The organism is Synechocystis sp. PCC 6714 (assembly GCF_000478825.2).
In the GTDB taxonomy this organism is placed as follows: Bacteria; Cyanobacteriota; Cyanobacteriia; order Cyanobacteriales; family Microcystaceae; genus Synechocystis.
On the sequence record NZ_CP007542.1, the window covers coordinates 3,166,547 to 3,224,217 of the forward strand.

The window sequence follows — 57,671 nt, forward strand, 5'->3', positions numbered from 1 at the left end:
CTGCTAAGGATTGTTCATGGACATCAAACCCCGCTACCCTTACGGTGCCAGTGGTGGCAGGAATGTAGCCCGCCAGAATACGCATGGTGGTGGTTTTTCCCGCTCCATTGGGGCCCAAAAAACCCAGAATTTCACCCTTTTGCACCGAAAAGTCCACATCCTGGATGGCGGTGGTGGAACCATAAACTTTGCTGAGATGTTCAACCTCAATCATGGCGGAGGAGACCAATAAACAACTTGGGTATATTGTGGCAATGTTTTGCCATCCCTAACCCAGTAACGCTTTAGCCCGATCGCCAAAGGCCTGGGCGGTCAGACCGTTATAGCCCATCAGTTGTCCAGCACTGGCGGTGGTTTCCCCCCGTTTCCAGGCAAATAAATCCCTGGGGCAAGCACTGCGGAGCAGAACCGGTTCCAACATAGCCCCACTGCCGCCGGTCACCCCAATCAACGCATCACCACCAAACATTGCGGCAAATTCTGCATCACTCAAAAAGCCACCGTCCGCTTCGGAACAATCCTGCCATTGCACATCGGTGGGACGATATAGCCGCCGGGGGTTGATCACCGAAATTACTTTGACACCGTAGCCTTCACTTTCCAATTGACTGGCCGCCTCTAATACGGGAATTAAAGTCATATCGCCAATCACAGCAAAAACAATGGTTTTGGATCCGGTACTACTGTGCATTACAATGCCACCCTTTTCTAACCCTTCACGGTTTTGTGCAAATGTGGTGCGGATGGGCAAAGGAGACTTACTGGCGGTGATGGGAATGCCCTTATTGCTAGTGGTCAATGCCCAGTCATAGCAAACCTGAATACCATTAGCGTCACAGGGGAAGAGGGGAAAAATATTGCCATTCCGCATCATGGCGGCAAAATAATTCTCAATTTCTGGCCGTTGGTGGGTCCAACCGTTGCGTCCTTGCTCCAACGCTCCCGCCGTAAACAGGGTAATGGTGGAAGGGGTGGGCCGGCGTAATTCTGCCATGGCTTGGGTCACCGTCTGCCAAATGGGCAAACCGTTAATGGCAAAGGATTCGTAGGAACACCAAAGGGTGCGGCCCCCAAATAGGGCTTGGGCGGCGGCCAGACCGGCGCAGGCATCTTCACTCAGGGGTTCGTAAACTTGGCCGTTAGGTTGTTGAAAATAATCTTCATCCACCGTGGGATGGACAATTTTTAGCCCGACGTTGATGTTATTGATGCCGGAAGCGGCGTTCCCGTCGGCGTTGGTAACCACAAAATTGGTATCTTGCTTACCCACGTGGACCACTAATTCTCCCATAGCAGTGGTGGCTACTTGTTTGTCATCGAGGGAAAATTCCTTCAGGGGCAGAGTGCCTAAATCCGCTAGGGGGAGCACCGATTCCGTCACTACGGTTTCAGCCGCTGGGCCACCATGGGAACGCTCAAAATTAGTCCTTACCAATTGCCAAGCTTCTGGAGATAAAGCCCGTTCCTGTAGAGCAGAAACGATATAGTCCTTGTCTAAACTGTCGCCGGGGTAAAGGTTGTGGGATTTAGCTCCGGATTTGTGGACCCCGGCCCCTTTTAGTTGTTTAACAATTAGGACAGTTAACGTGCCTCCCAAGGCCGCTTTGGCCGCTTTATCGGTGGCTTCTAACACCGCTTGGGTAAAGGCTAGGCGTTGCTTAAAGGAAAATTTGGTGCTGTCAACAAAATCCCCGTCTTGATTGCTGTCGTCAAAATCCTTGGCGTTGATCAGAATGACATTTTTAAAACCGTTACCCTGCCAGTAGTTAACCATGGCTTCATTGCTCTGGGTGGAAACCATGCTGTGGTGCTCTTGGCTAAAACCGTTCCACACCAGAATGGGTAGGAAATTGGTGACCTGGGGATAGGCAGTGTGAAAATGACCAAAACTGCTCATGATGTAGGGTTCCCCCAAACCCCCATCTCCAATAGTGACTGGGAATAATACGCCGGGATGAAGTTTTGCCCCAGCCATGGCGAAATGTTGCCCCTGGCCCAAGGGCCCCGCCGGAGCTAGTAAACCGGGAATTTGTCCTGAGAGGTGACCCAATAGGCCGTGCATTTCCCGGAATCGATCGCCAAGGTCTTGGACATTATTAATCCCCATAGCTTCCAGGGAACGATCCAAAAACATGGTGCTGTAAAAACCGGGGGCATGGTGGCCCACTTCCGTCACTGTATTTTTGTAGCCCAACATAACTAGGGAGGCGATCGCCTCTGCAATACTGGCAAAACCGCCGGGGTGGCCCGATTCCTTACTAGCGGTGGTTTGTAGAGTTAAATATCTGAGGGCATCCGCCGCCAATAATGTTTGATACACCGCCTGGGGATCACTGGCAGAACCGATGGCTTTTTCTCCACTGGCGATCGCCGTTTCCTGGCCGTAACGATCAAAATCCGGCAGGTTTTCACCGAAAAAGCGAATTCCTTGGCAAAAAGCAGGGTGGGCGGCAACGGTCATGGGGAAAGATCCTATTCCAGAGAAGAGTAGCGGTTGGGTCTAATTTTACCCCGTTGGGTAACACCAGATAATCCCCTATTCAACAACTAAAAAGAATTGAGAAAAGACTATGAATGCCCAATCCCAATCCTTGATTTTGAAATTCTGTTTGTAAATCCCCCTCACTGCTTAACTACTGTAATTACTGGGGGAATTAGATTTCAGTGAATTCTACGCTGCCGAAGTTTGCAGACATTTAATAATGGAAGCTTTTTCCAATAATCCCACCACTTCCCCGGAGGGTTGCACCACCAACAATTCCGACAGTTTTTGTTGGTCTAACAACTGGGCCACTTCAAACAAAGATTGGTTAGCGTTAACCGTGACCATTTGTTGGGGATATTGCATCAGGCTCTCCACTGTGACGTGGGGCCAGTCGGAAGTGGGTACATGTTTAATATCTTCCGTAGCTAGTACCCCCAGCAGTTGATTGTCGGCACCGATGATTAAGAAGCGTCGCCAGGGGGTTTTACCAATCACATAATCATTAGCAAATTCTCGAATGTTCAACCCAGCAGGGATGATGGGGCTGTTGGGAATGACCGCATCTTCCGCAGTAAAGGCTTCCATTTGATCTTTGACCTGGGCATTGCGGGCGGAGGAACCAGCATTTTGCAACAGGAACCAACCAATCAAAATGGTCCAGAAGCTACCAATGGGCAGAATATTCAAAATGCCTAAGCTACCAATGGCGATCGCCAACCAACCGAAACCTTGACCGACCCGACTGGCAACGAGAATACCTTTATTTTGATTGCCTGTGATTTGCCAAACGATAGATTTGAGCACATTGCCCCCGTCCAACGGCAAACCGGGAATGAGGTTAAACAATGCTAAGGCAAGGTTAATCATGCCCAACAAGCCAATAATGGCCTGCCCCGGCACCGGCAAGGGAATCTGGGTACCAACTATGGTTAAAGCCAAAAACAAGAGTAAACTCACCGCTGGCCCGGCGATCGCCACCGCAAAAGCTTGCCAGGGGGTATTGGATTCCTTTTCTAAACTGGCTAGACCACCAAAGAGAAAGAGGGTGATGGATTTGACTTCAATGCCCTGGGCGATCGCCACTAAACTATGGCCCAACTCGTGGGCAACAACGGAAGCAAAGAGGAGTAAGGCTGTAATTAACCCTAAAATCCAGGGTGTGCCGCCGGAAAGTTGGGGAAAGCGGGCTAAGTCCTGGCCATAGCTCAGGGTCACCAATCCCAAGATTAAAAACCAGGATGGATTGACGTAAAAAGGAATGCCAAAGAGACTGCCGACGCGGATATTGTTGTTCATAAACTGCCCCCCTACACTGAGGCTTAACATGAATTAATTGTAACGAGATGTTAAGAAAGCACCGATTGGGATAACCGTCGGAGTTAGTTCGGTTAAGCACCGTTTCCCCAATTCACTTTAGGATCAAAGGCAGTCTGGCTCCTTTCTCTGTTAGCTTGCCCATGTTTTCCCCCAGCGTTTACTCAGAAATTATCGCTACTCTTTCCCCCAGTGTAAGGTTAGTGGCGGTGACCAAAACCAAGGCGATCACAGACATCGAAGCGGCCTATGGGGCAGGCATCCGGGATTTTGCCGAAAGTCGTATCCAAGAGGCATTGCCAAAAATTACAGCTCTGACAAACTGCACCGATATTAACTGGCATTTTATTGGCCGTTTACAGAGTAACAAAGCCCGTAAGGTAGCGGAAAATTTTGCCTATATCCATTCCATTGATAATTTAGAGATCGCCGTCAAGTTGGATCGCATAGCTGGGGAGTTGAACAAATTTCCCCAGGGATTATTACAAGTCAAGTTACTGCCCGATGAGAATAAATCCGGCTGGACTAAGGAAGAATTAAAACTTGATTTGCCCCAACTGGAGCTATTACAAAATCTAAAAATTTGTGGCTTAATGACTATTTTGCCCCTCGGTCTTTCCCCTGGCGATCGCCAACAAACTTTCACCGAGTTAAAAAACTTAGCAAAAGAAATTAATCAAACATCAAACCTATCATTAACAGAATTATCCATGGGCATGTCCGGGGATTATCCCCAAGCCGTTGCCGCTGGAGCCACCATGATCCGCCTCGGTACAATTCTCTTTGGCGATCGTTAGAAAATCAATCAGCAGTATGGTGTTTTTATATTCTAAATAAAGTCCTGGGAAGAGTTTTAGACCATTACTTAATCGGCACTAGCCTGGACATTTATTGCAATTTATAAAGCCTCTATCCCATGACGATTTTCCTACGTTACCCTAGGTATCAAGTCGGTCTTTCTACATTGCCAAATTAAACCCATAGGGAATTAAGCCAGTCATGGACGACCAAGCAAAGCAAACTGAAACTACGGCAGACGTTCCCCCGTGCTCAGATAATCCTGTTGCCCCATCCCTCAATCGTCGTTCCGTGATTCAAATTGCCGCCACCGGTATTTTAGGAGTGGGTTTAGCTCGGCCAGCCATCGCCGCAGACACAACGTCAACTTTACCCGCCCAAGGGGTTGTTCTGGAACCGGGATATAGCCCCAATCAACCGATCCACCGCAAAGTCTCCAATATTGATGACTATCTGTTTCGTTTACCCAACGGCGATGTGATTGGGGATTATGTTTTGCTATGTCCCCAAAAAATGGGCGGCGGCACCCATGCTCTGGACTTAAAAACAGGCACAGTGATGGCTTCAATTTGGTACTGGAACTATGGTGATTATTGCCCGATTTCCCACCACATCCAGGCCTTTCCCTCCAGCAATCCCTATGAAGGTTTTGAATTTATCAACAGTTGCCAAGGGGGTAAAGATGCGTTGATTTTTGGCATTCCCACGCCGATGACGGAGCCAGCCGAGGGCTTCAATATGTATAAGGTCAAGTACGACGGCAATATGATGGTGCTGGAGGATAATGTGGCCGCCAGTACAGGCCTGGGCCTGGGAGTCCACACCACTATTAAGCCGGATGATGCCCAATCCTACTGGATTACGGATGGACAAAAAGATATTGCGGCCTGGTTTGATCGGGGGAATTCCCAAGTGAAGGTGGCCCTGAAATATGATTGGGTGCCGAACGTGCCGGAGCTTTCCCAGGCCTGGCGACAAGGGGGAACACTCAAAGTACGACGAATTTATCCCGATGCCAGCACTGGCCTGTTTGATTACCAAGGCACTAAGGGGCTGAAAATCGACTGGGAAATGGTTCCATCCGGTGAGTTACTGGTGGAAGAAGGACAAATCCCAGGCCAAGATGTCTTAGGGCTGTGCGGGGCAGATGGGACAATTTGGCATCCTTCCGGACGCTGGGCCGCCACCTTAATTCGCTTATGCGGGGGCCTGGTGGTGCTGGATGCCGAGAAAAATATGGAACCCGTCACCTTCTGCTCCTTTAATTCCCAAACCCCGGATCATTACCCGGTCACCAAAATCGATAAAGACACCTGGGAAATCAAAATGGAACAAGTGGGGTCTCCAGGCCATGAATCTGGCTTTTCCCCCGATGGCAAGTATTTTTGTTTTATGAACAATGGCCGGGAAAATGCCTTAGGAGTTTTTGACAGTAGCGATCCCGATCCGAAGAAGTGGAAAAAGTTTGCCGAAATCCGGGATCCCCTCTGGTACGGCCGCTATCCCGAACCGTTCCATATGGTGTTTACTCCCGATGCTAAAAAGCTCTATCTGGTGATTCTCTATCCCGCTCCGGCCAAGTCCGGTGTCATGGTCATTGATACGGAAACCTGTAAAATCCGCAAAGAAATTCAAAATATTGCCGCCGATGTGGAAAGTATTACGATTACCCCGGATGGTCGCTACGTAGTCGGGATTACGGGGGGCTTTCAACGCTATCGCAGCATGGTCTATTTCATTGATACCCGCACCGATGAGTTAGTGGGGTTTATGCCCAGCCCTGGTGGTCATCATGATCTCAGCCTGGTGCCCCGTTCTGTGGATGAGTTGCGTTGGTCTCGCTCTTGTATGTTGTAGGCCTCTCACAATTACAGTTATGGTAGCTTCCCTCGGAGACTAATCTGCTTGGAGCCAACAAGGTGACTAAGGTGCTATACATTAGCTGTAAAGTGTAAATAATGATGAAAAATTAAGCCTGATAAATCACATGAGCAATGTAAACATAAAGAGAGCTGTCGAAAATATTAGATCCAGCACCACGGTTTACACTCCGATTGTTGAAGTGATTGTTAATGCAATTCAAGCAATAGAAGAAAAGGGGAACGTTGACGAAGGCATGATAAGAGTTATTTTAAGGCGTTCTCCGCAAATTGAAATTGATGGTTCTTTGTCAAGTATTGAAAGCATTTTTGTAATAGATAATGGCATCGGTTTTACGGATAATAATAGAGAGTCATTCGATACTTTGTATAGTGACTATAAAATCCGACAGGGTGGAAAAGGCTTTGGAAGATTCACTTGCTTAAAGTACTTTCAATATCTGCGTATAGATAGTATTTACAACGATTCAGGTCTATACAAAAGAAGAGTTTTTTCGATGGGAAAAAAGAATGACATTATTATTAATGAAAATGTGAGTGAGTCACATGAGACTGATTCCCGTACTTCAGTACACTTAGAGGAAGTAAAAAGAAATTCTCTTGACAAAAAATCAATGACAATTGCTAGAAGTCTTGTTGAAAAACTTTTACCTTACTTCATAACAAAAGATTATTCTTGTCCTAAAATCATATTGGAAGAAGAAAACGGATCAAGTTCAATTATCCTGAATGACTATATTAATAATGCTTCTGCTGTTATCCAAGAGTTGGAGGTTGATGAAAATAATTTTTCTCTAGGTCAAGGGCAGAATGTTTATGATTTTCAGATTCGTATATTCAAAATTTATTCACCTAGAAATAAGGTTAGTAAAATTAGTCTAGTTGCTGACAAACGAGAAGTTACTGAAACTTCAATTTCTAGCTACATTCCTGAGTTTAGCGATGAATTTTACGATAAAAGAAAAAATGGGACTAATGATCAAGAAAGAAATTATATTATCAAGGCATATGTTTTTAGTAATTATCTTGATAACAATGTTTCACTTGAGCGTGGAGGATTTGAATTTCAGAAAGAAAATGACATACTATATGGGATATCCCAAGTAGATATCGAATCTAATGCTGCTGCGCTAACTAAGAAATCAGTCATTGATGAAATATCAGTAAGACAAGAAAAAAAGAAAGAAAGAATTATTTCTTATGTAGAAGAGGAAGCACCTTGGCATAAAAAGTTAGTGAGTAGTATTGACCTTTCTTCGTTTCCATTTAATCCAAGTAATGAAGAAATTGAAGTGCGACTGCAAAGAGAAAAGTTTCAACGTGAGATTTTAATAAGACATGAAGTAAATTCTTTATTGCAAGAAGAAGATGTCGATAACTTTAAAGAAACTATATCAAAAGTCGTTGAGAAGATATCAGAATCTAGCAAAAACGACCTGATTCACTATATTACTTTTCGACGAAAAGTATTGGATCTCTTTAGGAAAAGTTTGGAAATCAATAATCAAGGAGAGTATTCTTCAGAAGGTGCTCTTCACGATATCATCTTTCCCAAAAAAGAAGATAGTGAGTCTACAGAATATGATGAACATAATCTATGGATTATTGATGAAAGACTAAACTTCTCTAGTTATGTTTCATCTGATTTGCCGTTGAATAGTGGAAAAACTGAGCGCCCTGATTTAATTGCTTACGATAGGCGATTTGCATTTCGAGGAGATAACGAGAGCAGTAATCCCGTAACAGTATTTGAGTTTAAAAAGCCTGACAGAGATGATTTTGTTAATCCATCTTCAAAAGAAGATCCTATTAAGCAGATAGTCCGTTATATTAATAATATACGAGACGGAAAATTTAAAACACCAAAGGGACAGAAAATCAATATCGCTATCAATACACCTTTTTACGGTTATGTAGTGTGTAGTCTCACGCCAAAAGTTGAAAAATGGTTAAAAGATGATCAAGACTTTAAAACCATGCCAGATGGAATGGGTTGGTTTGGGTGGCGTACAAATATAAATCTATATATAGAAGTTATGAGTTGGGAGAAGTTATTAAAGGATGCAAATATGCGTAATAAGGTATTTTTCCATAAACTAGGTATCTGAGCTAAGTAGATAGGTGAAGCAAGTATAACAACCCTGGTGCAGCGGACGGTATCGTAAGAGGATTACTCAGGGCAAAATAATCATTTCTAGTTCTGTGGAAAAAAAATGTTGACTCTTCACAAGTTTATTAATTTGAATTCTGGATGAGGAACTGGCGTGACATGAGTAGAGATTGGATATTTTTGCGATTGGCTGTGCAAAATCTGGGGCGGCGAAAAACTAGAACCCTTTTGTTAATGGGGGCAGTGGCGGTTGCAACGGGTGCTATTTTTGCTATCACAACCCTGTTATGGGGCGTACAAAGCAGTATGACCGTGGGATTTTCCCGCTTGGGTGCAGATTTGCTCGTGGTTCCCGAGGGGACGTTGGTGAATATCACCTCTGCTCTCCTGACTGTTGCACCGAATGATGTGACCCTCGACTCCAGTCTGGCTTCTGAAATTGCAGCGATACCCGGCGTGGAACAGGTAGCCCCTCAATTGATTGTGCGGACCGACCAATCTGGATATCAATGGCCGGGTAACATGAATCATCCAGTGGATTTAATTGCCTTTGACCCAGGACATGACTTTACGGTGCAACCCTGGTTAATGGAACAGTTAGCTCGTCCATTCCAGGCCGGGGATGTGATTGTCGGCGGCGGCCATTCTGAAACTCTCAATCAAGAGCTATACCTCTACGGACAACAATTAACTGTTTACGGACGATTGGAACGCACAGGAGTGGGAACCCATGAACGAGGCCTGTTTGTTGATTTTGAGACCTTGCAGCATCTCTCAGAAACGAGTCAAAACGGAAATCATTCTCTAGAAATTACACCAGGCCAGTATTCAGGATTATTAGTCAAACTCAAGCCCAGAGCCACATCCCAACAAGTCCAGTTTGCAATTCTGGCCCAGGCTCCCCAGGTCAAGGTGATTGTCGGTGCAGCCATTTTAACCACTGTTCGGCAAGGGTTGACGGCTTTATTGGGCGGGATTTTGCTCTTGATGCTGGGAATGTTGGTGGGTTTAGCATTAATGATTAGTGTGATTTTTAGTGCCATTGTCAGCGAACGGCAACGGGAACTAGGACTCTTAGCCGCCATCGGAACCAAACCAGGGCCATTGATCGGCCTAGTCTTACTGGAGGCAACTCTGATGACTGGCGGGGGTGGGATGATTGGGACAGGCCTAGGCGTGGGGTTAATCCGGCTCTCGCAACGGACTTTGATTTATGACTTAAACAGCCTCGGGGTCTCGTTTTTCTGGCCCGGAGCCTGGGCCATGGCAGCGTTAGGACTGAGTTGCATTCTCGGAGCTGCCTTGCTCGGGGGACTGGGTGCTTTGGTGCCGGCCTGGAAAATGAGTCGCCATGATCCCTATGAATTGATTTGATAATATGGCGGCATGAATGCTCCCACCCCGATCTTAAACGCCCAAAACCTGAGTAAAACCTACGCCACGCCCTGGGGAACCGTTGATGCCGTTAAAGATGTGAGTTTAAGCTTGTTGCCGGGGCAATTTACCGCCATCATTGGTCGCTCGGGGTCAGGGAAGTCGTCGCTGTTGGCCATGCTCAGTGGCTTAAGTCGGCCGACTCGGGGGCTGGTTGAGATCCATAACACAAATCTCTGGGAACTATCCGCTCACCAACGGGCGGAAATGCGTAACCGCAGCTTTGGGTTTGTGTTTCAGTTTGCCAGTCTTTTACCCACTCTACGGGCAATTGATAATGTTGCTTTGCCAGCATTACTCGGAACAAAGATCAATTCAACCATGGCCTACGACCGAGCCGCATTGTTACTAGAACAGGTTGGCCTGGTGGATCGTTCACAAGCGTATCCAGACCAATTATCGGGGGGAGAACAACGGCGAGTTGCCATTGCCAGAGCCCTAATTAATGGCCCACCTTTGCTAATGGCTGATGAACCGACCGGCGACCTGGACGAAAAAACAGAACTGGGAATCATTGCCTTACTGATCCATATCTGTCGTTCTCAAGCTACTAGCTTGGTTATAGTCACCCATAATCTCAGCCTGACCCAGTATGCCAACCAAGTATTGACGCTACAAGGGGGAGAATTAACAACCGTCAAACAAGAAATCAAGGCGGATCAGAAAGTCCATATCCCACCGCCAGAGTTGCCTGAAGTATTACCAACCGCAGTTCCCATATCCCTAGGGACAAATCTAGGCATTAATCGACGAAAACTCCTGTGGTTCCTACCGATTGTACCGGTGGCCTGGGGCCTGGATACGGCAGTGGCCTGGTATCAACAGCGAATCATGGCCATCAAGAAACAAGCTTTTGCTCAGCTCTACCAGGCTACCCATGGCTATTTATACATTGATATTCAAAACGTTGCCTATGAACCGGATGGCAAATCCTATCGCCTCACGATGGTGATGCAAAACTTAGATCAAGCTCATCCCCTCTATATCCAAATCTTACCCATGCGAGCCTTTGTCCAAAAAGGCTTTACCTGGGAAGAAATTCCCACTAATGTCCCAAAAGACTCCAAAAACAGCCTGATCAAACTCACAACCCAAACTACCTTTGAAACTCTTTTTACTCCCAATGTGCCCCAACCCACAGAATTAATTCCGGGGTATATGCATGTCCGCATAGATACTGATTTATTGGTCAGTCAGCGGTCTCAACCTGAAGATGACCTGATCAATCGCAGCGATCCCTATTATTTCTATCTCAAGCCCCATAATGCCGATGATGCTGAGATTTTGCGCCATAGCCACTATCCAGGCCAGCCACCAGTTTATATCTCCATGCCCCCCCACTAACTAAAATAAAATTTGACGTTAAGGAGATGTCTAAAAATGTTTAAAAAGGAGATATGAGAATTAGGCTAAACCCTGGATTAGGATGCGATCGCCAACATTAAAGCGGCCTATGGGGCGGGGCTCCGGGATTTTGCGGAAAGCCACATTTAGGAAGCTTTGCCAAAAATTACAGCTCTGACAAACTGCACCGATATTAGCTGGCATTTTATTGACCGTTTACAGAGTAACAAGATCTGCAAAGTGGTGGAAAATTTTGCTTATATCCATAACAAACTCTCACCCAACTTAAAAACTTAGCGCAGGCAATCAGTCACCATTCAACTCCACAATCAACAAAGCTATCTATGGGCATTTCCGGGGATTATCCCCAAGCCATTGCCGCTGGAGCCACTATGATCCGCCTTGGTACAATTTCCTTTGGCGATCGCCGTTCAATTAACTAGCCCTATGGACAATGGCAAAAGCTGAAGTGTAACCATGCAAAAAGGTTTGGGCGCCCACCTGGCCAATTTCGCCATTGCAGAAGAAACCTCCCAAAGCTATCCCCGGAAAATATTGCCCAAACACTTGGCTATCAAAATTAGGAGTGCCATAGAGGCCATAGCCTCTGCCTAAACAGGAAAACATCAATGCTCCGATCGCCGTGGTAGGGGGCTGGCCCGGTTCGCTATCAGTGTAATGGCGCAACAAAATTCGTAGATCATCGGCGGAGGTTTCCCGATCCCGTAAATGGAATTGTAGCCTCTGGCCCTTTCTCACCCGGTCTCCAATGGCGATCGCCCCTTGGCGGGGATCCACCCCCAATAAATTGCGGATTAAAAAATCCCCTGGCTGGAGAGTTAACTTAAACTCATCGTTAGCTACCCCCACAAATAGAGAGCTTTGGGCCAATTCCTGATCTTTAGCACTCAAGGTGGGGAGCAATTTTTGTAGGCGGGCTAGGGGACTTTCCAACAGTACCGTTCCATTCTCCGTGTCCTGTCCTTGAATTTCTGTGATGATATTCCGTTCCCCCTGGTTGACCATAAAAGGTTCACCGATGGGCCGACACCCCTGAGCCACAACGCTACCAAGGCGAACATTGCCCGCCAGAGCTACCCCAATAAAACCGTCCCCGTACCGACCGCTGGGGTAATCGGGAGAATGCAGGAACAGACTGCCCCCCATGGCCATATTTTCCGCACTGGCTAAGCCCCCCACTTTTGTTGCTTGGGAATAGGCAAAATCCATTCCTGCCAAGAAATCCGTTATGCTCGTTGCCATTGGATCCGCCAAAATAATAAAGTCTGCCCCGGTGGCTGGGTCGACTCCGATTAAATCTACCCAACTCTGGGGCGGTGCATCCAAGTCCGGTAATGTTTCCCCATGGACGTAGAAAGGGGTTATGGTCACCTCCGGCAATTGGGCCAAAGTTAAGCTCAATGCCACTTCCCCCTCGATTTCCTGCACCTTGCCGGGTTGCTCCATGCCAATAATGCCACCCCCCAAGCAACCAATTAAGTTACGCACTGACAACTTTTCCTGCACCAGAGGCATTAACCGGGCCGCATCGCTGGCAAAGCTAGAGGACAGAAAAATGATCGCCAAATCCCAATCACCCCGCCCTTGACCCTGTACTTTGGCGATCGCCTCATCCAATGCCCCCTCCAGGGATGGCCGGGTAGAAAGGGCATTAACCCACCGCAAAGAATGTGTCATGGCAAAAATAAAGTAATTAGGTACTCAATGGTATGTCAAGGGTTGCCGAAAACATAGCCCAACATCTAAGACTGCCCTAAACTACTATCCTAACTTCTCAGATTAAATTGCAGAAAATCATTGGGGGAAAATCCCCATTGCCCCAAAATCAGTCTGCCAATTCCCTTTCCTAACCTATGGCAGAATGATAAAGGCCTAACAGTAAACTCCGCCCCATGACCACCTCCCTGTCCCCCCAATACGATCCCACCGTTACCGAAGCTAAATGGCAAACCGCTTGGGAAGAAGGTCATGTGTTTAAAGCCAATCCCCAGGCCCTCGGGGAACCCTATTGCGTGGTCATTCCTCCCCCCAATGTGACGGGCAGTCTACACATGGGCCACGCCTTTGAGAGTTCGTTAATCGATACTTTGGTTCGTTATCACCGCATGCGGGGAGATAATACGTTATGGTTGCCGGGCACGGACCACGCCAGCATTGCCGTGCAAACTATTTTGGAGCGTCAGTTAAAGGCAGAAGGAAAAACTCGCGATGATCTGGGGCGGGAGAAGTTCTTAGAGCGGGCCTGGCAGTGGAAAGCGGAATCCGGTAGTACTATTGTTAATCAATTGCGCCGCCTGGGGGTCTCCGTGGACTGGACTAGGGAGCGGTTCACCATGGATGAACAGTTATGCCGGGCGGTGAAAACAGCTTTCATTCAGCTTTACCAAGAGGGGTTAATTTATCGGGGCAATTACTTGGTTAATTGGTGTCCCGCTTCCCAGTCAGCGGTGTCGGATTTGGAGGTGGAAAATCAGGAAGTGGACGGTCATCTGTGGTATTTCCGTTATCCCCTCACCGATGGCAGTGGAGAAGTGGTGGTGGCCACTACTCGACCGGAAACCATGCTAGGGGACACAGCGGTAGCGGTTAACCCCAATGATCAACGCTATGCTGCCATGGTAGGCAAAACCATCACCCTACCCTTGATGAATAGGGAAATTCCCATTGTGGCCGATGATTTGGTGGACCCAGAATTTGGTACCGGTTGTGTGAAAGTGACCCCCGCCCACGATCCCAACGATTTTGTCATGGGGAAACGGCACAACTTACCTTTTATTAATCTGCTCAATAAGGACGGTTCCCTCAACGAGAACGGCGGGGATTTTGCTGGCCAAGACCGGTTTGAAGCCCGCAAAAATGTGGTGCAAGCCCTGGAAGCCCAGGGTTTTCTGGTTAAAATTGAACCCTACCGTCATTCCGTCCCCTACGGCGATCGGGGCAAGGTACCAGTAGAACCCTTGTTGTCCACCCAATGGTTCGTCAAAATCGAAAGCCTGGCCCAAAATGCCCTAGCCTGTTTGGATGAGGAGGATTCCCCTAATTTTGTCCCGGAACGATGGGGTAAGGTTTATCGAGACTGGTTAGTCAAATTGAAGGACTGGTGTATTTCCCGGCAACTATGGTGGGGCCATCAAATCCCTGCTTGGTACGTAGTTAGTGAAACCAATGGGGAAATTACCGACAATACCCCTTTCATTGTGGCCTACGACGAGGGGGAAGCCCAAGCCCAAGCCGAGGCTGAATATGGCTTGGCAGCGCAATTACAACAGGATCCTGATGTGTTAGACACCTGGTTTTCCTCTGGTTTATGGCCCTTCTCCACCATGGGCTGGCCTGAGCCAACGGAGGATTTGGCAAAGTATTACCCCACTAGCACCCTAGTAACAGGATTTGACATTATCTTTTTCTGGGTGGCCAGGATGACCATGATGGGGGGTCACTTTACCGGCAAAATGCCCTTCAAGGACGTGTATATCCATGGGTTGGTGAGGGATGAGAATGGCAAAAAAATGTCTAAATCCGCCAATAATGGCATTGACCCTTTATTACTGATTAATAAGTACGGCACCGATGCTCTGCGCTATACCCTCATCCGGGAAGTGGCCGGGGCGGGGCAGGACATTAGCCTGCAATACGATCGCCAAAAAGACGAGTCGGAGTCGGTGGAAGCGTCCCGTAACTTTGCTAACAAACTCTGGAATGCGGCCCGGTTTGTGATGATGAACCTGTATGGTCAAACACCGGAGCAATTGGGTCTAGCCCCTATGGAAGATCTGGAATTGGCAGACCAGTGGGTTCTCTCTCGTTTAAATCAAGTTATTCAGCAAACCCGTGGGCAAATAGAAAATTACGGTTTAGGGGAAGCGGCCAAGGGGCTCTACGAATTTATTTGGGGTGACTTTTGTGATTGGTACATTGAGCTAGCTAAACCCCGGCTTTGGAATAAAGAAGGGGGGGAAACGGGGACCAGGAGACAATTGGTAGCCCGACAGGTTTTGGCCCACACGTTGGACAGCATTATTAAGTTGCTCCACCCCTTCATGCCCCACATCACTGAGGAACTGTGGCAAACTCTGCACCAAGCAGAAGGGGAATTTCTGGCGTTGCAAGCCTACCCGTTGGTTAACCAGTCTTTGATAGATCCAGGTTTGGAAACCCAGTTTGACCTGTTAATTAACACCCTACGCACCATCCGTAATCTCCGGGCAGAAGCGGGCATTAAACCAGGGGCCATGGTCACTGTTATCCTCCAAAGTGAGAATGGCCAGGAACGGCAGACCCTACAACTGGGGGAAACCTATATTCGCGACATCGGCAAAGTGGAAAATCTCCAAGTTATCCCCCAACTATCCCCAGAACAAACCCAGGCGATCGCCGGAGTGGTGGACACAGTCCAGGTATTGATTCCCCTATCGGGGCTGGTGGACTTGGATATTCTGCGTAATAAAATTCAAAAAACTCTGGACAAAGTCAGTAAGGAATATGAGAGCATCGAAAAACGCCTAGCCAATCCCGGTTTTGTCAATAAAGCCCCGGAGGAAGTGATTACCGGAGCTAGGGAATCCCTCAATGCCGCTGCTATCCAACGGCAAATGCTCCAGGAACGACTGAAAATGTTGGGCTAAAAAGTTAGTGGTGCCGTTTCAAACCAATTTTTGGATCAAATTGGATCAAAATAGAGCACCACCGTTAGTTGATTTGTCGTTATTTAATACTGATATTTTCTACCACTTTAAGAGATTAAATTGTTCCATATCCGTTGTTTCCCGATTCCGGTAAATGGCCAGCACGATGGCCAGACCCACAGCGGCTTCAGCGGCGGCAATGGTGATGACAAAAATCGCAAACACCTGGCCCCGAATGTTGCTGGGATCAAGATAGTTGGAAAAACCCATTAAGTTGAGATTAACTGCGTTGAGTAGTAGTTCAATGGACATCAAAACCCGCACCGCATTACGGCTAGTGATCAAACCATAGATGCCAATACAAAATAGGGCCGCCGCCAGGATCAAGCAATATTGGAGTTGCAAATGCATAGTTGGGTAAGGGAAATTTAACTATATTAATTAAAGCTGATGGCAAATGGTCTCAGACTGGATATTGGTTCAAAAACAAGTAATTTTAACCGAGCCAGCCCAATAGACCAGTTTGAAATAAATCTTACTAAACCAAACTGGCCAATCCTATTTAGGCGCAGAGGTTAACTCCCTGGGACGCTCCGGCAAAGTCAAAGCAGTGGCGGTTTTGTCATCCTGGGACAGTTCGGGAATCAAATCCCGACGGGCTAAAATAATCGCCCCTACCATCGCCATCAACAGCAGAACAGAAGCCAGTTCAAAGGGCAACAGATAATCACTGAAAAAGTGTTTACCAATGGAGACCAAGGTATTTTCCACAAAAGGCCCCTCCTCATTTATCTGCCAGGGGGTAATCAACACCATGGTGCTTAATAAGGCAAAGATACCCCCACAAACCAGAGCAGTGGAAAGATTCCTAAGCCAACGGCCAGGAATTTTAGAAAAATCTTCCCGTTTATTAACCAGCATGATGGCAAAAAGTATAAGTACGCTTACAGCTCCCACATAGACCAGCACCTGGGCCGCCGCCACAAAGTCAGCATTGAGCAGAATATAAATGCCGGAAATACTAAGAAATACTCCCCCGAGGAGAAAAGCAGAATAGACGATGTTGGAGAGGAGTACGACCCCTAGGGCCCCACCAATGACCAAAAAAGCCAGGATTAGGAAGGATATGTACTGAACACCTTCAGCTAAATTCACAGTGTTAATCTCCTAGGTACAGATAGTTATTGGGAAAAATTGAGCAGGAAGAGTTTATTGCAAAGATTAAAGCAGGGGGAAAATCGACAAATTTATTCTGTCTTTACCAGGTCTTCCGGATGCTGGCCTGCCCGTTGACCGCCTTTGGGTAAATCGTGGGGTTCCAACACCCCTTTAGGCAAGTAGCCCAGTTCCCGCAGGGGAGTAACCATGGGGTCTTCGGTAACTTTATAGGGTAGTCTTCCCAAAGCCACGTTGTCATAGTTCAAATCATGGCGATCGTAAGCAGCCAACTCGTACTCTTCCGTCATGGACAGGCAGTTGGTGGGGCAATACTCCACACAGTTACCGCAGAAAATGCAAACGCCAAAATCAATGCTGTAATGTTTGAGCTCCTTTTTCTTGACTGCCTTATTAAATTCCCAGTCCACTACGGGTAGGTTGATGGGGCAAACTCGCACGCAAACTTCACAGGCAATACACTTATCAAACTCAAAGTGAATTCTGCCCCGAAATCGTTCTGAAGGAATGAGCTTTTCGTAGGGATATTGCACCGTAATAGGCCGACGACTCATATGGTCAAAGGTAACTGCTAACCCCTGACCAATATACTTAGCCGCTTGGAAGCTCTCTTTGGCGTAATCGCCCACCTGTTTGAGAATGTTGTTAAACATAGCTTTGAGATAAGGAAATGATTAAAGGCTCAGTAAATTGTTAAGTCAGAAAAGTTAGAGGTCGGGGTTAGAAAAAGTTGTAGTAAAATCCCAGCAAACTTTGAATTGTTTCAAAGGACTTAACCGCCAAAGGCCATGGGAAAAGTCAATTTCAACCCGGCCGTAATCAAAAGGTTGGCCAGGGCAACAGGCAGTAAAAATTTCCAACCCAGGTTTAACAACTGGTCAATACGCACCCTGGGCACTGTCCAACGGAGCAGAATGGCAATGAAGATAAGGAAATATGATTTCAGCACGGTCATGGTGATGCCCAAGGCGGCCATCAATACCTGTAACCAAGAAGTCGTGGGGGCAACTCCCAGCCAATCGGCCACATTTTCCAAGGGAACGGGAAAGTCCCAGCCTCCCAGGTAAAGCACAGAGAACACCAGGGCAGAAAGAACAAGGTTGACATAGGAACCAAGGTAGAACAGGGCAAATTTCATGCCAGCATATTCCGTTTGATAGCCAGCCACCAATTCTTCTTCAGCTTCCGGTAAGTCGAAGGGTAGACGCTCACATTCCGCCAGAGCCGCAATCCAAAAAATCAGAAAGCCCACCGGTTGACGCCAAATGTTCCAGCCTAGAATGCCGTATCCAGATTGTTGGTCAACAATGTCGATGGTGCTGAGGCTGTTGGACATCATCACGATCGCCAACACCGCTAGGGAAAGGGGAATTTCGTAGCTAATGGACTGGGCGGCCGCCCGGAGTCCCCCCAATAAAGAATACTTGTTATTGGAAGCGTAGCCGGACATCAACAGGCCGATGGGAGCAATGCTAGAAAGGGCAATCCAAAGGAAAATACCAACGTTAATGTCGGTGATGACCAAGTTCTGCCCAAAGGGAACGATCAAATAGGACAAGAACACCGGCAACACCACTAGCACCGGGCCGAGGGTGAACAACCAGGGATCAGCCTTGGCCGGCACCACATCTTCTTTGAAGACCAGCTTAATGCCGTCAGCCACCGGCTGTAATACCCCCAACGGGCCAGCATATTCCGGGCCAATCCTTTGTTGGGCAGCGGCGGAAATCTTTCTTTCCAGCCATACCACCACCAACACCCCCACCGTGGCCCCAATAATCATCAAAATCGAGGGTAGGGGAATCCAAAACAGCTTAGCCAGTCCTGGGGGGAGGCCGAAACCTTGCAGCGATTGGAGAAAACTATTCTGAAGATCAATGCCTGAAGTCATGGTGCCGTCCGCTGGGAGGGTTGAAATGATTAACCGAGCTTGGGGCTCAGCAAGCTTGCCGATTATTGTAATGAAATTTACCTGCTTAGTATAGTCCCAATGATTTTGATGATTACGATTAAAAATCTTGAAGCGTTCTTTTGTATTTAGCTCAAAGGGAGAGTTATTTCCCCAAAGCAATTTAAATTGAAGCTGAAATTACCTGGGTCTAATGTAAATTTTGTATTGCCTACCTATCGGAATGGAGAGAGATTTCAAAAACCATTCTTTTGGGTACGTAGCTTTTCTGCTAGTCTTGGCGATCGCCGCATATACTTCCTCAAGATCTAATATTGCTTGATTATAAAAACCATAGAGTTGCTGTAACCATGGATCGCCGGGTTAAATTAATGTCGGTTGAGTCGTTCCAGTAAACTATCAAGAAACACTTCTCCATTAATTACTTGATCTGCTGCAATTCAAGCTAATCTTACTTCAATCTGTTTACTTAGTTTACTAAATCTTTGTTGACGTTGTCGAAGCAACTTTAAGCCTGCCAAAACCAAATCATCTGCACATCGAAATTGACCATCTGCTGGATATTAATTAATACATTGCTCAGTTTAGTAGTTTAAGGATAGATCTATGATGTTTTTTGCCCATCGGTGAATTTATAATTTATCATCACGCAAAAGGTCTTAAATTTACAAGGACGAGAAGTTCTAAAAATCCGGGATAACAAAGGCACAATCACCATTTGGTCCACTGTAAATATTTGTCATCCTATTAATTATAGAACTGTAATTATCAGAACATTTTTGATATCCTAGTGTTCCACCATCTGTCATTCCAAATATTTCATATGGAGAATATTCACCTCCCATGAAGAAGCTAACATATCCCGTACCACTACAAGATTTTAAAATACGGTTAGCATGATTTTTTAATAAAACAGTGGAGTTGATGATATTTTCTCGTTCCCGTTTGCTACTTGAATTTATAATCATAAAGATAGAATTCTTTCTTCTTTGATTTTCAAGAGGATTCATTTCTTCTCCACGAATTTGTAACGCTACACTTGTTCCCTTTTTCCTCATCTCTTTGGCCACAGCGTCCACCGTATCCTGACAGGAAGCCTGGGCATTGACTGGTTTCGTCACAACTCCCCAGAAAAGGGAACTGAACGCAGCAAAGCAAGTTAGGGCAGTTATTCTTTGCATTTATGGAACTAAGGTATTTTTTATAGAATAAATCTACCATAGCTCTAGATTTGACAACTGGGACGGGAAGATTGTTAAAGAACTCTGAAGAATTTGCTTGGGGCTTGCCACCAGTTTGGAGAATTGCCTTACCCTGTAGGGGAATTGCAATTTTTCTCGTTGTCCGAAGAGATAGAGGTTCGCTGTGAAAATTCCTGGTAGTATCGTCACCCTTCTCGTCGGTGTCCTGATCACAATTATTAGCCTCTGGTATGGGCAAAACCATGGGCTGATGCCTGTCGCTGCCTCCACCGATGCCAAGGAAGTGGATGGCATTTTCAATTACATGATGACCATTGCCACCGGCCTATTCCTGCTGGTGGAAGGGGTGTTGGTTTACTGTCTGATCCGTTTTCGCCGTCGCAAAGGCGATCGAACCGATGGCCCACCGGTGGAGGGGAATGTGCCTCTAGAAATCCTCTGGACTGCTATCCCCACGGTGATTGTTTTTACTTTGGCAGTGTACAGCTTTGAGGTTTACAACAACCTAGGCGGTTTAGACCCAACTATTTCCAGGGATAATGCCGGTCAACAAATGGCCCATAATCACATGGGACATATGGGCGGTATGGGCAACATGGTGGCCATGGCAGGGCAAGATGATGTGGCCCTAGGCATTGGTCTAGATAGCCAAGAACAGGGAGTCAAACCCTTGATGGTGGATGTGAAGGGAATTCAGTACGCTTGGATTTTTACCTATCCCGAAACGGGTATTATTTCCGGGGAATTGCACGCCCCCATTGATCGGCCGGTGCAGTTGAATATGGAAGCAGGGGATGTGATCCATGCTTTTTGGATTCCCCAGTTGCGACTAAAGCAGGATGTGATTCCAGGGCGGGGCAGTACTTTGGTCTTTAATGCCAGTACCCCCGGGCAGTATCCGGTTATTTGTGCTGAGTTGTGCGGTGCTTACCACGGCGGTATGAAATCGGTGTTTTATGCCCATACCCCTGAAGAGTATGACAGTTGGGTGGCGGCCAATGCTCCGGCTCCCACAGAATCAGTGGCCTTAGCTTTGCCCAAAGCAACCAGCTCCATGACCGAGGGGGAATATCTGGCTCCCTACGCGGAGGAAATGGGAGTGGAAGCTACGGTTCTGGCGCAGTTAAAAGATCATGCTGCTACGGGGGATCTGCTCTGACATCCATAGGTTAATGCTCCTTTTTACGGCGATCGCCAATGGATATCTTTTTTGATTAATCTTGATTAATTTAGTGGATTTTGCTTTAAAACTGCCTAAATTTTGACCAATCTTGTAGAAAACTTTTTATGACTATTGCCGCTGAAAACCTAACGGCTAATCATCCCCGCCGCAAATGGACGGATTACTTCACGTTCTGCGTCGACCATAAGGTGATTGGCATTCAATATCTGGTGAGCTCCTTTGTTTTCTTTTTTGTTGGTGGAGCCTTTGCCGAAGTGATGCGGACGGAGTTGGCCACCCCCGATCCCGATGTGGTGCCGCCGGAACTCTATAACCAACTGATGACCCTCCACGGCACGATCATGATCTTTTTATGGATTGTGCCCGCCGGGGCCGCCTTTGCCAATTACCTCATCCCCCTCATGGTGGGAACAGAAGATATGGCATTCCCCCGCCTCAATGCGGTGGCGTTTTGGTTAACACCGCCGGGGGGCATTTTATTAATTTCTAGCTTTTTTGTGGGGGCACCCCAAGCTGGTTGGACTTCCTATCCGCCCTTGAGTTTGCTCAGTGGTAAATGGGGCGAAGAACTCTGGATTTTGAGTTTGTTGCTAGTGGGCACTTCCTCCATTTTGGGGGCCATTAATTTTGTCACCACCATTCTGAAAATGCGAATCAAGGATATGGATTTACACAGTATGCCCCTCTTTTGTTGGGCAATGCTGGCCACTTCTTCCCTGATTCTGCTTTCCACTCCAGTGTTGGCGGCGGCCTTAATTCTCCTTTCCTTCGATCTCATTGCCGGGACAAGTTTCTTTAACCCTGCCGGGGGCGGCGATCCAGTGGTATACCAGCATTTGTTCTGGTTTTACTCCCATCCCGCCGTTTACATCATGATTCTGCCCTTTTTTGGCGTAATTTCAGAAGTTATCCCCGTCCATGCCCGCAAACCCATCTTCGGCTACCGGGCGATCGCCTATTCCAGTTTGGCCATTAGTTTCCTGGGATTAATCGTTTGGGCCCACCACATGTTCACCAGTGGAACTCCCGGCTGGTTGCGAATGTTCTTCATGGCCACCACCATGTTGATCGCAGTGCCTACGGGGATCAAAATTTTCAGTTGGTGCGGCACTCTCTGGGGCGGCAAAATCCAACTTAACTCCGCCATGCTGTTTGCCTTTGGGTTTTTGTCCAGCTTTATGATCGGTGGTTTAACCGGGGTAATGGTGGCTTCTGTACCCTTTGATATTCATGTCCACGATACCTATTTTGTGGTGGGGCATTTCCATTATGTGCTCTTTGGGGGCAGTGCTTTTGCTCTATTTTCTGGGGTTTACCATTGGTTTCCCAAAATGACGGGGCGCATGGTCAATGAACCCCTGGGTCGGCTCCACTTTATCCTCACTTTCATCGGCATGAATTTGACCTTTATGCCCATGCACGAACTGGGACTGATGGGTATGAACCGCCGCATTGCCCTTTATGACATTGAATTTCAACCCTTAAATATCCTTAGTACCATTGGGGCCTATACCCTAGCTGTATCAACTTTTCCCTTTGTGATTAACGTTTTCTGGAGTTTGTTTAAAGGAGAAAAAGCTGCCCGTAACCCCTGGCGAGCCCTAACTTTAGAATGGCAAACTGCTTCCCCGCCGATCATCGAAAATTTTGAGGAAGAACCGGTGCTCTGGTGCGGACCCTACGATTTCGGTATTGACACAGAATTGGTAGACGAAGAAGAAACTGTCCAAACTTTAATTGCCGATGCGGCAGGAAGTTAACTGTTAGAACCTAGCTCCCCACCTTTGGGGAGAATTGCCCTAATGCCAGAAATTTTTAGCAGAGAAAAATCTTGCCCTCAGTTCTTGAAGTCAATTAAAAGTTGCCCACAATTTAGCAATTTTATCCATTACCATTCCCATGCAAACCTCTGCCCTTAGCTCCGATTTAAACAGCACCTATACGTCTGGGGAAACCCATAGCCACCACGGCCATCCTGATTTACGGATGTTTGGAGTGGTACTGTTCTTGGTGGCGGAAAGTGCCATTTTTCTTGGTCTATTCACTGCTTATTTGATTTACCGCAGTGTGATGCCTGCCTGGCCTCCGGAAGGTACGCCGGAGTTGGAACTACTCCTACCTGGAATTAACAGCGTGATCCTAATTTCCAGCAGTTTTGTTATGCACAAAGGGCAGGCTGCTATCCGCAATAATGACAATGCTGGTTTGCAAAAATGGTTTGGTCTCACCGCCATTATGGGTATTATCTTTCTGGCCGGCCAGATGTATGAATATTTCCATTTGGAAATGGGTTTGACCACCAATTTATTTGCCAGTTGTTTCTATGTACTTACTGGTTTCCACGGTCTCCACGTCACTTTTGGGCTGATGTTAATTCTCTCAGTCCTCTGGCGATCGCGCCGAGTTGGACATTACTCCAGTAATTCCCATTTTGGGGTGGAAGCCGCGGAATTGTATTGGCATTTCGTCGATGTAATTTGGATTATTCTTTTTATCTTGGTTTATCTACTCTGATCCTGATTTAGTTTCGGTGGGGTTAAAACTGCCCCGGGGAAGGGTTGATTTCGTGGCATGATGGAGAATCGGGCTAGCATGGCCCAGCTTTTTTATCGCCTGAAGTCAAATAATCAAGAAAGTTCTTGACCACTACCATGAGTTTACTGGAAATCACCGACGCTGAATTTGAGCAGGAAACCCAAGGGCAAACTAAGCCTGTGTTGGTCTATTTTTGGGCCGCTTGGTGTGGGCCCTGTCGGTTGATGGCCCCGGCTATCCAGGCGATCGCCAAGGAATATGGTGATAATCTCAAGGTGCTGAAGCTGGAAGTAGACCCTAATCCCGCCGCCGTGGCCCAATGTAAAGTAGAAGGGGTGCCTGCCCTGCGTTTGTTCAAAAACAATGAACTGGTAATGACCCACGAAGGGGCGATCGCCAAGCCCAAGTTGTTGGAGTTACTGAAACAGGAATTGGATTTTATCTAGAAATTTAAGCCATCAATCCATATAGTTTTAGTACTGATTTGCTAAATCCTTGTAAAAACTAGTAAGCAATAACCCTTTGTCCAACGCTCAAATTTTCTTTCCGCCATGGCCGCCGCAATTAAACCCTTTTATTTCGACATCAACGACGAGGAAATCGAATTTTTCCTAGAGCAAGCAAGACAAATTCTCAAGTCGGGTACCCTGATTTTGGGGAGTCATACCAGGGAATTTGAAACAGCATTTGCAGAGTTTGTTGGTACTAAACACGCCATCTCAGTTAATAGCGGTACCTCTGGGTTGGAAATCCTTCTGCGGTTGAAACAAGCGGAAAATACCACCGTTCTTGTACCCACTAACACAAATTTTGCCACCGTTGCTTCTGTGTTGCGGGTGAACAGTGACGTGCAATATTTGGACATGGACCCCAAAACCTTTGCCCCTTCCCTGGCTATGGTCAAGGAAGCGGTGGAGGGTAAAAGTTACCAGAAGCCTTTATCCGGCCTTTTTTGGGTGCATATCGGCGGTGTAATTTCCCCAGAATTCCCCGCAGTGGTGGAATATTGCCATGGCAAAGGCCTCTACGTTTGGGAGGATACGGCCCACGCCCACGGCAGCCAGCTCCAGGGTAAACAAGCGGGCAACTTAGCCGATGGTGCCTCTTTTTCCTTTTTTCCCACTAAGGTAATGACCACTTTTGAAGGGGGCATGGTCACCCTCAACGATGACGAAGAGGATGCCATCGCTCGTTCATTGCGAAACCAGGGTAAGCGGGGCATGAATTTTGGTGGTCTCCACACGGACTTTGGTAACAGTACCCGCATGACGGAAATCCATGCCTTGCTGGGACAGATTCATCTGGCCAAGTTAACGAAGATGTTGGCCACCAGGCAAACAGCCTACGACTTAATTACAGCTCCCCTGATGGAAGCAGGTATTGAATTTGTTTCCACCGACCACATGGACAGGGCTAGTCAGTACAAATTAATGGTGTTACTGCCGGAAGGCAAAACCCCAGCCCAAATGAAAGACGCTCTAGGGGCGGAAGAAATTTATTTGGGGGGCACTGTTTACGAAATCCCCTGTCATTTACAACCGGTATTTAAGAACGTTTGTGCGGGGCAATCTTTTCCTAATGCAGAAACCTGGTGTCCCCGCCACATCTGTCCCCCTTTAACTTCCGGTACCACCCCAGAGGAAGCGGCCCGGGTAGGGGAAGCCTTAGTGCGTCATTTGCTATCCTAAGTTTCTAATTTGGAAATATTCTGACCTGATTCTAACTGGCGATCGCTTCTACCTCTTCCATTTCTTTGCCCCTTAATAAACTGGAAATTTCGTCGGTGTACTGAAAAAATTGCGGCTCCCGTTTAATTTTATAGGTGCGATTTTTCGGAGTTTCCTCATCCCCCGGCAGATTAATGGTTAATTCCCGTTGAATGGTGCCAGGGCGGGAACTCAACACATAAACCCGTTGGGCGAGAAATACGGCTTCCTCTACGTCGTGGGTAATCATCAAAATACTGCATTGCAATCTCTGCCAAATATCAATCAGATATTCGTGCATCCTTTCTTTGGTTTGAATATCCAACGCCCCAAAGGGTTCATCCATTAGCAACACCTTAGGATGACAGGCTAAAGATCTGGCGATCGCCACCCGTTGTTTCATGCCACCGGACAATTCCCGGGGATAAGCATCCGCAAAATTAATTAACCCCACCACATCTAAATAGTAACTAGCCGTGTCAAAGCGTTCCTTTTGGGAGCAACCTTGGAGCTTGAGGCCAAATTCCACATTTTGCCGCACTGTCATCCAGGGAAATAGACTGTAATGTTGAAAAACCATGCCCCGGTCAGCCCCCGGGCCGTCAACAATTTCTCCATCGACGCTAATGGTACCGGAAGTGGGCGTATCTAAACCTGCAATTAACCGTAGTAATGTTGATTTACCGGAGCCGGAAGCCCCCACTGCACAAACAAATTCCCCGGTTTCTATGTGCATATTGATGTCCTGCAAGGCCACCACAGAACCGCGTTTACCGACAAAGACCTTGTTTAAGTTAAGTATTTCTAAATGCATAATTTTTCCTTGTTTTTAACGTTCGCTAATACGGTGTTATGACTTTATATCAAACACTGTAAATACCTTAAATAATCAGCATTAAAACCACTTCGTAATTTCCAGAAAGGTAGCTTATCTGCCACTGTTACTTTTTGCGATTAATAATTCATTGTTCCACCGACCATCGGCAAGTCAACCGTAAAACTAGCCGAAAAGATAAATCAAGGGCAAAACCAATGAGTCCCAAAATAATTAAACAAGCAAAAATCTCATCGGTTTTCAAAAATTTCTGAGCTAGTAGGATTCGTTTACCCAAACCGTTATCCGCCGCCACCAGTTCCGCCACCACCACTAGGTTCCAAGCTGCCGCCATATTAATGCGAAAAGCATCAAGGATATTAGGGATAATATAGGGGGTAATAACTTTAAACAAAACTTGTTTTCTTAAACCTCCCAAGGTGTAGGTAACTTCAATTAATTCCTTGGGAATAAACTTAACCGCATCCATAATCATTAGGGTATTAAAGAAAATTGTCCCAATGAAAATCAACGCGACTTTGGAAGCCTCATCAATACCCAAATAAATAATAAGTAGGGGAATAAAAGCCGGTGCTGGCATATAACGCACCACCCCAATTACCGGTTCTGTTAAACTGCGAATGCTGGGGAAAGTGCCCATCAAAATCCCCAGGGGAATGGCCACCAAGCCCCCCAGGAAAAACCCCCCCACTACCCGAGCAAAACTAGCAAAAGCATCCTGGACCAAAACCCCCTGGGTCCACAGGCGACCAAGGGCTTGAATCACAGATAAAGGGGATGGAAGAAAAACGTCACTAACATTGGGTAGGGCTGATATCCCCGCCCAAAGCACCAGGGGAATAATGATGGAAAGACTCATCAAAGACCATTGGAGCGATTTGGGGATTTCCCCGCCAATGCGCCAGAAGGTGCTGGTTTTAAGGCTTTTTTGGTAATATTGGTTGGGTAAACTTTCGGGAGCAGCAATCATAATATTTGAGGGAATTAACTAGATATTTCAACGACCATAGCAATGGAGCAGTTAAAATATGTTTGGGTGTAAAAATAATTCCCCTCCGATTGATAAATGGAGTAATTAAATCTGACTCCAGTTAGGCTTTTTCTGCCAAAGTTTTGACAAATTGAGCATCAAGAACCTTGCTTAAATCCGGAACTTTTTTAATGAAGCCGACTTTAGTCATAAATTCGGCCATTTTCTGAGCAGCAAAGGGCATATGCGTCATACTATCTCCAGGACTAAAAGCTTCTAGGTTTTCCTCCAGAGTTAAAAAGCGAGTACCTTCTTTAAATAGTTGCAGTTCTTCTTGGCTTACCCCTGCCCGCTTGGCCATAATTTCATCGGATTTTTCAGGATTTTCCTCCATGAATTTGCGAATATCAAACCATGTATTAACTAAACCTTGAACTTGCTCCGGTTTTTCTTGGATTAATTTCTCTGTCACTACTAAAAGGTCAGGAATAGCACCGGGAAATTCGGCAGAAGTAACCAATTCTTTGGAACCGGGTCGTTTCAAAGCAGTTAGCCAGAAGGGTGGAAATGCCCCCACTGCGTCCACTTGTCCCGCCGCAAAGGCCGCCGCCGCTGCCCCAGTTTCTAAAGGTTTGATCACTACGTCATCCCTGGTCATGCCTTCCCTTTCCAGGGCCAAACTGAGTAGAAAATCGTCCACTACCCCTTCTTCGATCGCCACGGTTTTACCTTTGAGATCCTGGACAGTATTGATGTCGGCGGTAACAATAATTTTGTCGTTGCCAGCGGAGTTATCATTTACCAGTACGGCCACTTCTCCATTCACCGCTTCCCCTGCAAAGGAAATGGTGTCGTTTAAAGTTTGACTATTGCCATCCAACTGCCCTGCGGCCAAAGCCTGCATGGATTCCAAATAGCCATCAAACCACTTCATTTCCACGTTGACACCGTTTTTCGCGAACAATCCTTCCTCTTCGGCGATCGCCCAGGGCCACCAGCCAGCCCAGTTACTGTAACCAATGACAATGGGGGGCCCTTCGGGAACCGGGGCAGAGGTTTGAGACTGCTCTGGGGTTTGGGCACAACTGACAGTTAATAGTATGGTGCTACAAAAAATCAGAATTAAGGAAATTAAACTACGTCTTGGCATTGGTGTTTTCTCCGCTAATTGTTATTACCATATAAACCTAAGTTGCAGGATTTTACTGTGTTGATTTTGACCCTTTGGAAATGATTATTAAATAATTTTTAAACAGAGGCTAAAATTGGTAATTTAATTTGACTTTTAACCCAGCTAAACCAAGTATCTAAACCCTCTCCGGTTTTAGCCGAAACGGGAATAATCGCCACATGGGGGTTCATGGAACGGACGTTAGCGACTAATTTTTCTAGATCAATATCCAAATGGGGCACAAGGTCAATTTTGGTAATTAACAGACAGTCCGCCTCCTGGAACATAACCGGATATTTGAGCGGTTTATCTTCCCCTTCGGTGACGCTTAGTAAAGCGACCTTAGCATGTTCTCCCACTTCAAATTCCGCTGGGCAAACCAGATTACCCACATTTTCCACCAGCACTAAATCAAATTCGTGGGGATTATACTCTTCCTTTAAACGATGAATTCCCCCCGCTACCATTTTGGCATCCAGATGACAAGAACGACCGGTGTTAATAGCGATCACAGGACTGCCATATTGCCGCAGACGATCGGCATCTAATTCAGTGGTCATATCCCCTTCAATGACAGCCATTTTCAACTGACTTTGGAGAGCAGCTAGGGTTTTTTCTAACAGAACAGTTTTGCCTGCTCCGGGGCTACTCATAAGATTTAAACAAGTGATACCCCATTCATCAAAATGTTCTCGATTATGGTCGGCGCCAGCCTGGTTGGCATGGAGCAAGTTCAGACCGATCGCCGTGTCAATGGATTGGTGCATAGTTTCTTCGGAGTAAAAGCGGACGGGTCAGGTAAAGAAAAAAGTTTTGGTCTCGGTGGGTTAGGACTTAAGCCGGAGTGCACTGATGATGCTCAATGCGGTCAATTTTTAGCTCCCGCCCTGAACGGATATCATCCATTGGCGATCGACAGCTAGGACAGGAATACTGCAAGCCAACTTCCGGGCGATATTCTGTTTGGCAGGTGTGGCAATAGGCTACTAAAGGCACATCTTTAATAACCAATTCCACTCCCTCCAAAAAAGTGTTACGGGTTTGCACTTCGAAGGCGAACTGTAAACTCACCGGCTCCACACAGGTAAACTGCCCCACCAAAAGGTGAATTTTAGTGATTTTGGTTTTTTCAACCTGTCCATCCAACCAATCTTGGATGGTCATAATCAAGGCTTTGGTCATGTCAGTTTCATGCATTTCTGTCTCTCCCAAAGGCGATCGCCAACTATCTTTGGCGCAATAAATTCGGCCGTATATGGTTAATGGTTAGCCAAGTCAAAATTAAATTTTCACTGCCAGGGTTGATCCACTGCCATATTGGCTTCTGGATGAATATAAGCCGGTTTTTCGTTGCGGGGTAATTGTCCCGAAACCACCAGATGGGCCATGGTGTCACAAATTACCCTGGTGGCCATCAAAGAAGTCATATCGCTGATGTCGTAGGGAGGGGAAACTTCCACCACTTCCATGCCACAAACATTGGTTTCTCGAATGATACGTTTTAGTAAATACAGAGCTTCCCTGGGCAATAAACCACCGGGTTCTGGCCAGCCGGTGCCGGGGACAAAGCCCGCATCAATGCAGTCAATGTCGAAACTAATCCAAACGCAATCGGTGCCATCGGTGGCCCGGGCAATGGCAAAATCCGCCGCCGCATCCAAACCCATCTCGGTGATATCCGTGACGGTCAAAATATTGGTGGCCCGTTCCCGACAAACCTTGACTCCCTGGCGGGGTACCTGCCAGCCGCCAATGCCCAATTGGACTAAATTTTTGGCCGGGGCGTTAGCCATGTTAGTGGCATGGAACCAAGGACAGGTGTGCATCCGTTCGTCTAAATCCGTTTCCTGGGTATCCACATGGCGATCAAAATGGATAATGCCAACTTTTTTGTCCCCCAAATGACGGCAAATGCCCCGCACGGTGGGGAAACCAATGGAATGGTCACCGCCCAGAATTATTGGGAATGCCCCGGAGCTAAAAATATGGGCAATGCCTTTGGAAATTTGGTCAAAGGACTTCTCATTATTGGCAGGAATGGTGAAAATATCCCCCACGTCACAGAGGGTAATTTGCTCCCGCAGATCTACCCCCATTTCAAAGTTGTAGGGGGTGTACAAAGCAGAAATGCGGCGAATGCCCTGGGGGCCAAAACGGGTACCGGGCCGATAGGTGGTGCCGGAGTCATGGGGAACTCCCACGATCGCCACGTCGTAATTGCCTACGTTACGCACATCTTCCAGGTAGGGAGCCTTCATGAAGGTGTTAATGCCCGCATAGTGGGGTAATTCTCCCCGGGAAAAAGTGGGAATGGAGCGGTCTTTAATGCTGGCGGCGGCCTCTAAACCATAGGTCAAGCCCTGGTCCACTTCCTGTTGCCAGCCGGTCAGGGGTAAACGAGTTTCTTTGATTAGGGCTTCTTCGGCTTCGGAGGGGGGGCGAAAATCGGCGGAATTGCTCATGCTAGTTACTGGCTAAACAATAAAATTTGCCCAGGAGTTATTAATGACACCCAAGCACTGGTCATTAAAGTCTCCCGGGCTTTTGTCCCGCCGTGTAGCTAGTGGCAAAAATCTTTACAAAACCTAGCCTGTTTCTCTCGGACCAGGCATTCCCAAAAACTGGGAACCGGAACCCTAGAAACAATTCTCCCTACCCTAACCAGCTATGGTTCACTTGACTGTATTCTTTGTTACTTTTCTGGCGATCGCCAAAATTAGACTTATAAGTTCTAGATTTAGCTGGATTTTATCCCCCAGGAATCTGCGGTAATTCCAGTTGGAGGAAAAAGTCAATCTGTCGTGTCCGTACCGTAAGTGATAATTAAAGTCCAACTACTTGTTGGCAAACTTTGATTTTAAGAAACAGCCTTTTATCCTATGGAAGAAGCGGCAATCCCAGCCAATGAACAGCAGCGCTTAGCCCATCTACAGAATCTCAACATTCTCGATACGCCAAGGGAAGAAAGGTTTGACCGCGTCACTCGGATGCTGTGCCGGGTTTTAGATATGCCAGTGGCGGCTATTTCATTAGTTGATGAAAACCGACAATGGTTTAAGGCCATTCGCGGCTCAGAGCTGACTGAAATCCCCCGTCGCATTTCCTTCTGCGCCCATACTATCCTAGAGGAACGTACATTAACTATCGCCGATGCCTCAGCGGATCCCCGTTTTATCGATAATCCCCTCGTTACAGATGCGCCACACATCAGATTTTACGCAGGCCATCCCCTAAAAATGGTCAATAATATCCATGTGGGGACCCTGTGTGTCTACGATACAAAGCCCAGGGAAATATCCTCCGATGACATTCAGTTTCTAGAAGATTTAGCGATTACCGTTGCCAACGAGCTGAAGACCTACATGTTTAAGAGCTTTTTTTCGGTCTAGCAAAGTTAGTAAAGTAGCAATTCAGCACACCAGGAAATGAAGAGATGGAAGCGAAATTACCGCAAAATGAGGAACAACGCCTGACCGCTTTAAGGCAACTCAATATTCTCAATACGCCCATAGAAGAGAGATTTGAGCGTATTACCCGCATGGTTTGTCGATCCCTCAAAGTGCCCATTGCGGCCATCTCTTTGGTGGATGAATCCCGGCAGTGGTTTAAATCTATCCAAGGACTGGAGGTTTCTGAAACTAGCCGTGAAATTGCCTTTTGTGCCCATGCCATTTTGGACGATGAATTACTGTTAGTAACAGATACCACCAAAGATGAACGTTTCGCGGATAATCCCTTGGTGACCGATGAACCCTTCATCCGATTTTATGCTGGTTATCCTCTCAATTTAGGTCAAGATTTTCATGTGGGTACATTGTGCGCCATTGACCGTGTACCCCGGGATTTATCGACAGAAGAGCAAGAAGTTTTGTATGACCTCGCCAAAATGGTGGAGTCCGAGCTAGTGGCGATCGCCTTATCCCAATCTTAGATGGAGCTTATTCAGGAACTAGGTGAACTAGAAAGGGTTGCCATGCTTGATAGCCTAACCAAACTGTGGAATCGTTTGGGCATTGAAACATTACTCCAGCGGGAATGGGATTACGCCACCCGCAAAAATTCTCCCATCTCCATTGTGATAATTGATTTTGATAACTTTAAACGAATTAATGATCAATACGGCCATCTGGTGGGGGATGAGGTGCTCCAGGCTAGCTCCCGCCTAATCATGTCCACACTCCGTTCCTACGATGCACTGGGGCGATGGGGAGGGGATGAATTCATGCTTATCCTACCTGGTTGCAATCGAGAACACACTACCCTACTCCTGAAAAAGATTCAAACGGCCATCGCCAAAAGCCCGGTCATGACAGCGGTTGGCCCCCTGAAAATTAGCTTGAGCATGGGGGGAGTGAGTAAATTTGTGAGAGAAGAAGAAACCCTCAAATATTGGCTGGAACAGGCGGATAATGAGCTCATGAAGGTCAAACGCCTTGGTAAGGGTAGTTTCCTCATAGCAGAATAAATTCGCCTTGTTCTTGTTGTGAACTACTCATTTCCGCTAACGCTGAGAAATGAGCTTCCTATCCAAAGAACCGCTTTCTACTCCGAAGAATAGCGAGTCTTACATTCTGGCGATAGGCGGAAAACCCTCGTTCCGAAGGCCAAAATCACGGTTACAAAATACTTTGTATATGTCTAGCTTGATTTTCGCTATCCGTTGCTGTGTCAATACCGTCAGAGTATCAAAATCGAAGCTAAGTCGCAAGGCGCATCCCCAATCCGCTGACGCTGAGATGGGGGACTTCCGGCGACATATTACGTTAAGGTAATGGCCCAATACAGGACAGAAGCGATCGCCTTTGACGACAGAGACTGATCAACTCATCTACGCCCAAAATGCCGATAATGAGGGCGGCAAACAGGGAGCCCATTCTAGTGGCCGGTGTGGATAACAGCAGAATGGCGATCTTGATCAATATTTAGTCATACTTCGTCGCTAACGGAAGTTTTTTAAAGCAATAGTAGACAAAAAATATATCTAAACCAAGGCACAGAAATTGTTAAGATTATTTTCTTGAAGTATAATTTTCCTTAGCAACAATGTACCTTTATGAAAACTTTCTCCTAATCCGAAGCTTAATTCCTCCCAATGAAATTTCTCCATACCTCTGACTGGCATTTGGGGCGACAGTTTCACAATATTTCCCTGATTGAAGACCAAAAGCATGTCCTCAATCAGGTACTTGACTACGTTGAAAGGGAAGCGGTTGATGTGGTCATCATTGCCGGAGATGTCTATGATCGGGCGATTCCACCGACGATCGCCGTTGATTTGTTGGATGAGACTCTGAATAAAATTTGTCTAGATCTTAAAGTTCCGGTGATTAGGATCCCTGGAAACCATGACAGTGCCGATCGCCTCAAGTTTGAGGCCAGTCATTTTCGGCAAGCGGGGCTACATATTTTGGGAGAATTGACGCGGATCACTGAACCTATTACATTCATTGGTGGATTTACAGCAGAGTGAATGTATGATAGGTATTATTTCCCATGTGACCGAGCTGAAGGAGTTGATGCCGTATCGTCTGGATGTGATGAGTTCCCGTGGGGGCAGTACTGTTAAAATTCAAGGAGTTTCAAAATCTAAAGCTTGTTAGATACTATTTCGGCGCGGGAAAAACTAATCAGTGAGTTTACACTCTTTTTTGTAAAATTATCGACAGTTTACAGTGGAATCCTATCAGGATAAGACAAGTATAATGAATTTAAAGTCTGCATACCGGTCTCAGTACATGCACAATTTTTTATCATAAAAGTTGCATGAAATGCCGCCAGCGGTTACCTTTACGATAATCCTACATTGAAAAATCCAAGATTTTTATCAAATGCGTAAGACATCAATGTCAGAAGACAATTCTAGAAAAATCGCCAACAAAAACCACAATTCTTATATACTTGAAGGCATAGACAAGCATCAATCTACTCAGCTTGCTCCCTCCGCATTACTACGACCCCTCCCTGAGCTTCTGAAAGAACAACTTGATTCTCAATTTAGGTTAGTAAAAGAAGAGCTTGAATCTTATTTAGGTAAGCCATTCTTTGCGGATAAAGGCTTTATTCTCTACAAAGGTGATTTGACTAGACTATTAAGCGACTTGTCTAAATCGTCTCTTAAAGTAGATTTAACTGTTACATCCCCACCCTATAACATTGGCAAAGAGTATGAAACCCCTATGTCAATTGATGAGTATGTTGAGTGGTGTTCAGACTGGATGAATCAATTGCACAAAGTAACCAAAAGCAATGGTTCATTTTGGTTAAACCTAGGGTACTTAGAAGTACCTGAAAAGGGTTTATGTATACCAATTCCTTACCTTCTGTGGGACAAATCATATTTTTATCTGTTACAGGAAGTTGTTTGGAAATATGGAGCCGGTGTTTCAACAAAATCTCGCTTGAGTCCGCGTAATGAAAAATGGTTATTTTATGTAAAGAACTCTCAAAAATATACCTTCAATTTGGACGACATCAGAGACCCAAATGTCAAGTATCCAAATCAGAAAAAAAATGGGAAGTACCGCTGTAACCCTTTAGGCAAAAACCCTTCTGACGTTTGGGATTTCCCAAAAGTTACTACAGGTAATAAACGTAGCTCTAAAGAAAGAACAGATCATCCTGCTCAATTTCCTTTGGGTGTAGTTGAGAGAATTATCAAAGCCTCATCTAATAATACCGATATTATTCTAGATCCCTTTGCTGGTTCGTGTTCAACTGGAATAGCATCTATTGGCTTAGGGCGTATTTTTTTAGGATTTGAACTAAGACAAGACTATTGTGAAATTGCTGTTGCAAGATTTCATGAATTCACAAAGCAAAGACAGGAATTCTTTGAACAAAAAGAACTATTTTGAGAATTATTAAATTGACTCCAGAAGGAGTATTGGCAGTCGAAAGTTATTCAGACTTCGTATTCGCTGAGCTTTTCTTTAAACTTTAAAATCTTTGAATTTCTGCCTTTATAATTTTTTATATCTCTAATTGTTTGAACACCTTCTTCTGAAAAATCTTTCGATGTTTTATCTCCAATGCCTTCAACTATTCCAACCGGGGAATCTAACCTGTAGTCGCCACTTATTTCCAATAATTTATGCTTATAAACTGTATCGTCTAAACCAGATGCTTGGCCTGTAGCTGATTTCTGAGCTTTCCAGTCTTCATGATCAATCCAACCAAATCTCAAAAGGGTCAAAGTTTGTTCATGAAAATTCACTGTGATATAATATCCCGATTTTTCTTTCTTTTCCATCTCAGAATTTTCTACTTTTTGTCCATAACTTCTGTTTCCAAACACCTTGAGTCCTAACTGTCCTGAGCTTTTAATTTCAACTGAATAGAAATCATCAGGTATATATAGCTAAATGAAATAAAAGTGGGGCGGATGGTATGTATAATGGTATATTATGAATAATGACTAAACTAATAAGCAACTTATGGCATACGATCTAGATTTACGGCTAAGAGTAATAAGTTTTCTAGAAGAAGGGAATGGTGTAACGAAGGCATCAAAAATATTTAAGGTAGGTAGAGAGACAATTTATAGATGGTTAAGCCGGGAAAATCTGGAACCAACGAAGGTAAAGAACCGGCGTCGGAAGATAGATATAAAAGAGCTGGAGAAAGATGTGATGGAAAATCCGGATATGCCGATGAAAGAGAGAGCAAAGAAATTCGGTGTAACTCCTAGTGCACTGTCATATAGATTTAAAGAAATGGGAATTACGAGAAAAAAAAACAGTTACTATATAAAGAAAGAGATGAAGAAAAAAGAGCAGAATATCAAAAAATCCTGAAAGAGCTAATTCTAATTTATGGGGTTGCAAGCCTTGTATTCATAGATGAGGCTGGTTTTGAGGAGTTTGCCTCTTCAGTGTACGGATGGTCAAAAAGAGGAGAGAGAGTATATGGGGAAAGGCAAGGAAAAAGAGGAAAGAAAGAAAACCTTGTGGCAGGTAGAAGAAAAAACAAAAAAGACCTGATAGCACCGATGCTATTTAGTGGAAGTTTAAATGCCGAAGGTTTTGAAGGATGGCTTGAATTATACCTGATACCTGCATTAACAATTCCATCGGTATTAATTATGGATAATGCGCCTATTCATAGAAAGAGTAGGATTAGAAAAATAGTGGAAGAGGCAGGACATACAGTTTTGTTTTTACCTACCTACTCGCCAGATCTTAATGACATAGAGCATGATTTTAGTGCATTGAAAAGAGCAAGAACATACGCCTCTCCAGGTGTAAGCATAGATGAAATTATCCGTAACTACTGTGTAGCATAATGTCCTATAGTTATTTTAACTAGCTATAAACAATATCCTTCTCGTTCTTACTTCTACTACCTCGCCAAAGACTAGGAAACTCTTTTTCAAGCTCCTTTGCAAATAATTTTTCAAAAAAGTATCCCGTGACGGTAGCAGGTATATCTAATTCCCAAAGTCGAACAGACAGTTCACTTTCGCCAATTGTCGTAGACCAGAGGGTATGCCAACACTTCAACGCTACTCGTCTAATTGTTTCAAAATCTAACGGATGTTGGTTAACTAAATCTTTGGTTTTAGCAAGCCATTCTTCTACACTTAAGTCATGGTAAGGTGATGCCATTTAGTCTATTCCTTGCATTAATTCGCTTAACGGAATTTCTAGAGCTTTTGCTAGGCGCAATATATTCAAGAAAGCGACATTTCTTTCGCCTCTTTCAATGCCACCTATGTAAGTCCTATGAAGACCAGCCAAATCAGCCAAGTCCTCTTGAGAAAGACTTTTAAGCAACCTTAGCTCTCGAATTCTTAATCCAAACTTGATTAGATCATGGTTTTTAGCCATGAGCCTAAATTTGACTCAATTGATGACTGTAAGTCTACAGCTTATAAGTAGCAATTCTTTTCTCCTGTTAATTTTCGCTAAAAATCACTTTATGTCGTATAGTCCTCTGATTAAGTCCCAATCACACAACATTACTTGTCAAAATTCATCCCTGATATGGAGTAGTGATCGCCGTTTTATCCCGACCTTATATTTTATTGGTATCTTGATTCTGAACTGAAGAATCAGCATGCTCACAAATATCCGTATAAGGGCAATATTCACAGGCTTTAACTGATGGCGTTGGCTCAAATTCCTTATTGGCGATCGCCGTTAGTAACTGGTCTGCCTCTTCGGAAATTACTTGTAAATCATCCGTTGAAAAATAGCATAACTGGTTATGGCGAAGATAAGCAATATAAGCCTGGGATTTTTGGGTTGCCTTGGCATAGGCCCACAACTGAAACCGATGCTCCTGGGGGTTTACCTCTTGCTCAGTTTTGATGTCCAAAACAAAATTCTGACCAATTAAATCCGCAAGGCCATTGAAGCGAATTTTACCCAATTTTAATGATAAAAACCGTTCCCATTGTCCTGACTGGACTGCCGAAAAATTAGGATGGTTTCGGAATTGTTCGGCGAGAGTGAAAGCTTCTTTAATCTTGTCGGTGGGTAAGTTTAAATCTGGGGCAGAAATCTTCGTAATGTCCTTAATATTTTGAGCTAAAATGCTATGGGTAAGAATGCCAATTTCCCGCCCAAATTGTCCAGTAGTAATTGTCTCGCCGGGATGACCTTTTATGTACTTATAATCAAACTGCTTGGGACAACGGGCATAATCCGTTAATGCTGTCACAGGTAGCTGTAAACCACCAAATACAGGCTTAATTAATATTTCCGATGGTAGTTCCGGTAGAGGGGGATCTGAAGAATTAAAATGACTTAAATTTTCTGGTTGATAAACAATCTCCTGGGGGCTGAACTCTCCTTGCAAACCTACTTGTAACAGTTGCCATAAATTTAATCCCCGATCGCCTTGGCCAGTAGTGAAAATTAGGCGATCGCCAGCTCGGGTCGCAGCTACATAAAGCAGACGTTTCATTTCTTCAAGATCTTGCGTTTGTTGTCGTTGTGCTAGTAGCAAATACAGGGCTGATTTTTGTTGTTCACCGCTTTCATCTTCCTGCTTAAAAGCCACTCCTAATTGGGGATCAAAACAAACCTGAGCATGATCACTTTGGGATTTGCGACTGAGATCGGGAACAATAACCACCGGCCATTCCAAACCCTTGGCTCCATGAATCGTCATTAAGGTAATGGCATTGCCCGCTTCCAGGGGCAGACGCTTGATTTCAACCTTCTTCTCCACCAGACGTTTAAGGCGACGGGCAACAATAAAGGTTTCATTAGAACCAGCCTCTAGCCGCCGAACCGTATCTAAAAAGCCTTGCCAATCAGCTAAATGACGCTCAGATTTGGGTAAATTGGCGATTACTGCGGTGTAACCCGTTAATCGATCGGCTAATTGCAATAACCGACTAGGGGGATCAATGTGACGATGGTGACGTAATTTTTTTAAAATTTCAACGGTTTGGATGGTTATTTGATCATTCGATTCTTGCAATAATTGCCACCATTTTTGATTATCGGGAGCGGCTTGACGGAGTTCAAGTAATTGACGATCGCTCCAGGCAAAAAAGGGACTTCTTAGCACTGCAACTAGGGCAATATCATCCCGCGCATCGGCTAAAAATCGCAGTAAGGCAATGCCATCCTTAGCTTCACGGGTATCGAGTAAATTACCGCCCCCAGCCTGTAAAACAGGAATTTGTAAATTACCAATCGCCTGTCCATAAAGTTCCAGCGGTTCCCAAGTGCGGGCCAGAATGGCAATATCCCGAGGTTCAATGGGGCGGTGTTCCCGTGTTTTTTTATCCCAAACTAGACGTTTTTCCTGCAACATTTGCTGAACTAAATGGGCAATGTGTTGGGCTTCATATTGGCGCAGTTGCTCAACAGTGGGTTTAGTGGCACTGTCGGGATCGGGGATGATGATAAAACTTTCCACATGGGGGGCAGGATGGGGCGGTTCCAGGCGATCGCCATCAAGATCTTGATGTAAGTCCGCCAAAATTGGCGCAAAAATTTGGTTAATGTTCTCAATCAAAGGAGCATGAGTACGAAAACTCGTACTTAAGGGAATGGTGTTGCTCAGGCGATCGCGCCATTGTTGAAAGACTTGAATATCTGCTCGCCGAAATCCATAAATCGACTGTTTTTCATCCCCCACTAAGGTTAAGGTTTTTCCCTCGGTTAAGGCTTCCAACAGTATGCCTTGGATGGAGTTAGTATCCTGAAATTCATCAATCAAAAATGCTTGCCAACGGTGCTGGTAATAATCGCGAACCTGGGTATCTGCTAAGGCTCTGAGGGCACAAATTTCTAGATCATTAAAATCTAAAAGACGCTGGTGAACTTTGGCACGACTGATAACATCCCGTACAAAAATAAAAGCTTCTCGGAGATCGGGAAGTATGGCTTCTATTTGCTTGTCGAACTGTCCCCATTGCACCGTCACCAATTCAGTATTTGGGAAATCTTTCGTGAAATCTCGCCAGTCAATTAAGGTTCGTCTGACATTTTTTAATGTCTCTTCATCAGCCCAGTTCTTTTTGCTGCCAATATTACCAATTTTGAACTTGCTCCAAGCTTGGAATACACTTTGAAATTCTTCACTTTGAACATCATGCTGATATTTTTCAATTGTTTCAATTAACGTTAATGCTGACTGTCTTACCGCTTCTAATTTGTCGCCTGCTTTGCCTTGATTTTGGCTGATAATAGCTTGGCTCTCTTGCCAAAAAGGATCATTGAGTAAGGTTTCAATAACGTTTTCTTGAGCCTTCTGAAGAATGGGCCACCAATCCTCTCGGGTGCGTTGCAATGCTTCCTCGGTACTGAGGGGATCTTGTAAAAAGACCTCCATTGCCGCTTTCATCAAGGAATAGGGAATTTGAGCGTAAAGCTCATTGGGTAATTGATCCAAGGCGATCGCCATCTGTTCCGCTTGCCATAACTGCCCTTCCCATTCATCCAGGGGAGTAAAATCTGCTGGCACTCCCGCTGCTTCGGGGTGTTCTCGACAGATCCGGGCCGCCAGGGAGTGAAAGGTACAAATGGGGGCCGCTTCAAGTTCCGCTAACCAATCAAAACGATCGGTCGCCTGTTGCTGAACCGTTTGCCGAATCCGAGACCGTAACTCGATCGCCGCCTTATCAGTAAAGGTCATGGCCACGATCTGCAATGGCGATAAGTCTTGCGTTTGCAGATGGAATAAGTACCGCCCCGCCAGCATATAGGTTTTACCTGTCCCCGCCCCTGCCGTAATGGCCACGCTTTTTGATGAAGTTGCTGCTTGTTTTTGTTGTGGTGTTAAAGCCATGATTAAACCCCCTTACGTTCAAGGCGATCGCCTTGACGGCAAACTAATTCGTTCGAGCAGTATCGGCAAGCTTCTCGATCCCGATCCGGTGCAACGGGGTAAGTTCCTGTCTGAAAGTACTGCTTGAACCCTTCGAGAATTTCCCTGAGTTCTGTCTCAGAAATAACTTGTCTTGGAGAAATATCTTTGGCTTTACTGAGGGAGTAATACATGATTTTATCAACCCGCTCTCCCGGATATAAAGATACTCCCCCTACGATCTTGTAAAGAGGTAACTGTAAATCAATTTTTGCCTTACCATTTTGATCTTTGATCCCTTTGGGGATTGTGCCGCCAGATTTATAATCAATGAAGACTAAACTCTCCTCACGACGATCAATCCGATCAATATAGCCTCGAACTTTTAAATCCTCGATTTTACCTTTAAACTCCCGCTCTAGTGCCAATATTTCCACTGATTCAGGCAAAAAATCTGGCTGCAACATAACCCGTTTAAGGGTGGCGCTCAATTCCTGACGTTGATACTCCCAAGCGCGAAATTGAGTTACATCAATATTTTTCTCGTCAGCAATATATTTTTCTGCCTGCTGAAACCATTCCATAAGCCTGTCATTATCAACGAGGTTAATGGTCGTATCTTGTTGATAAGCACCCAGGGCAATTTCTAGTACTTTATGATAAAGCGACCCTTTCAAAGCCGGATCAAGCTCTGAGTCTGCCTCCTCAATTTCCCCTAGTTTGAGCAATTTATTGGCAAACCATTTAAAGGGACATTGCCCCAATTGAGTTAATTGGGAAGCACTAAACCAATGAGTTTCATAATCAAAAGGTATTCCCACCACGCCGTCATATTCATTCGGTGGCCCACTGCTTTCTCGCTGTTGTTCAACCTGCCAAGCGTGAATGGCTTTGATTAAAACGTCATCTGTCCCAAGCAGATCTCCGTGAGATCGCCGGAGGTAAACCTGCCGAGCAATTTCGGGACTCGGGATAATCGGTAAAGAGGTTGGCTCAGGGATAAGACCTAAGCGTTGAAAATAGGAAGACGGTTCAGATTGTTCGTAGGAACCATGACGGGGAAAGGTTTTGGCGTAGGAAAAAACGAAAGATTTTTTAGGGGTTTGGAGCAGGCTATAAAAGTCAAACGTTTCTTTTTGGGCAGATTCCAAGGCGCTGGTTAAATGAATGCCCTGACTTTCTAACTGCTGACGTTCATAAAAATCTAGAACTGCATCATTGACAATTGGTTTAGGTAAATTACCTTCCCGGCCATCAATGACAAAAACATAGTCATACTGTGCCCCGACAATCGAACGGAGATTATGGAGCTCAATGCCTTCCCGTCCTGGCCCCGCAACGGTCTGCAACAAATTCAAATGGGTGAGCATTTCTTCCCGGAATTGGCTCCAGGTGATCGCCGCTGTTCCCAGTTCAGGCAACTCCTGTAACCCCTCACTCCAGTTTTTATAAGCCAGACTTTCTTTGGCCCAACGCCTTGCCTGTTGTCGAACCTGAAACAGGTCGAAGATCGATTGAAAATAGGTTAACCAGTCATGGCGGAGGGCTTCCGTCGGTAACTGTATTGGGGCAATGTCAATATTTTGCTCAGCCAAAATAACCGATCGCCAACTATCAAAATTATTAGGTCGAGATTGCTGGAATTGCGCCCAAAGATTTTTCCCTAGTCCACGACTGAGAGGATGCTGAAAAAAGCGAGCGGTTAGCTCAAAGGACCAATGCTGATCCAAAACTTCTAACAATAATTTAACCCAAGCCCCCACTCGGGTTTCCGCAATAGGAATCGTGTAGGGCAACCGCAACGCAATGCCGTATTCCCAAGCGATGTCCATCAGGCGATCGCCCCATTCCGTATCATTGGCCGCCACAATCACCATATCTCGACTCAATACCCCTTGATGAAGAAGCTGTTTGACTTGCGCCAAAACTCCCCGTGCTTCTGCGTTTTGATTAGCGTAAACCTGAGCCATCACCTGGGGTTTCTGTTCTGGTTCGGGGGTAATGCCAGATGCGCCTAAAAAGGACCTAGAAAGCCATCTAGACGGTGGGGCGACGGTTGTTTTGTTGTTGTTTAAATACCTTTCTGTCCAGCCATTACGTTTAAAGCGCTGTCTTAACGTGTTCTGGGGAGCAAAAAGCGGTGATTCCCCAGCTAACAAATAAAAAATACTATTTTCGTCGGCGATCGCCTCAATAAAAGCTACCTCATCAGGACAGGGATTAAAGTACCCATAGATCATCAAAGACTTTTGCTGGCTCTGTTGTTCAATTGCTTGCCAAAATAGTTCACCTTGATCAATCCAACCACCACTGCGTAAAAATTTCTGATAGGCTTGGGCAACCGCAAATACCTCCTGCGCTCGTTTAGAGCTGTTTGACCCTAAGCACAAATCAGGTTGACTCCGAAAAATAACTTGAACCGTTGGTTGCCATGTTCGTGCCATCCCCTCCGGATCTTGGAGTTCTAGAGTCTGTCGTAGCGCTTCCTTCAGATAATCGTGAACGACCAAGGGCGGCGCAATTTTAATTTGTCTAATGTTGAGAATATCTTGGGCCAACTGCTGTAGGGAAAACGCTGTAACCCCTAGTGTCTGGGCGGCGTTACGGTTAGGGGTAATCATTTGCCAGCCGCCATCATCGCTCAAATCTTGACTTAATTCCCAGGCAGCATCAAGAAGGGGTTCAATGCGAGAACTGACATAAAGGGTCGGCATTGGTTACAAAGACGATCAGGGCAAATTAGTTTGGTAAATATGGCTAATGAAAAATGTAACCCATATTCACATTGCCGATGTCTGCATCAACATCGAAAAAAGACCATCTCGACTAGTATTCAGATAGTCGCCGAGAGAATTATCCTAAGTTCAGGGCAATGGCCCAATGCGGGACAGAAGCGATCGCCTTTGACGACAGAGACTGATCAACTCATCTATGCCCAAAATGCCGATAATGAGGGCGGCAAACAGGGAGCCCATTCTAGTGGCCGGTGTGGATAACAGCAGAATGGCGATCGGCAGGGTCAGAAAAAATAAACCAAAAAAAGCTCTGACCACCAACTCCTGTTTCGATCTGGTAAGTTGCCCACCGATACTTTTCTTCATTGGTTTGATCCCTTAGAAAAATCAAGTCTAAGCAATGACAAAATTGACCAGCTTACCCGGCACCACAATGACCTTTTTAATAGTTTTTCCTTCCAGATAACGTTGGGCTAAATCAGAATTACGGGCCAACTCTTCCAACTGAGCCTTATCAGCCCCCGCAGGAACAGTTATTGTTCCCCTGGTTTTACCTAAGACTTGGATCACCAAAGTAATTTCATCCAGCACCAGAGCGGTGGAATCCACCTGCAACCAGGGCCTTTGGTGGATCGAACCCTGATGGCCCAACTGATGCCACAATTCCTCTGTTAAATGGGGGGCAAAGGGGGCAAGGAGTAACAACAGGGTTTCAATGCCTTCTTGGTAAACGGGGGAGGTAATCAAATCCGTCGCCGCAATCAGAGCATTACTGAGTTTCATCATTTCCGAAATGGCAGTGTTGAACTGGTAATCATCGTTCAAATCTTCCGCTACCTCTTTGATGGCCGTATGGATAGCCCGCCGTAAATCCTTCTCCGGCTTAGTTAAGGGATCATTGGTGCTCAGAGTTGAGGGGCGATCGCCAATGTAGTCGGTCACTAACCGCCAAACCCGATTGAGAAAGCGGAATTGTCCTTCCACATCTGCATCATCCCATTCCAAATCCTTTTCTGGGGGAGCCTTAAAGAGAATGAACATCCGGGCTGTATCCGCCCCATATTTGCCCAACACTTCCTGGGGATCAACCCCGTTAAATTTCGATTTGGACATTTTTTCGTGAAAAATAATCACTGGTTCATTGCTTTCTTTTTCCCGACATTCACCGTTTTTATAAACCACTTGATCAGAAGTGAGATATTTACCTGTCTGACGAGTTTTATAGGTAATGCCTTGCACCATGCCCTGGGTCAAAAGTCTTTGGAACGGCTCCCGAACGGAAATCAATTCCCTGTCCGCCAAAACTTTGGTGAAAAAACGGGAATAAAGCAAATGCAAAATGGCGTGTTCAATGCCTCCCACATACTGGTCCACCGGTAACCATTGGGCAATTTTTTCCCCATCAAAAGGTAACTCCGTATTTTGGGCATCAGCATAACGGAGGAAATACCAGGAAGAATCGATGAACGTATCCATGGTGTCGGTTTCCCGTTTGGCCGGCTTGCCACAACTGGGACAGGGTACATTAATCCAATCCTCCAGTTTCGCCAAGGGGGAAGGGCCACGGCCGGAAAATTCCACATTATCGGGTAAAGTCACCGGCAGATGCTCTTTTGGGACTGGCACTGCTCCACAATCTGCACAATGGATGATGGGAATGGGACAGCCCCAATAGCGTTGACGGGAAATTAACCAATCCCGCAGACGATATTGCACCCTTGCTTGGCCATAACCATTGCTTTCGGCGTATTCAATGATCGCTTGCTTGGCCTTGGGGGAAGCCATGCCGGTGAACTGGGCCGAATTAACCATCACCCCCGCCTCGGTATAGGCTGCCGTCAAATTCATATCACTGTTGTCGGCATCTTCGGGAATAATCACCACTTGGATGGGCAAATTGTTATCTTGGGCAAATTTGAAATCCCGTTGGTCGTGAGCTGGTACCCCCATCACTGCGCCGGTGCCGTACTCGTATAAAACATAATCAGCAATGAGAATGGGAATTTCTTGGCCATTAAAGGGATTGATGGCAATGCCACCGGTTTTAACGCCACGCTTGGGTTTATCTTCCGCTGTCCGTTCAATTTCACTTTCTTTGGCCACCATGGCCACAAAATCGTCCACTGTGGCCTGTTGCTCCACTGTGGTAACTACCTTGGTCAAAGGATGTTCCGGGGCTAAAACAACATAGGTTACCCCATAAACCGTATCGGGGCGAGTGGTGAAAACGGCAATTTTTTCTTGACTATTTTTAATAGGAAATTCCAAATAGGCCCCCACGGATTTACCAATCCAATGGGATTGCATTAGTTTGACCCGTTCCGGCCAGCCCGTTAATTGCTCCAAATCATTCAGTAAAGCTTCTGCATAGTCGGTAATTTTCAAAAACCATTGCCGCAATAATTTCCGTTCCACCATGGCCCCTGATCGCCAGGAGCGGCCTTCACTATCCACTTGCTCATTGGCCAAGACCGTTTGATCAATGGGGTCCCAATTAACCGTCGCTTCCTTTTGGTAGGCCAAACCAGCTTGGAAAAATTCCAAAAATAACCATTGGGTCCAACGATAATATTCCGGGGAGCAGGTGGCCACTTCCCTTTGCCAATCAATGGAAAGTCCCAACTGTTGTAACTGACTCCGCATCTGGGCAATATTTTTTTCCGTCCATTCCCTGGGCGGAATCCCCCGTTCGATCGCCGCATTTTCCGCCGGCAAACCAAACGCATCCCAACCCATGGGGTGGAGCACCTGGTAACCCTGCATCCGTTTTAAACGGGCAATGACATCGGTAATGGTGTAGTTCCGCACATGGCCCATGTGGAGATTCCCAGACGGATAGGGAAACATGGACAGGGCATAGAATTTGGGTAAATCAGAGGCGATCGGTGTTTTGTCCAACCCCCATTCAGCCCAGCGTTGTTGCCATTTTTGCTCGATTTCACCAGCGTTATATGGGGATGCCACGACGACCAAGATCTCCTAAGCCCAGTTGATTACAGGCTTGTTAGTATACCATTCTGTCCTAGGCCCGGGGTTGTCTGTTAACCGTCCTAGACCGGTGACCGTGTAAAGATTAGAATTTGCGATTATGGAAACTATTCAATTCGACGTACGCCAAACAATTATTGTCGCAATTTTGGTGCTTTACATTGGCAAATATCTCACCAAAAAAGTCAAGTTTTTGCAGAGTTTTAATATTCCCGACGCTGTTTCCGGTGGAGTACTGGCCTCCCTGTTTTTTGGTCTTATTTATGGTACTTTCCGCACGGAAGTAACCTTTAATTTCCCTATCCGGGATGCTTTTTTAATTATTTTCTTTACCTGCATTGGTCTATCTTCCAAATTAAAAACCTTACTCCAAGGCGGAAAACCCCTATTGATCCTTTTAGCAACGGCGGTGAGTTTTTTAGTAATTCAAAATTTCGTCGGAGTGGGCATGGCTTCCCTGTTGGGGCAGGCGTTACCAGTGGGTTTACTCTCCGGCTCCATCTCCCTCAGTGGTGGCCATGGCACGGCGATCGCCTGGTCCCCGGTTTTTTATGACAACCACGGCATTAGCAATGCTTCGGAAATTGCCATAGCCTGTGCCACTTTCGGCCTAGTTTTTGGGGGTATTGTGGGGGGGCCCATCGCGAAATTTTTAATTATCCGCAACAAGTTGGAACCGGATTGTAACACCAAGGATTTGACCATTGGTATCCGGCGGGATCAGGACAACGTGCAAATTGATTACAACACTATGCTCCACGCCATTTTAGTCATTGGTCTGACCATTGGCTTGGGATTTGAACTCAATCAGGCGATCGCCAGCTTGGGGTTAATGCTCCCGGCTTTTGTTTCCTGTTTACTGGCGGGGATTATGCTCACCAACACCATTCCCCTCGTGTTTAAAAAATTTCCCTGGCCAGCGGAAACCCCTTCCCTCGCCCTGATTTCCGACGTCAGTTTGGGTCTATTTCTAGCCATTTCCCTGATGAGTTTGCAACTCTGGACTCTAGCTGACATTGGCGGCATCATTGCAGTAATTCTTTTGGCCCAATTCATTGCCAGCGTTATTTACACCGTCATCATTGTTTTCCCGATTATGGGCAAAAACTACAACGCCGCCGTAATTTCCGCTGGTTATTCCGGCCTTACTCTGGGGGCCACCCCCACGGCGATCGCCAATATGACCGCAGTGACGGAAAAATTCGGTGCCGCGCCCCAAGCCTTCATCATCGTTCCTTTAGTGGGAGCCTTCTTCATCGACATTGCCAACGCCTTTGTGATTCAGCAATTCCTCAACCTACTGAGCTGAAAGGCCGGATTATCAGCACTTCTTTCCAGCAAGAACCACCCTAGCCCGAAAGCCAGAGCGGATTCAACTACGAAAACATGGCAGGATTCTATTTGTGTGGAACTTTCGAGACAAGTGACACAATCCTTACTAGCCCAGGGAAAATCCACACCAGCGCTAAGCTCTGGAGCCCCAAAGCCATAGAGGAAAACGAAACAAACTGTTTTGTCCTTTCCTAGCCTTGTCTGGAAACCCTCTGATCAGCGGCTAGCGGCCCCCACAGGGGTTTTAGTGCTGGGGGTGGGGAGTTGATAATCCCGTAGACTGGGAAACAGAAAATGATTCTCTTCCACGTACTGGGCTCCAAACAGTCCCTTTTCGGCCCAGAAATATCGATCAGTAGTGTGCTCATTTCGTTTTACAATGAGCAAGGCCGGGGGTTGAATTTCGTTAGCTTGGATGTAGCGACGAGCGGCCGTAACGGGCTTGTCTTCACCGCTTTCGATATTAAACTGAGGAACAAGCTCTAAAATTTTGCGACCTTCTTGACGACGACGACTCTTCCGTTTGCGTTTGCGTGCCAACCCAGTTACCTCCTATTTCAGCGATATGCTGTAATGATAGTTACAAAAGCCGTGCCGATTATATCCGGTCTAATTCTAAATATCAAGCCCCTCCAGACCTTATGGTAGTAGGGGGATCGCTGATTCCAAGCACCATTTCACTAGGGTTTCACCCACCAAACTATCCCTTAGGGGCACAAATAGGCCCACTCAAATCTTAATATTTCTTAACATTCCCAAGCACCCCCACACCACAAGCTCCATGGTTGGTTCCATCTCATCTATGTATTCTCCCAGTGCTGGGTTGATTGCCCTTTGTCAGTCACAGGTTCGGCTTTTGCAACAGGGGCTGCGGGTGGACTGGTGTGGCGTTTATCTAACGGAGGGGGAAACGGAGCAAGGATTGGTCCCGTTGGTGGTGTCCCAGAAAACGGCGACAACACAACCGGAAAGTTATGGGTTCATCAGTCTACCACAGGGGGAAACATATTCCTCCACAGACAAGGTTTCTCTGCCGGTGGTTCCCGTGGGGGAGGGACAGTTGAGTCGCCGTACTAGTTTGGAACCTCCTCCCTTTGATGCGGACAAACGGTTGGTTTTACCCCTAGTTTATGGCGAAGAAATGGTGGGCCTATTGGTGATTCACCGTAGTCAAGGTCAATGGCATGGGGAAGAAATGATCCAGTTGGAGGCGATCGCCAAATCCCTAGCGGTGGCTTGTTTGTTGGACCAGCAGAGGGATTGGTACCGCCAGGCCTGGGAAGAACAAAATCAGCAGTATCAGTGGGAGCGGCAAAATTGGGCGGATTTATTACATCAGTTACGGAACCCCCTCACAGCGCTGAAAACTTTTAGCAAGCTACTGCTCAAACGCTGGCAAGGAGATGAGAAAAGTCAACAGGTGGTGGAGGGCATTGTGCGCCAGGGGGAACATCTCCAGGAACTATTACAGGGCTTTGAGGCAAGCCAAAATCAGAGTCCCGATTATCTGCCTCTGTTATCGAGTTCTCCGTCGGCCACAGTTCAGGCGTTGCCCCCAGCCGGTAACGTTGAACCTTTGCCTCTACACAATTTTTCTTTAATTGAAGTGCTACCCCCTATTTTGTTGGCCCACGAGGCGATCGCCGCTGAGAAAGAGCTAGAGTTTCGTACTTTTTTGCCGGAGACTCTACCTTCCGTGCTGGCCCATCCGGGAGCATTGCGGGAGGTGGTAAATAACCTTTTGGAAAATGCCATAAAATATACTCCTAGTGGGGGCTTTATCACTGTTTCTTTAACAACAGAAATAAACAAAAATCACCATCTTTCCTGCCAACATTGGCTTAAATTGGCGATCGCCGACACGGGTTATGGCATTCCCCCGGAGGATCAAGACAAAATTTTTGAGCGCAATTACCGGGGAGCCCAGGCCCAGGGCCCCATTGACGGTACAGGTTTAGGTTTGGCGATCGTGGCGGATTTGGTGGCTCAGATGGGGGGAAAAATTACTGTCACTAGCCCTAACGGCTCATCTCTCGATCCGGATCGACCCGGCTCAACTTTTACCCTTTGGCTAAAGTCCGTTGAGGAGTCAGATTGAAACCCAATTTAGCGTTTTTTGTCTCAGACTAGCCCCAGTCCTGACTGGTGTCACAAAGAAAATTTTCTTGTAAAACACTTGCTAATGGGTAAGGACAGACTTCAGGAAAAACACGAATTGGCAAGTTGGTCTCCCGTAAGGCTAGATCCACTCCTGCTTCAAATCCATCTTCCAATGCTTCGGGTAAACGGGATTTTAAGCTAGGGTTCTGGCGCAGATGGCGACGAATGGCCCGACGTTCCTCTCGAATGGTCAGAAGACAATTACGGGAGCGCTGTTCTGGCTGTAATTCTCACTTCAACAAATGACCAAGCAAAACAGCTAAACGACTGACCAACTCCCGATATTGTTGTCTTCCCAAGGCCTCTATCTCCTCTTTGAGATGTTGCCAATCCAGCAATGATGGCTGTTGATTGTTCAAAGCCTTGGCTTGGCTCTGGGTCCAGGCATAAAAGTCCTGCTCATACAAACCAGAATGTTCCATAATACATGATAACTCTGCGTTTTTCGGTTTAATACTTTGTCAATCTTGCCTGTTCTCTCCAGTCAGCCTAGCTCCACTTTCACTCCGTAGTTACCATCTGAAAAGTACCTCCATCAATTCTCCCAGGTTAGAATAATATTCTCTGATTCACAGATGGACTGGGCATGGCGTAGAGAAGTTTTAGTAATGGCTCCAAATAAATGAATTCTAGGCTGATGGTTAGGGTAAAACACGGCATAGCTTTTCACTTGACCGATCGCCGCTTTCCAGTTTTTGGCAATTTTTACCTCAATCAACTCAGTTTTTGTCAGAATGTCAATGCGGCCTACAGGGGTGTTTACTTCAGTTTTTCCCTGCAATTTTTCAGCAAGATAATCTCGATACTCAGATTCTGTATAAAGATGCCGGCTTGTGATTGGTTTTTCTGGTCTTGGGTGGCCAGACAAGTCTCTGATCGCTTGCCTAACAATTTTTTGCAGTGGGTTTAGTTTGCTTCTGGCCATGGTTGAAAGTTTAGTGATGTTTGCGTTTTTTATGATGTTTGCGCTTTTTGCCTTCAAATAATTTTGATACCCCATAACCAGCTAATCCCACCACTGCTCCGGCCACCGCTACAGGAGCCATGGTGATGCCAACCGCTGTCCCTGCTACAGCAAGACCCATTCCACCAATCACAGATGCGGCCCCTGCTCCGACCCCAGCACCAACAACAGCAGCTCCAATGGCAGTGGCATCTTGCTCGTCAATGGCTTTTTTAACTCCATAGGCAGCAGAACCAACCACAGCACCAGCGGCAGCTACTGGAGCAACGCCAATTCCCACTGCAGTTCCCGCCACAGCCAGGCCCATGCCTCCCACCACTGATGATGTGGCAACTCCGGCCGCCGTACCAGCGGCGATCGATGCGGCTCCCATGGCAGTGTCAGTCAAATCACTCAATTCATCTTTTTTAGACTGACAATTATGAGCGTTTTGTTTTTTTAATTTCTCTATTTCAAGCTCCAGTATTCTTCTTTCTAAAATAAGACGTTCTCTTTCCCTATGCCTATTACTACCCATGACATTGCTCCGGTTAAATTTATAAACATTATAATCACCTAAAGGTCTTTAGTATGCTAAGTAAAAAAGATGTTTTTGGGGCCTGGCTTCGATGGCCCCATATCTGCCGAAGATTTTGCTACCGTTAAAAGTGGACTGGAGCAACTATTGACAAAAAAGGCGATCGCCAAAGCCCATGTTAGAAAGCAAACTTGAAAATCTGCGGCAATTCTTTGGGGAATTAGACCGGGCTTTAATCGCCTATTCCGGCGGAGTTGACAGTGCCCTAGTAGCCAAAGTTGCCTACGATGTGTTGGGCGAGAATGCTGTGGCCATCACCGCCGTTTCCCCTTCTTTGTTGCCGGAGGAACTAGAAGACGCCCAGACCCAGGCAGAGTGGATCGGCATTGCCCACGAATTGGTGCAGACCCATGAAATGGATAATCCTAATTACACCGCCAACCCAGAAAACCGTTGTTACTTTTGCAAAAGTGAACTCCACGACACCCTCAAACCCTTAGCTTTGGCCCGAGGTTACAGCTACGTTATTGATGGGGTCAACGGAGATGATCTGCGGGATTATCGTCCCGGCATCCAAGCCGCTAAGGAACGGGGAGGGCGATCGCCATTGGCGGAATTGCAGATTAGCAAATTGGAAGTGCGGCAAATTTCTCAACTCCTAGGACTTCCCTGGTGGGATAAGCCAGCCCAACCCTGTTTAAGTTCCCGTTTTCCCTACGGCGAAGAAATCACAGCGGAAAAGCTACAGCGGGTCGGCCGGGCGGAAATATACCTCCGTCGTCTCGGCTATAACCAAGTCCGGGTGCGATCGGAACAAAATTCGGCCCGCATCGAATTGCCCCCGGAACAGATCCAACGGTTTGTGCAAGATGTGTCCCTGGGGGAATTAGTGCAAACTTTTCAAAACTTTGGTTTCCTGTATGTCACCCTAGACCTAGAAGGTTACCAAAGCGGCAAACTAAATCGAGTCCTAACGGCTAAACCCAACCCTGCAATCCGTAAATAAGTAACCCCAAATATTCTTTGAGGGCCATGGTGGTCATTTGCAGACTTTTGGCATCGGGCATAAGACCAAGGACGACGTTGGCAAGGTTGAAATTACTTTTGCCTAACGGTTGACTCAAAAAATCTGTGGCGGCGGGAATGACGGTGATGCCCAGCTTTTCAAATACTCTTTTGGCCCTGGGCATATGGTAACTAGAAGTTACCAAGATAATAGTATTTACACCCCGTTGCTGGAGAATTTTCTGGGTGAAAATAGCATTTTGCCTAGTATTAAGGGATTTCTCCTCTTTGATAATGGCTTCCCTGGGTACTCCTAGCCGTTGTAGCAGTAAAGCCATATCTTCCGCTTCCGAACCCACCACTGTGCCTAACCAGGGAATTCTTCCCCCCGTGGCAATAATGTAGGGAGCTTTGCCCTCTTGGTAAATTTGCGCGCCATAGATAACCCGATCGCCGGCTTCGGCCACTTCGGGAAATTGTCGGGGATAGGTTGCTTGGTACAGACCGCCCCCCAACACAACAATGATTGGAGCTTCCGGTAAATCTTCCGTGGGTAGATACCGATATTCCAAAGTCCTTAACAGAGCATCACTAACCCAGGTATTGGCACTGATAAGCAAAATAGCCAACGCTATCAAGGCCGGCCATTGTAAACCCAACTGTTGTCGCCAACTCCAAACAACAATTCCCAACAGTAGCAATGAAATTAGCCCTAGGGGATAGAGGAATAGAGGTAAAAGTTTGGACAGGAAAACGAACATAACCGGGCAAAATGCCAACTAAATGCCAATTTTTATTGGTTTCGCTTAATCAATCAGGGAAAAGAGCATTTCGCCACCACAGACTAATTGCCCATCGACCCTAGCTTCCCCCTGCATTTTGGCAATGCGTTGCAGTTTAAACGATTGCAACTCCACTGTCATAATCAACTGATCCCCCGGCACCACCGGCCGCCGGAACCGCACTCCGTCAATGCCAGCAAAGGCAAAGAATTTACCCCGCATCCCCGGCAGTTGGGTCAAAATCACTCCCCCCACCTGGGCCATGGATTCCACAATTAACACCCCCGGCATAATCGGGCGATCGGGAATATGGCCGGGAAAAAACGGTTCGTTGATGGTGACATTTTTCAAACCAACGGCGCATTTACCTGGCTGAAAATCAATGATGCGGTCCACTAAGGCGAAGGGGTAACGGTGGGGCAGTAGATTACGAATTTCCTGGATGGTGAATTGGGTTTGGGGACTGGCTTCATTGCCATTGCTGTTGCTTAAAGTGGGAGTCACCTCCGGAGTTGACATTGCCATGGGAAAACTTTGCTAAAAATCTAGGACAAACGAAAATTATTGGAAAACTTTGGGAAACCAGGTTATGCCCAGCAACGCTTGGTTAATGTCCAGCATTTTGGCCAGGTTCTAACCCCGATCGCCACCGAAGACCAGTTTAAAGCCCATTGGACTCTCCCCTTGACGGTGACCCCAGAAAAATCCCTCAATTCTTCTGCCGGGTTGGCCCACTACCGATAAGATGGGAGGGTTGTTCATTCCCCAAACAATCCGCCAAATCCTGTGGAAATCTTTGTTTATCACACGCCGGAATTAACACCAGATCAATCCTTGCCTGACTGTGCCGTGGTTATTGATGTCCTGCGGGCTACGACCACCATCGCCACTGCCTTAAAAGTCGGCGCAGAGGCGGTACAGGTTTTTAGCTCCCTTGATGATTTGATGGCCACCAGTGAATCCTGGCCAGGGGAAAAACGTCTCCGGGCGGGGGAAAGGGGGGGAGCCGCCGTGGCAGGCTACGATTTAGGTAATTCTCCTTTGGATTGTACGCCGGAGTTGATGGCGGGGAAAAGATTATTTCTGTCCACCACCAACGGCACTAGGGCTTTACAACGGGTGCAACAATGTCCCCAATTAATCACAGCTTCTTTGGTCAACCGGGGGGCGGCGGTTAATTATCTGGCCCAAACCCAACCCAAAACAGTGTGGCTATTGGGTTCCGGTTGGGAAGGGGGTTATTCCCTTGAAGATACGGTCTGTGCCGGGGCGATCGCCAGTTTACTCCAGGAAAAAGACATTGATTTCACCGTAGGCAATGACGAACTGGTGGCGGCCCAGAGTTTATACCGCCAATGGCAGAGTGATTTACTGGGTTTGTTTAAACAAGCTAGCCATGGCCAACGGCTACTCAAGCTTGACCGCCTAGAGGATTTGCGCTACTGCGCCACAGAGGATTTAATTGATATTCTGCCCAAACAAGTGTCGCCAGGGGTATTGACCGCTGCTTAAATTGGAGAATTATCTTTATATTTAAGTTTTCAGTTCTCTTCCCCCAATCATCTTCCTAGCTATCATTGCTAAAACACCATGGACACCTTTGACGCTATTTACCAACGGCGATCGGTTAAGCATTTCGACCCCGACCATCGTTTGACGGCCGAAGAAGAAAGAAAATTGCTCGAAGCCACCATCCAAGCTCCCACCAGTTTTAATATCCAACATTGGCGATTCTTGATCATTCGGGATCCCCAACTACGACAAACCATCCGGGACAAATATGGCAATCAGGCCCAAATGACCGATGCCTCCCTGTTGATTTTGGTGGCCGCGGATGTCAACGCCTGGGATAAAGACCCGGCCCGTTACTGGCGCAATGCTCCCCAGGAAGTGGCAAATTATCTCGTCGGGGCGATCGGCTCTTTCTATGGCGGCAAGCCAGAGTTGCAACGGGATGAAGCTCAACGATCCATTGGCATGGCCATGCAAAATTTGATGTTGGCCGCCAAAGCCATGGGCTATGATAGCTGTCCCATGATTGGTTTTGACCTCGAAAACGTGGCCAAGCTGGTGAAATTACCCGCCGACTATGCCATTGGCCCCATGGTGGCGATCGGCAAACGCACCGAAGATGCCCGGGCAAAAGGTGGCCAAACTCCCCTGGAAGAGTTGGTCTGGGAGAATTACTTTGCCTAATTCGGTGTTTGGCAATTAGTTGCCAAGCCTTGTCCCATTCTTAATTTATCCTTCCTCCTCACCACACACCCTTTCTGTTCAACGAAATTTTGCTCGACCACACCCCTACTATGCGTACTCACTATTGCGGCGACCTACGGACAAACCATCTGGGGGAGACAGTTACCCTCTACGGTTGGGTTGACCGCCGTCGGGATCATGGTGGCGTCATCTTCCTCGACCTCCGCGATCGCCGGGGCATTGTGCAAATTGCCAGTAGCCCCGACCAAACCCCCGCTTCTTATCCTGTGGCGGAAGGTTTACGCAATGAGTACGTGGTGCAAGTAACCGGTGTGGTTACTAAACGTCCTCCGGAATCATTGAATGAGAAAATTCCCACCGGGGAGATTGAGATTTACGCTGACAGCATCATTTTGCTCAATGGTGTCAATAAACAGCTCCCCTTTGTGGTTTCCAGCCATGAAGCAGAGCAAGTACGGGAAGATGTACGCCTCAAATATCGTTACCTAGATCTGCGCAGGGAAAGATTAAGCCATAACCTGCAACTGCGGCATCAGGTGGTCAAAGCCATGCGCCGTTTCCTGGAAGATCAAGAGAATTTTCTGGAAATTGAAACCCCCATCCTCACCCGTTCCACGCCCGAAGGTGCCAGGGATTATCTTGTTCCCTCTAGAGTTAACCCAGGGGAATGGTACGCTCTGCCCCAATCGCCCCAGTTGTTTAAGCAACTACTAATGGTGGCAGGGATGGACCGCTATTATCAAATTGCCCGCTGTTTTCGGGATGAGGACCTCCGGGCCGATCGCCAACCGGAATTTACCCAACTGGATATGGAAATGAGCTTTATGGGCCAAGAGGAAATTCTTGACCTCAACGAATCTTTAATTTGCCATATTTTCAAAGTTGTTAAAAACATTGATTTGCCCCGGCCATTTCCCCGCTTGACCTACCAGGAATCCATGGCCAAGTACGGCAATGATCGCCCAGATACCCGCTTCGGTTTGGAATTGGTGGATGTTTCCGAGCTATTGGGCAATACGGGCTTTAAGGTTTTTTCCGCCGCCGTGAGCAGTGGGGGTTCCATTAAAGCTATCCGGGTGCCGGGGGGCAATGACACCATTTCCAATGTGCGGATCAAGCCCGGCGGAGATTTATTCAAAGAGGCAACGGAAGCAGGAGCTAAAGGCATTGCCTACATTCGGGTGCGGGATAAGGGGGAAATCGACACCATTGGGGCCATTAAGGACAACTTGGATGAGGCCCAGGTAAAAACCTTACTGCAATTAACCCAAGCTGAAGCCGGGGACTTACTCCTATTCGGGGCGGGGGATACGGCCACGGTGGATAAATCCCTTTCCCGTCTGCGGCTGGTGTTGGGGGAACAGTTAGGTTTGATCGACCCCGATGCCATCAACCTGCTCTGGATCACCGATTTCCCCATGTTTGAGTGGAACAGTGATGAAAAACGTTTAGAGGCTCTGCACCATCCTTTCACTGCGCCCCACCCCGATGATTTAGATGATCTGAAAACTGCCCGGGCCCAAGCCTACGATTTGGTCATGAACGGCGTCGAAATTGGCGGCGGTAGCTTGCGGATTTACCAACGGGAAGTACAGGAAAAGGTTTTTGCCACCATTGGTTTATCCCCCGAAGAAGCCCACGGAAAATTCGGCTTTTTACTGGATGCGTTTGAATATGGCACCCCTCCCCACGGCGGTATCGCCTACGGTTTAGACCGATTAGTGATGTTGCTAGCCCAGGAAGATTCCATTCGGGATGTCATTGCCTTCCCCAAAACCCAACAGGCCAGTTGTTTGCTCACCGAAGCGCCGGCTCCAGTAGATAAAAAGCAACTGAAAGAACTAGCGGTGGCTTCCACCCATCAACCCAAAGCTAAGGTGGAGGATTAGGTAGTCCTGTTTTTTATTGGCCCCCATGATGGAACGTTTTTCCCCTACTACGGCTTTATGGAAAAAATTGAGCCTCTTTGACCGCACTGTGGGGGCGATCGCCATTATTTTGGTGCTTTT

The 57,671-nt window shown here is 46.5% G+C and carries 55 protein-coding genes, 3 pseudogenes and 1 riboswitch (2 of these 59 running past the window's edge); of the genes and pseudogenes, 29 read left to right on the top strand and 29 right to left on the bottom strand.

The features are described from left to right. From D082_RS14405 to D082_RS14415, 3 genes are all read right to left on the bottom strand, one after another. On the bottom strand, window positions 1-214 hold the start of the coding sequence (locus tag D082_RS14405; RefSeq protein ID WP_028948448.1) for an ABC transporter ATP-binding protein. The gene continues 797 nt to the left of window position 1, outside the view; 214 of the gene's 1,011 nt are visible here — the first part of the coding sequence; the start codon lies at window positions 212-214; the stop codon falls past the left edge of the window. Between the two features lie 54 nt (window positions 215-268). Next, the gene (locus D082_RS14410) at window positions 269-2,461 is read right to left on the bottom strand and encodes a transketolase (RefSeq protein ID WP_028948447.1); all 2,193 of its coding nucleotides are present in this window, start codon (window positions 2,459-2,461) and stop codon (window positions 269-271) included. A 210-nt stretch (window positions 2,462-2,671) separates the two neighbouring features. Further along, entirely contained in the window at window positions 2,672-3,811 is a 1,140-nt protein-coding gene (locus D082_RS14415) for a site-2 protease family protein (protein ID WP_081857671.1), read from the bottom strand. A gap of 131 nt (window positions 3,812-3,942) precedes the next feature. On the opposite strand from D082_RS14415, the gene D082_RS14420 reads away from it, so the two are divergent. The 7 genes and pseudogenes from D082_RS14420 to D082_RS19470 form a co-directional block, all read left to right on the top strand. Further along, window positions 3,943-4,596, top strand: a complete 654-nt coding sequence (locus tag D082_RS14420) for a YggS family pyridoxal phosphate-dependent enzyme (protein ID WP_028948445.1) — start codon at window positions 3,943-3,945, stop codon at window positions 4,594-4,596. A 202-nt stretch (window positions 4,597-4,798) separates the two neighbouring features. Then, window positions 4,799-6,454, top strand: coding sequence for a hypothetical protein (locus D082_RS14425; RefSeq protein WP_028948444.1), 1,656 nt, complete (start codon window positions 4,799-4,801; stop codon window positions 6,452-6,454). 130 nt (window positions 6,455-6,584) lie between these two features. Then, window positions 6,585-8,585 (top strand): ATP-binding protein, encoded by a 2,001-nt coding sequence (locus D082_RS14430; protein WP_028948443.1) that lies wholly within the window; start codon window positions 6,585-6,587, stop codon window positions 8,583-8,585. A gap of 161 nt (window positions 8,586-8,746) precedes the next feature. Next, the gene (locus D082_RS14435; RefSeq protein ID WP_028948442.1) at window positions 8,747-9,961 is read left to right on the top strand and encodes an ABC transporter permease; all 1,215 of its coding nucleotides are present in this window, start codon (window positions 8,747-8,749) and stop codon (window positions 9,959-9,961) included. 12 nt (window positions 9,962-9,973) lie between these two features. After that, complete coding sequence (locus D082_RS17865) at window positions 9,974-11,365, top strand: ABC transporter ATP-binding protein (protein WP_038531051.1); 1,392 nt, start codon at window positions 9,974-9,976, stop codon at window positions 11,363-11,365. A gap of 84 nt (window positions 11,366-11,449) precedes the next feature. Then, window positions 11,450-11,632: pseudogene (locus D082_RS19465) on the top strand (YggS family pyridoxal phosphate enzyme); the annotation flags it as partial. 11 nt (window positions 11,633-11,643) lie between these two features. After that, window positions 11,644-11,808, top strand: a pseudogene (locus D082_RS19470) (YggS family pyridoxal phosphate enzyme); the annotation flags it as partial. Here D082_RS19470 and D082_RS14450 read toward each other — a convergent pair. Continuing rightward, window positions 11,801-13,063 carry an FIST C-terminal domain-containing protein gene (locus D082_RS14450; protein ID WP_038531055.1) on the bottom strand — a complete coding sequence of 421 codons (1,263 nt, stop codon included), beginning with the start codon at window positions 13,061-13,063 and terminating at the stop codon, window positions 11,801-11,803. The pseudogene D082_RS19470 and the gene D082_RS14450 sit on opposite strands and share 8 nt — an antisense overlap. 215 nt (window positions 13,064-13,278) lie before the next feature. On the opposite strand from D082_RS14450, the gene valS reads away from it, so the two are divergent. Then, window positions 13,279-16,011 (top strand): valine--tRNA ligase, encoded by a 2,733-nt coding sequence (gene valS, locus D082_RS14455; RefSeq protein WP_028948439.1) that lies wholly within the window; start codon window positions 13,279-13,281, stop codon window positions 16,009-16,011. 99 nt (window positions 16,012-16,110) lie between these two features. Here valS and nuoK read toward each other — a convergent pair whose 3' ends face one another. From nuoK to D082_RS14480, 5 genes are all read right to left on the bottom strand, one after another. Then, entirely contained in the window at window positions 16,111-16,416 is a 306-nt protein-coding gene (gene nuoK / locus D082_RS14460; RefSeq protein WP_197525966.1) for an NADH-quinone oxidoreductase subunit NuoK, read from the bottom strand. A 153-nt stretch (window positions 16,417-16,569) separates the two neighbouring features. Continuing rightward, complete coding sequence (locus D082_RS14465; protein WP_028948438.1) at window positions 16,570-17,166, bottom strand: NADH-quinone oxidoreductase subunit J; 597 nt, start codon at window positions 17,164-17,166, stop codon at window positions 16,570-16,572. Between the two features lie 92 nt (window positions 17,167-17,258). Then, window positions 17,259-17,840, bottom strand: coding sequence for an NAD(P)H-quinone oxidoreductase subunit I (ndhI, locus tag D082_RS14470; protein ID WP_028948437.1), 582 nt, complete (start codon window positions 17,838-17,840; stop codon window positions 17,259-17,261). A 119-nt stretch (window positions 17,841-17,959) separates the two neighbouring features. After that, the gene (gene nuoH / locus D082_RS14475; protein WP_028948436.1) at window positions 17,960-19,078 is read right to left on the bottom strand and encodes an NADH-quinone oxidoreductase subunit NuoH; all 1,119 of its coding nucleotides are present in this window, start codon (window positions 19,076-19,078) and stop codon (window positions 17,960-17,962) included. Between the two features lie 701 nt (window positions 19,079-19,779). After that, window positions 19,780-20,217, bottom strand: a complete 438-nt coding sequence (locus D082_RS14480; RefSeq protein WP_144428749.1) for a hypothetical protein — start codon at window positions 20,215-20,217, stop codon at window positions 19,780-19,782. A 244-nt stretch (window positions 20,218-20,461) separates the two neighbouring features. On the opposite strand from D082_RS14480, the gene D082_RS14485 reads away from it, so the two are divergent. The 5 genes from D082_RS14485 (at window position 20,462) to D082_RS14505 (ending at window position 25,704) form a co-directional block, all read left to right on the top strand. Further along, the gene (locus D082_RS14485; protein ID WP_028948434.1) at window positions 20,462-21,457 is read left to right on the top strand and encodes a cytochrome c oxidase subunit II; all 996 of its coding nucleotides are present in this window, start codon (window positions 20,462-20,464) and stop codon (window positions 21,455-21,457) included. A gap of 128 nt (window positions 21,458-21,585) precedes the next feature. Then, window positions 21,586-23,241, top strand: a complete 1,656-nt coding sequence (gene ctaD / locus D082_RS14490; RefSeq protein WP_028948433.1) for a cytochrome c oxidase subunit I — start codon at window positions 21,586-21,588, stop codon at window positions 23,239-23,241. Window positions 23,242-23,359: 118 nt separating this feature from the next. Further along, a complete protein-coding gene (locus tag D082_RS14495) occupies window positions 23,360-23,995 on the top strand; it encodes a heme-copper oxidase subunit III (protein ID WP_071880834.1) in 636 nt (211 codons plus the stop codon). 137 nt (window positions 23,996-24,132) lie between these two features. Further along, the gene (locus D082_RS14500) at window positions 24,133-24,462 is read left to right on the top strand and encodes a co-chaperone YbbN (RefSeq protein ID WP_028948431.1); all 330 of its coding nucleotides are present in this window, start codon (window positions 24,133-24,135) and stop codon (window positions 24,460-24,462) included. A gap of 105 nt (window positions 24,463-24,567) precedes the next feature. Further along, window positions 24,568-25,704, top strand: coding sequence for a DegT/DnrJ/EryC1/StrS family aminotransferase (locus tag D082_RS14505; protein WP_028948430.1), 1,137 nt, complete (start codon window positions 24,568-24,570; stop codon window positions 25,702-25,704). 31 nt (window positions 25,705-25,735) lie between these two features. On the opposite strand, the gene D082_RS14510 is transcribed toward D082_RS14505, so the two are convergent. From D082_RS14510 to speB, 6 genes are all read right to left on the bottom strand, one after another. Further along, window positions 25,736-26,536, bottom strand: a complete 801-nt coding sequence (locus D082_RS14510; protein ID WP_028948429.1) for an ABC transporter ATP-binding protein — start codon at window positions 26,534-26,536, stop codon at window positions 25,736-25,738. Window positions 26,537-26,684: 148 nt separating this feature from the next. Next, window positions 26,685-27,527, bottom strand: coding sequence for an ABC transporter permease (locus D082_RS14515; RefSeq protein ID WP_028948428.1), 843 nt, complete (start codon window positions 27,525-27,527; stop codon window positions 26,685-26,687). A gap of 121 nt (window positions 27,528-27,648) precedes the next feature. Beyond that, window positions 27,649-28,677 carry an aliphatic sulfonate ABC transporter substrate-binding protein gene (locus tag D082_RS14520; RefSeq protein ID WP_028948427.1) on the bottom strand — a complete coding sequence of 343 codons (1,029 nt, stop codon included), beginning with the start codon at window positions 28,675-28,677 and terminating at the stop codon, window positions 27,649-27,651. Window positions 28,678-28,775: 98 nt separating this feature from the next. Further along, window positions 28,776-29,465, bottom strand: a complete 690-nt coding sequence (gene hypB, locus D082_RS14525) for a hydrogenase nickel incorporation protein HypB (RefSeq protein ID WP_051738892.1) — start codon at window positions 29,463-29,465, stop codon at window positions 28,776-28,778. A gap of 67 nt (window positions 29,466-29,532) precedes the next feature. After that, on the bottom strand, window positions 29,533-29,895 hold the full coding sequence (hypA, locus tag D082_RS14530; RefSeq protein WP_028948426.1) for a hydrogenase maturation nickel metallochaperone HypA: 363 nt from the start codon (window positions 29,893-29,895) through the stop codon (window positions 29,533-29,535). 92 nt (window positions 29,896-29,987) lie between these two features. Further along, the gene (gene speB, locus D082_RS14535; RefSeq protein ID WP_028948425.1) at window positions 29,988-31,160 is read right to left on the bottom strand and encodes an agmatinase; all 1,173 of its coding nucleotides are present in this window, start codon (window positions 31,158-31,160) and stop codon (window positions 29,988-29,990) included. A gap of 69 nt (window positions 31,161-31,229) precedes the next feature. Further along, a riboswitch (guanidine-I (ykkC/yxkD leader) is annotated at window positions 31,230-31,349 on the bottom strand. 228 nt (window positions 31,350-31,577) lie between these two features. Between speB and D082_RS14540 the strand changes: the two genes are divergently transcribed. The 3 genes from D082_RS14540 to D082_RS14550 are packed head-to-tail and all read left to right on the top strand — an operon-like array spanning window position 31,578 to window position 33,163. After that, window positions 31,578-32,087, top strand: a complete 510-nt coding sequence (locus D082_RS14540) for a GAF domain-containing protein (protein ID WP_028948424.1) — start codon at window positions 31,578-31,580, stop codon at window positions 32,085-32,087. A gap of 44 nt (window positions 32,088-32,131) precedes the next feature. Continuing rightward, on the top strand, window positions 32,132-32,629 hold the full coding sequence (locus D082_RS14545) for a GAF domain-containing protein (RefSeq protein ID WP_038531062.1): 498 nt from the start codon (window positions 32,132-32,134) through the stop codon (window positions 32,627-32,629). After that, a complete protein-coding gene (locus tag D082_RS14550) occupies window positions 32,630-33,163 on the top strand; it encodes a diguanylate cyclase (RefSeq protein WP_038531065.1) in 534 nt (177 codons plus the stop codon). It begins immediately after the preceding gene. Between the two features lie 298 nt (window positions 33,164-33,461). On the opposite strand, the gene D082_RS18630 is transcribed toward D082_RS14550, so the two are convergent. Next, window positions 33,462-33,617, bottom strand: coding sequence for a hypothetical protein (locus D082_RS18630; protein ID WP_158506520.1), 156 nt, complete (start codon window positions 33,615-33,617; stop codon window positions 33,462-33,464). Window positions 33,618-33,790: 173 nt separating this feature from the next. Between D082_RS18630 and D082_RS14555 the strand changes: the two genes are divergently transcribed. Both D082_RS14555 and D082_RS14560 read left to right on the top strand, forming a co-directional pair. Then, window positions 33,791-34,168: an exonuclease subunit SbcD gene (locus D082_RS14555; protein ID WP_028948423.1), complete on the top strand. Its 378-nt coding sequence runs from the start codon at window positions 33,791-33,793 to the stop codon at window positions 34,166-34,168. A 373-nt stretch (window positions 34,169-34,541) separates the two neighbouring features. Next, window positions 34,542-35,552 (top strand): site-specific DNA-methyltransferase, encoded by a 1,011-nt coding sequence (locus D082_RS14560; RefSeq protein WP_081857672.1) that lies wholly within the window; start codon window positions 34,542-34,544, stop codon window positions 35,550-35,552. A 47-nt stretch (window positions 35,553-35,599) separates the two neighbouring features. On the opposite strand, the gene D082_RS17425 is transcribed toward D082_RS14560, so the two are convergent. Continuing rightward, window positions 35,600-36,049: a ScaI family restriction endonuclease gene (locus D082_RS17425; RefSeq protein WP_081857673.1), complete on the bottom strand. Its 450-nt coding sequence runs from the start codon at window positions 36,047-36,049 to the stop codon at window positions 35,600-35,602. An 82-nt stretch (window positions 36,050-36,131) separates the two neighbouring features. On the opposite strand from D082_RS17425, the gene D082_RS19140 reads away from it, so the two are divergent. Next, a complete protein-coding gene (locus tag D082_RS19140) occupies window positions 36,132-36,491 on the top strand; it encodes an IS630 transposase-related protein (RefSeq protein ID WP_028948682.1) in 360 nt (119 codons plus the stop codon). A gap of 77 nt (window positions 36,492-36,568) precedes the next feature. Further along, window positions 36,569-36,979, top strand: coding sequence for a transposase (locus tag D082_RS19145; RefSeq protein ID WP_238546747.1), 411 nt, complete (start codon window positions 36,569-36,571; stop codon window positions 36,977-36,979). Between the two features lie 19 nt (window positions 36,980-36,998). On the opposite strand, the gene D082_RS14575 is transcribed toward D082_RS19145, so the two are convergent. The 6 genes from D082_RS14575 to leuS all read right to left on the bottom strand — a co-directional run bounded on the left by D082_RS14575 (window position 36,999) and on the right by leuS (window position 46,661). Then, on the bottom strand, window positions 36,999-37,301 hold the full coding sequence (locus tag D082_RS14575) for a ScaI family restriction endonuclease (protein ID WP_028948390.1): 303 nt from the start codon (window positions 37,299-37,301) through the stop codon (window positions 36,999-37,001). After that, window positions 37,302-37,523 (bottom strand): helix-turn-helix domain-containing protein, encoded by a 222-nt coding sequence (locus D082_RS14580; protein ID WP_028948389.1) that lies wholly within the window; start codon window positions 37,521-37,523, stop codon window positions 37,302-37,304. 187 nt (window positions 37,524-37,710) lie between these two features. After that, window positions 37,711-40,944: a UvrD-helicase domain-containing protein gene (locus tag D082_RS14585; protein WP_028948388.1), complete on the bottom strand. Its 3,234-nt coding sequence runs from the start codon at window positions 40,942-40,944 to the stop codon at window positions 37,711-37,713. Window positions 40,945-40,946: 2 nt separating this feature from the next. Continuing rightward, window positions 40,947-43,676 carry a PD-(D/E)XK nuclease family protein gene (locus tag D082_RS14590; protein ID WP_028948387.1) on the bottom strand — a complete coding sequence of 910 codons (2,730 nt, stop codon included), beginning with the start codon at window positions 43,674-43,676 and terminating at the stop codon, window positions 40,947-40,949. Between the two features lie 150 nt (window positions 43,677-43,826). Next, complete coding sequence (locus D082_RS14595; protein WP_028948386.1) at window positions 43,827-44,063, bottom strand: hypothetical protein; 237 nt, start codon at window positions 44,061-44,063, stop codon at window positions 43,827-43,829. Window positions 44,064-44,090: 27 nt separating this feature from the next. Then, entirely contained in the window at window positions 44,091-46,661 is a 2,571-nt protein-coding gene (leuS, locus tag D082_RS14600; RefSeq protein ID WP_028948385.1) for a leucine--tRNA ligase, read from the bottom strand. A gap of 124 nt (window positions 46,662-46,785) precedes the next feature. On the opposite strand from leuS, the gene gltS reads away from it, so the two are divergent. Beyond that, window positions 46,786-47,994 (top strand): sodium/glutamate symporter, encoded by a 1,209-nt coding sequence (gene gltS / locus D082_RS14605; RefSeq protein WP_028948384.1) that lies wholly within the window; start codon window positions 46,786-46,788, stop codon window positions 47,992-47,994. 239 nt (window positions 47,995-48,233) lie between these two features. On the opposite strand, the gene D082_RS14610 is transcribed toward gltS, so the two are convergent. After that, the gene (locus D082_RS14610; protein WP_028948383.1) at window positions 48,234-48,557 is read right to left on the bottom strand and encodes a DUF3155 domain-containing protein; all 324 of its coding nucleotides are present in this window, start codon (window positions 48,555-48,557) and stop codon (window positions 48,234-48,236) included. Window positions 48,558-48,798: 241 nt separating this feature from the next. Here D082_RS14610 and D082_RS14615 point away from each other — a divergent pair, with 241 nt between their 5' ends. Beyond that, on the top strand, window positions 48,799-50,115 hold the full coding sequence (locus tag D082_RS14615) for a GAF domain-containing sensor histidine kinase (RefSeq protein ID WP_028948382.1): 1,317 nt from the start codon (window positions 48,799-48,801) through the stop codon (window positions 50,113-50,115). 28 nt (window positions 50,116-50,143) lie between these two features. Here D082_RS14615 and D082_RS14620 read toward each other — a convergent pair. The 3 genes and pseudogenes from D082_RS14620 to D082_RS14630 form a co-directional block, all read right to left on the bottom strand. Then, window positions 50,144-50,599 (bottom strand): annotated as a pseudogene (locus D082_RS14620) (DUF29 domain-containing protein). Window positions 50,600-50,712: 113 nt separating this feature from the next. Continuing rightward, window positions 50,713-51,177 carry a hypothetical protein gene (locus D082_RS19150; RefSeq protein WP_144428750.1) on the bottom strand — a complete coding sequence of 155 codons (465 nt, stop codon included), beginning with the start codon at window positions 51,175-51,177 and terminating at the stop codon, window positions 50,713-50,715. Continuing rightward, window positions 51,113-51,538, bottom strand: a complete 426-nt coding sequence (locus tag D082_RS14630; protein WP_238546748.1) for a hypothetical protein — start codon at window positions 51,536-51,538, stop codon at window positions 51,113-51,115. The genes D082_RS19150 and D082_RS14630 overlap by 65 nt, the downstream gene beginning before the upstream one ends. Window positions 51,539-51,727: 189 nt before the next feature. Here D082_RS14630 and D082_RS19335 point away from each other — a divergent pair, with 189 nt between their 5' ends. Together D082_RS19335 and larE are read left to right on the top strand one after the other, a co-directional pair. Next, window positions 51,728-51,853, top strand: a complete 126-nt coding sequence (locus D082_RS19335) for a hypothetical protein (RefSeq protein WP_255356931.1) — start codon at window positions 51,728-51,730, stop codon at window positions 51,851-51,853. Next, complete coding sequence (gene larE, locus D082_RS14635; protein WP_028948380.1) at window positions 51,834-52,664, top strand: ATP-dependent sacrificial sulfur transferase LarE; 831 nt, start codon at window positions 51,834-51,836, stop codon at window positions 52,662-52,664. Before D082_RS19335 ends, larE begins: the two co-directional genes overlap by 20 nt. On the opposite strand, the gene D082_RS14640 is transcribed toward larE, so the two are convergent. Together D082_RS14640 and fabZ are read right to left on the bottom strand one after the other, a co-directional pair. After that, window positions 52,636-53,424 (bottom strand): YdcF family protein, encoded by a 789-nt coding sequence (locus tag D082_RS14640; protein ID WP_028948379.1) that lies wholly within the window; start codon window positions 53,422-53,424, stop codon window positions 52,636-52,638. The two genes, larE and D082_RS14640, sit on opposite strands and share 29 nt — an antisense overlap. A 45-nt stretch (window positions 53,425-53,469) precedes the next feature. Continuing rightward, window positions 53,470-53,970: a 3-hydroxyacyl-ACP dehydratase FabZ gene (fabZ, locus tag D082_RS14645; protein WP_028948378.1), complete on the bottom strand. Its 501-nt coding sequence runs from the start codon at window positions 53,968-53,970 to the stop codon at window positions 53,470-53,472. A gap of 39 nt (window positions 53,971-54,009) precedes the next feature. Here fabZ and D082_RS14650 point away from each other — a divergent pair, with 39 nt between their 5' ends. The 5 genes from D082_RS14650 to D082_RS14670 all read left to right on the top strand — a co-directional run. Continuing rightward, window positions 54,010-54,189, top strand: coding sequence for a hypothetical protein (locus D082_RS14650; protein ID WP_028948377.1), 180 nt, complete (start codon window positions 54,010-54,012; stop codon window positions 54,187-54,189). Between the two features lie 42 nt (window positions 54,190-54,231). After that, entirely contained in the window at window positions 54,232-54,957 is a 726-nt protein-coding gene (locus D082_RS14655; protein ID WP_028948376.1) for a 2-phosphosulfolactate phosphatase family protein, read from the top strand. Between the two features lie 78 nt (window positions 54,958-55,035). Further along, on the top strand, window positions 55,036-55,641 hold the full coding sequence (locus tag D082_RS14660) for a nitroreductase family protein (protein ID WP_028948375.1): 606 nt from the start codon (window positions 55,036-55,038) through the stop codon (window positions 55,639-55,641). Window positions 55,642-55,751: 110 nt separating this feature from the next. Beyond that, window positions 55,752-57,551 carry an aspartate--tRNA ligase gene (gene aspS / locus D082_RS14665; RefSeq protein WP_028948374.1) on the top strand — a complete coding sequence of 600 codons (1,800 nt, stop codon included), beginning with the start codon at window positions 55,752-55,754 and terminating at the stop codon, window positions 57,549-57,551. Window positions 57,552-57,576: 25 nt separating this feature from the next. After that, window positions 57,577-57,671, top strand: the 5' end (the start) of a protein-coding gene (locus D082_RS14670; RefSeq protein WP_028948373.1) for a hypothetical protein. Its footprint extends 1,384 nt past the window's final position; 95 of the gene's 1,479 nt are visible here — the first part of the coding sequence; its start codon is at window positions 57,577-57,579; its stop codon lies beyond the right edge, outside the window.

Excerpts from the sequence above, each read along its gene's own strand:
- D082_RS14515 (WP_028948428.1), bottom strand. The coding sequence starts at position 27,527 with ATGATTGCTGCTCCCGAAAGTTTACCCAACCAATATTACCAAAAAAGC.
- D082_RS14545 (WP_038531062.1), top strand. The coding sequence starts at position 32,132 with ATGGAAGCGAAATTACCGCAAAATGAGGAACAACGCCTGACCGCTTTA.
- D082_RS14585 (WP_028948388.1), bottom strand. The coding sequence starts at position 40,944 with ATGGCTTTAACACCACAACAAAAACAAGCAGCAACTTCATCAAAAAGC.
- D082_RS14505 (WP_028948430.1), top strand. The coding sequence starts at position 24,568 with ATGGCCGCCGCAATTAAACCCTTTTATTTCGACATCAACGACGAGGAA.
- speB (WP_028948425.1), bottom strand. The coding sequence starts at position 31,160 with ATGAGCAATTCCGCCGATTTTCGCCCCCCCTCCGAAGCCGAAGAAGCC.
- hypA (WP_028948426.1), bottom strand. The coding sequence starts at position 29,895 with ATGCATGAAACTGACATGACCAAAGCCTTGATTATGACCATCCAAGAT.
- D082_RS14555 (WP_028948423.1), top strand. The coding sequence starts at position 33,791 with ATGAAATTTCTCCATACCTCTGACTGGCATTTGGGGCGACAGTTTCAC.
- gltS (WP_028948384.1), top strand. The coding sequence starts at position 46,786 with ATGGAAACTATTCAATTCGACGTACGCCAAACAATTATTGTCGCAATT.
- D082_RS14575 (WP_028948390.1), bottom strand. The coding sequence starts at position 37,301 with ATGGCATCACCTTACCATGACTTAAGTGTAGAAGAATGGCTTGCTAAA.
- aspS (WP_028948374.1), top strand. The coding sequence starts at position 55,752 with ATGCGTACTCACTATTGCGGCGACCTACGGACAAACCATCTGGGGGAG.
- ctaD (WP_028948433.1), top strand. The coding sequence starts at position 21,586 with ATGACTATTGCCGCTGAAAACCTAACGGCTAATCATCCCCGCCGCAAA.
- D082_RS14550 (WP_038531065.1), top strand. The coding sequence starts at position 32,630 with ATGGAGCTTATTCAGGAACTAGGTGAACTAGAAAGGGTTGCCATGCTT.
- D082_RS14580 (WP_028948389.1), bottom strand. The coding sequence starts at position 37,523 with ATGGCTAAAAACCATGATCTAATCAAGTTTGGATTAAGAATTCGAGAG.
- D082_RS14425 (WP_028948444.1), top strand. The coding sequence starts at position 4,799 with ATGGACGACCAAGCAAAGCAAACTGAAACTACGGCAGACGTTCCCCCG.
- ndhI (WP_028948437.1), bottom strand. The coding sequence starts at position 17,840 with ATGTTTAACAACATTCTCAAACAGGTGGGCGATTACGCCAAAGAGAGC.
- larE (WP_028948380.1), top strand. The coding sequence starts at position 51,834 with ATGTTAGAAAGCAAACTTGAAAATCTGCGGCAATTCTTTGGGGAATTA.
- D082_RS14595 (WP_028948386.1), bottom strand. The coding sequence starts at position 44,063 with ATGAAGAAAAGTATCGGTGGGCAACTTACCAGATCGAAACAGGAGTTG.
- nuoH (WP_028948436.1), bottom strand. The coding sequence starts at position 19,078 with ATGACTTCAGGCATTGATCTTCAGAATAGTTTTCTCCAATCGCTGCAA.
- D082_RS14410 (WP_028948447.1), bottom strand. The coding sequence starts at position 2,461 with ATGACCGTTGCCGCCCACCCTGCTTTTTGCCAAGGAATTCGCTTTTTC.
- D082_RS17865 (WP_038531051.1), top strand. The coding sequence starts at position 9,974 with ATGAATGCTCCCACCCCGATCTTAAACGCCCAAAACCTGAGTAAAACC.
- D082_RS14520 (WP_028948427.1), bottom strand. The coding sequence starts at position 28,677 with ATGCCAAGACGTAGTTTAATTTCCTTAATTCTGATTTTTTGTAGCACC.
- D082_RS14420 (WP_028948445.1), top strand. The coding sequence starts at position 3,943 with ATGTTTTCCCCCAGCGTTTACTCAGAAATTATCGCTACTCTTTCCCCC.
- D082_RS14560 (WP_081857672.1), top strand. The coding sequence starts at position 34,542 with ATGTCAGAAGACAATTCTAGAAAAATCGCCAACAAAAACCACAATTCT.
- D082_RS14660 (WP_028948375.1), top strand. The coding sequence starts at position 55,036 with ATGGACACCTTTGACGCTATTTACCAACGGCGATCGGTTAAGCATTTC.
- D082_RS14430 (WP_028948443.1), top strand. The coding sequence starts at position 6,585 with ATGAGCAATGTAAACATAAAGAGAGCTGTCGAAAATATTAGATCCAGC.
- valS (WP_028948439.1), top strand. The coding sequence starts at position 13,279 with ATGACCACCTCCCTGTCCCCCCAATACGATCCCACCGTTACCGAAGCT.
- D082_RS19335 (WP_255356931.1), top strand. The coding sequence starts at position 51,728 with ATGTTTTTGGGGCCTGGCTTCGATGGCCCCATATCTGCCGAAGATTTT.
- D082_RS14435 (WP_028948442.1), top strand. The coding sequence starts at position 8,747 with ATGAGTAGAGATTGGATATTTTTGCGATTGGCTGTGCAAAATCTGGGG.
- D082_RS19140 (WP_028948682.1), top strand. The coding sequence starts at position 36,132 with ATGGCATACGATCTAGATTTACGGCTAAGAGTAATAAGTTTTCTAGAA.
- fabZ (WP_028948378.1), bottom strand. The coding sequence starts at position 53,970 with ATGGCAATGTCAACTCCGGAGGTGACTCCCACTTTAAGCAACAGCAAT.
- D082_RS14640 (WP_028948379.1), bottom strand. The coding sequence starts at position 53,424 with ATGTTCGTTTTCCTGTCCAAACTTTTACCTCTATTCCTCTATCCCCTA.
- D082_RS14590 (WP_028948387.1), bottom strand. The coding sequence starts at position 43,676 with ATGCCGACCCTTTATGTCAGTTCTCGCATTGAACCCCTTCTTGATGCT.
- D082_RS14500 (WP_028948431.1), top strand. The coding sequence starts at position 24,133 with ATGAGTTTACTGGAAATCACCGACGCTGAATTTGAGCAGGAAACCCAA.
- hypB (WP_051738892.1), bottom strand. The coding sequence starts at position 29,465 with ATGCACCAATCCATTGACACGGCGATCGGTCTGAACTTGCTCCATGCC.
- D082_RS14540 (WP_028948424.1), top strand. The coding sequence starts at position 31,578 with ATGGAAGAAGCGGCAATCCCAGCCAATGAACAGCAGCGCTTAGCCCAT.
- D082_RS14510 (WP_028948429.1), bottom strand. The coding sequence starts at position 26,536 with ATGCATTTAGAAATACTTAACTTAAACAAGGTCTTTGTCGGTAAACGC.
- D082_RS19150 (WP_144428750.1), bottom strand. The coding sequence starts at position 51,177 with ATGGGGTATCAAAATTATTTGAAGGCAAAAAGCGCAAACATCATAAAA.
- D082_RS14450 (WP_038531055.1), bottom strand. The coding sequence starts at position 13,063 with ATGACACATTCTTTGCGGTGGGTTAATGCCCTTTCTACCCGGCCATCC.
- D082_RS14415 (WP_081857671.1), bottom strand. The coding sequence starts at position 3,811 with ATGTTAAGCCTCAGTGTAGGGGGGCAGTTTATGAACAACAATATCCGC.
- D082_RS14615 (WP_028948382.1), top strand. The coding sequence starts at position 48,799 with ATGGTTGGTTCCATCTCATCTATGTATTCTCCCAGTGCTGGGTTGATT.